This is a genomic window from Pseudomonas sp. NPDC089534 (genome assembly GCF_044749305.1).
GTDB lineage: Bacteria > Pseudomonadota > Gammaproteobacteria > Pseudomonadales > Pseudomonadaceae > Aquipseudomonas > Aquipseudomonas ekonensis.
Window position 1 is genome coordinate 5,137 of the sequence record NZ_JBIVHR010000017.1, and the last position, 53,648, is coordinate 58,784.

General features: G+C 61.6%; 60 protein-coding genes and 1 tRNA gene (1 of these 61 running past the window's edge). 29 read left to right on the forward strand and 32 right to left on the reverse strand.

Annotation, left to right across the window (positions count from 1 at the left end; genetic code table 11):
- Window positions 1-224: 224 nt before the first annotated feature.
- Window positions 225-1,334 (reverse strand): sugar diacid recognition domain-containing protein, encoded by a 1,110-nt coding sequence (locus tag ACIP0B_RS07310; protein WP_400830848.1) that lies wholly within the window; start codon window positions 1,332-1,334, stop codon window positions 225-227.
- A gap of 170 nt (window positions 1,335-1,504) precedes the next feature.
- On the opposite strand from ACIP0B_RS07310, the gene ACIP0B_RS07315 reads away from it, so the two are divergent.
- Window positions 1,505-2,815 carry an MFS transporter gene (locus ACIP0B_RS07315; RefSeq protein ID WP_400830849.1) on the forward strand — a complete coding sequence of 437 codons (1,311 nt, stop codon included), beginning with the start codon at window positions 1,505-1,507 and terminating at the stop codon, window positions 2,813-2,815.
- 85 nt (window positions 2,816-2,900) lie between these two features.
- Here ACIP0B_RS07315 and ACIP0B_RS07320 read toward each other — a convergent pair whose 3' ends face one another.
- Together ACIP0B_RS07320 and ACIP0B_RS07325 are read right to left on the reverse strand one after the other, a co-directional pair.
- Entirely contained in the window at window positions 2,901-3,266 is a 366-nt protein-coding gene (locus tag ACIP0B_RS07320; protein WP_400830851.1) for a hypothetical protein, read from the reverse strand.
- Window positions 3,263-3,976 (reverse strand): SDR family oxidoreductase, encoded by a 714-nt coding sequence (locus tag ACIP0B_RS07325; RefSeq protein WP_400830852.1) that lies wholly within the window; start codon window positions 3,974-3,976, stop codon window positions 3,263-3,265. Before ACIP0B_RS07325 ends, ACIP0B_RS07320 begins: the two co-directional genes overlap by 4 nt.
- 100 nt (window positions 3,977-4,076) lie before the next feature.
- Between ACIP0B_RS07325 and ACIP0B_RS07330 the strand changes: the two genes are divergently transcribed.
- From ACIP0B_RS07330 to rarD, 3 genes are all read left to right on the forward strand, one after another.
- Window positions 4,077-4,976, forward strand: a complete 900-nt coding sequence (locus ACIP0B_RS07330; RefSeq protein WP_400830853.1) for a LysR family transcriptional regulator — start codon at window positions 4,077-4,079, stop codon at window positions 4,974-4,976.
- A gap of 68 nt (window positions 4,977-5,044) precedes the next feature.
- A complete protein-coding gene (locus ACIP0B_RS07335) occupies window positions 5,045-6,058 on the forward strand; it encodes an aldo/keto reductase (protein WP_400830855.1) in 1,014 nt (337 codons plus the stop codon).
- A gap of 276 nt (window positions 6,059-6,334) precedes the next feature.
- Window positions 6,335-7,216 (forward strand): EamA family transporter RarD, encoded by an 882-nt coding sequence (gene rarD / locus ACIP0B_RS07340; RefSeq protein ID WP_400830856.1) that lies wholly within the window; start codon window positions 6,335-6,337, stop codon window positions 7,214-7,216.
- Between the two features lie 90 nt (window positions 7,217-7,306).
- On the opposite strand, the gene hppD is transcribed toward rarD, so the two are convergent.
- Together hppD and ACIP0B_RS07350 are read right to left on the reverse strand one after the other, a co-directional pair.
- The gene (hppD, locus tag ACIP0B_RS07345) at window positions 7,307-8,383 is read right to left on the reverse strand and encodes a 4-hydroxyphenylpyruvate dioxygenase (RefSeq protein WP_400830857.1); all 1,077 of its coding nucleotides are present in this window, start codon (window positions 8,381-8,383) and stop codon (window positions 7,307-7,309) included.
- Window positions 8,384-8,629: 246 nt separating this feature from the next.
- The gene (locus ACIP0B_RS07350) at window positions 8,630-9,577 is read right to left on the reverse strand and encodes a DMT family transporter (RefSeq protein ID WP_400830859.1); all 948 of its coding nucleotides are present in this window, start codon (window positions 9,575-9,577) and stop codon (window positions 8,630-8,632) included.
- Between the two features lie 77 nt (window positions 9,578-9,654).
- Here ACIP0B_RS07350 and ACIP0B_RS07355 point away from each other — a divergent pair, with 77 nt between their 5' ends.
- From ACIP0B_RS07355 to ACIP0B_RS07365, 3 genes are all read left to right on the forward strand, one after another.
- Window positions 9,655-10,527: a LysR family transcriptional regulator gene (locus ACIP0B_RS07355; RefSeq protein WP_400830860.1), complete on the forward strand. Its 873-nt coding sequence runs from the start codon at window positions 9,655-9,657 to the stop codon at window positions 10,525-10,527.
- A gap of 103 nt (window positions 10,528-10,630) precedes the next feature.
- Window positions 10,631-12,166, forward strand: coding sequence for an EAL domain-containing protein (locus ACIP0B_RS07360; RefSeq protein WP_400830862.1), 1,536 nt, complete (start codon window positions 10,631-10,633; stop codon window positions 12,164-12,166).
- Window positions 12,167-12,402: 236 nt separating this feature from the next.
- The gene (locus ACIP0B_RS07365; RefSeq protein ID WP_400830968.1) at window positions 12,403-12,768 is read left to right on the forward strand and encodes a histone-like nucleoid-structuring protein, MvaT/MvaU family; all 366 of its coding nucleotides are present in this window, start codon (window positions 12,403-12,405) and stop codon (window positions 12,766-12,768) included.
- 211 nt (window positions 12,769-12,979) lie between these two features.
- Here ACIP0B_RS07365 and ACIP0B_RS07370 read toward each other — a convergent pair whose 3' ends face one another.
- Window positions 12,980-13,498 carry a DUF4946 domain-containing protein gene (locus ACIP0B_RS07370; RefSeq protein WP_400830863.1) on the reverse strand — a complete coding sequence of 173 codons (519 nt, stop codon included), beginning with the start codon at window positions 13,496-13,498 and terminating at the stop codon, window positions 12,980-12,982.
- A gap of 140 nt (window positions 13,499-13,638) precedes the next feature.
- Between ACIP0B_RS07370 and gloA the strand changes: the two genes are divergently transcribed.
- Window positions 13,639-14,160: a lactoylglutathione lyase gene (gene gloA, locus ACIP0B_RS07375; RefSeq protein ID WP_085583898.1), complete on the forward strand. Its 522-nt coding sequence runs from the start codon at window positions 13,639-13,641 to the stop codon at window positions 14,158-14,160.
- A gap of 63 nt (window positions 14,161-14,223) precedes the next feature.
- Here gloA and ahpF read toward each other — a convergent pair whose 3' ends face one another.
- The 3 genes from ahpF to ACIP0B_RS07390 form a co-directional block, all read right to left on the reverse strand.
- Window positions 14,224-15,786, reverse strand: coding sequence for an alkyl hydroperoxide reductase subunit F (gene ahpF, locus ACIP0B_RS07380; protein WP_400830864.1), 1,563 nt, complete (start codon window positions 15,784-15,786; stop codon window positions 14,224-14,226).
- A 128-nt stretch (window positions 15,787-15,914) separates the two neighbouring features.
- Window positions 15,915-16,478, reverse strand: coding sequence for an alkyl hydroperoxide reductase subunit C (ahpC, locus tag ACIP0B_RS07385; RefSeq protein WP_003224621.1), 564 nt, complete (start codon window positions 16,476-16,478; stop codon window positions 15,915-15,917).
- Between the two features lie 137 nt (window positions 16,479-16,615).
- Entirely contained in the window at window positions 16,616-17,554 is a 939-nt protein-coding gene (locus ACIP0B_RS07390; RefSeq protein ID WP_400830865.1) for a site-specific integrase, read from the reverse strand.
- Between the two features lie 178 nt (window positions 17,555-17,732).
- Here ACIP0B_RS07390 and ACIP0B_RS07395 point away from each other — a divergent pair, with 178 nt between their 5' ends.
- Window positions 17,733-18,749 carry a DNA-binding protein gene (locus tag ACIP0B_RS07395; RefSeq protein WP_400830867.1) on the forward strand — a complete coding sequence of 339 codons (1,017 nt, stop codon included), beginning with the start codon at window positions 17,733-17,735 and terminating at the stop codon, window positions 18,747-18,749.
- Here the strand turns inward: ACIP0B_RS07395 and gorA are convergent.
- On the reverse strand, window positions 18,746-20,104 hold the full coding sequence (gene gorA / locus ACIP0B_RS07400; protein ID WP_400830868.1) for a glutathione-disulfide reductase: 1,359 nt from the start codon (window positions 20,102-20,104) through the stop codon (window positions 18,746-18,748). The genes ACIP0B_RS07395 and gorA overlap by 4 nt on opposite strands.
- A gap of 130 nt (window positions 20,105-20,234) precedes the next feature.
- The gene (gene galU / locus ACIP0B_RS07405) at window positions 20,235-21,074 is read right to left on the reverse strand and encodes a UTP--glucose-1-phosphate uridylyltransferase GalU (RefSeq protein ID WP_085583911.1); all 840 of its coding nucleotides are present in this window, start codon (window positions 21,072-21,074) and stop codon (window positions 20,235-20,237) included.
- Between the two features lie 237 nt (window positions 21,075-21,311).
- Between galU and ACIP0B_RS07410 the strand changes: the two genes are divergently transcribed.
- Together ACIP0B_RS07410 and ACIP0B_RS07415 are read left to right on the forward strand one after the other, a co-directional pair.
- Entirely contained in the window at window positions 21,312-21,500 is a 189-nt protein-coding gene (locus tag ACIP0B_RS07410; protein WP_400830870.1) for a hypothetical protein, read from the forward strand.
- 141 nt (window positions 21,501-21,641) lie between these two features.
- A complete protein-coding gene (locus ACIP0B_RS07415; RefSeq protein WP_400830871.1) occupies window positions 21,642-21,932 on the forward strand; it encodes a hypothetical protein in 291 nt (96 codons plus the stop codon).
- A 2-nt stretch (window positions 21,933-21,934) separates the two neighbouring features.
- Here the strand turns inward: ACIP0B_RS07415 and ACIP0B_RS07420 are convergent, their stop codons facing one another.
- Window positions 21,935-22,165: a hypothetical protein gene (locus tag ACIP0B_RS07420; protein WP_400830872.1), complete on the reverse strand. Its 231-nt coding sequence runs from the start codon at window positions 22,163-22,165 to the stop codon at window positions 21,935-21,937.
- A gap of 71 nt (window positions 22,166-22,236) precedes the next feature.
- Window positions 22,237-22,593: a hypothetical protein gene (locus ACIP0B_RS07425; protein WP_400830970.1), complete on the reverse strand. Its 357-nt coding sequence runs from the start codon at window positions 22,591-22,593 to the stop codon at window positions 22,237-22,239.
- A gap of 211 nt (window positions 22,594-22,804) precedes the next feature.
- Here ACIP0B_RS07425 and ACIP0B_RS07430 point away from each other — a divergent pair, with 211 nt between their 5' ends.
- The 5 genes from ACIP0B_RS07430 to ada all read left to right on the forward strand — a co-directional run bounded on the left by ACIP0B_RS07430 (window position 22,805) and on the right by ada (window position 25,945).
- A complete protein-coding gene (locus ACIP0B_RS07430; RefSeq protein ID WP_065260500.1) occupies window positions 22,805-23,107 on the forward strand; it encodes a DUF1883 domain-containing protein in 303 nt (100 codons plus the stop codon).
- 35 nt (window positions 23,108-23,142) lie between these two features.
- Complete coding sequence (locus ACIP0B_RS07435) at window positions 23,143-23,313, forward strand: hypothetical protein (RefSeq protein ID WP_400830873.1); 171 nt, start codon at window positions 23,143-23,145, stop codon at window positions 23,311-23,313.
- 92 nt (window positions 23,314-23,405) lie between these two features.
- A complete protein-coding gene (locus ACIP0B_RS07440) occupies window positions 23,406-24,122 on the forward strand; it encodes a 2OG-Fe(II) oxygenase (RefSeq protein WP_400830874.1) in 717 nt (238 codons plus the stop codon).
- 5 nt (window positions 24,123-24,127) lie between these two features.
- Window positions 24,128-24,790 (forward strand): DNA oxidative demethylase AlkB, encoded by a 663-nt coding sequence (gene alkB / locus ACIP0B_RS07445; protein WP_400830971.1) that lies wholly within the window; start codon window positions 24,128-24,130, stop codon window positions 24,788-24,790.
- Between the two features lie 87 nt (window positions 24,791-24,877).
- Complete coding sequence (gene ada / locus ACIP0B_RS07450) at window positions 24,878-25,945, forward strand: bifunctional DNA-binding transcriptional regulator/O6-methylguanine-DNA methyltransferase Ada (RefSeq protein ID WP_400830876.1); 1,068 nt, start codon at window positions 24,878-24,880, stop codon at window positions 25,943-25,945.
- Here ada and ACIP0B_RS07455 read toward each other — a convergent pair.
- The gene (locus ACIP0B_RS07455) at window positions 25,942-26,400 is read right to left on the reverse strand and encodes a GyrI-like domain-containing protein (protein WP_400830877.1); all 459 of its coding nucleotides are present in this window, start codon (window positions 26,398-26,400) and stop codon (window positions 25,942-25,944) included. The two genes, ada and ACIP0B_RS07455, sit on opposite strands and share 4 nt — an antisense overlap.
- A gap of 62 nt (window positions 26,401-26,462) precedes the next feature.
- On the reverse strand, window positions 26,463-27,446 hold the full coding sequence (locus ACIP0B_RS07460; RefSeq protein WP_400830878.1) for an MDR family oxidoreductase: 984 nt from the start codon (window positions 27,444-27,446) through the stop codon (window positions 26,463-26,465).
- A 176-nt stretch (window positions 27,447-27,622) separates the two neighbouring features.
- Here ACIP0B_RS07460 and ACIP0B_RS07465 point away from each other — a divergent pair, with 176 nt between their 5' ends.
- The 9 genes from ACIP0B_RS07465 (at window position 27,623) to ACIP0B_RS07505 (ending at window position 36,471) form a co-directional block, all read left to right on the forward strand.
- Window positions 27,623-30,067 carry an autotransporter gene (locus ACIP0B_RS07465; protein ID WP_400830880.1) on the forward strand — a complete coding sequence of 815 codons (2,445 nt, stop codon included), beginning with the start codon at window positions 27,623-27,625 and terminating at the stop codon, window positions 30,065-30,067.
- Window positions 30,068-30,162: 95 nt separating this feature from the next.
- A complete protein-coding gene (locus tag ACIP0B_RS07470) occupies window positions 30,163-31,227 on the forward strand; it encodes an NAD(P)H-dependent flavin oxidoreductase (protein ID WP_400830881.1) in 1,065 nt (354 codons plus the stop codon).
- 166 nt (window positions 31,228-31,393) lie between these two features.
- Window positions 31,394-32,161, forward strand: a complete 768-nt coding sequence (gene modA / locus ACIP0B_RS07475; RefSeq protein ID WP_400830882.1) for a molybdate ABC transporter substrate-binding protein — start codon at window positions 31,394-31,396, stop codon at window positions 32,159-32,161.
- Window positions 32,162-32,842: a molybdate ABC transporter permease subunit gene (modB, locus tag ACIP0B_RS07480; RefSeq protein ID WP_400830884.1), complete on the forward strand. Its 681-nt coding sequence runs from the start codon at window positions 32,162-32,164 to the stop codon at window positions 32,840-32,842.
- Window positions 32,843-32,845: 3 nt separating this feature from the next.
- Window positions 32,846-33,925, forward strand: a complete 1,080-nt coding sequence (gene modC / locus ACIP0B_RS07485) for a molybdenum ABC transporter ATP-binding protein (protein WP_400830885.1) — start codon at window positions 32,846-32,848, stop codon at window positions 33,923-33,925.
- Between the two features lie 67 nt (window positions 33,926-33,992).
- Window positions 33,993-35,027 (forward strand): DNA topoisomerase IB, encoded by a 1,035-nt coding sequence (locus ACIP0B_RS07490; RefSeq protein WP_400830887.1) that lies wholly within the window; start codon window positions 33,993-33,995, stop codon window positions 35,025-35,027.
- A 91-nt stretch (window positions 35,028-35,118) separates the two neighbouring features.
- Entirely contained in the window at window positions 35,119-35,337 is a 219-nt protein-coding gene (locus ACIP0B_RS07495; RefSeq protein ID WP_400830888.1) for a hypothetical protein, read from the forward strand.
- Between the two features lie 148 nt (window positions 35,338-35,485).
- Window positions 35,486-35,716: a hypothetical protein gene (locus ACIP0B_RS07500; protein ID WP_085583945.1), complete on the forward strand. Its 231-nt coding sequence runs from the start codon at window positions 35,486-35,488 to the stop codon at window positions 35,714-35,716.
- A gap of 125 nt (window positions 35,717-35,841) precedes the next feature.
- A complete protein-coding gene (locus ACIP0B_RS07505; protein WP_400830889.1) occupies window positions 35,842-36,471 on the forward strand; it encodes a LysE family translocator in 630 nt (209 codons plus the stop codon).
- A gap of 4 nt (window positions 36,472-36,475) precedes the next feature.
- Here ACIP0B_RS07505 and ACIP0B_RS07510 read toward each other — a convergent pair whose 3' ends face one another.
- Complete coding sequence (locus ACIP0B_RS07510) at window positions 36,476-36,916, reverse strand: GNAT family N-acetyltransferase (protein ID WP_400830890.1); 441 nt, start codon at window positions 36,914-36,916, stop codon at window positions 36,476-36,478.
- Between the two features lie 286 nt (window positions 36,917-37,202).
- On the opposite strand from ACIP0B_RS07510, the gene ACIP0B_RS07515 reads away from it, so the two are divergent.
- Entirely contained in the window at window positions 37,203-37,631 is a 429-nt protein-coding gene (locus ACIP0B_RS07515) for an RDD family protein (protein ID WP_400830892.1), read from the forward strand.
- A gap of 141 nt (window positions 37,632-37,772) precedes the next feature.
- A complete protein-coding gene (locus ACIP0B_RS07520; RefSeq protein WP_400830893.1) occupies window positions 37,773-37,973 on the forward strand; it encodes a hypothetical protein in 201 nt (66 codons plus the stop codon).
- A gap of 129 nt (window positions 37,974-38,102) precedes the next feature.
- On the opposite strand, the gene ACIP0B_RS07525 is transcribed toward ACIP0B_RS07520, so the two are convergent.
- From ACIP0B_RS07525 to ACIP0B_RS07535, 3 genes are all read right to left on the reverse strand, one after another.
- Window positions 38,103-38,189 (reverse strand) — tRNA-Leu (locus ACIP0B_RS07525).
- Window positions 38,190-39,105: 916 nt separating this feature from the next.
- Window positions 39,106-40,908, reverse strand: a complete 1,803-nt coding sequence (locus ACIP0B_RS07530; protein WP_400830895.1) for an NACHT domain-containing protein — start codon at window positions 40,906-40,908, stop codon at window positions 39,106-39,108.
- 155 nt (window positions 40,909-41,063) lie between these two features.
- Window positions 41,064-41,198, reverse strand: coding sequence for a hypothetical protein (locus tag ACIP0B_RS07535; protein WP_400830896.1), 135 nt, complete (start codon window positions 41,196-41,198; stop codon window positions 41,064-41,066).
- 358 nt (window positions 41,199-41,556) lie between these two features.
- On the opposite strand from ACIP0B_RS07535, the gene ACIP0B_RS07540 reads away from it, so the two are divergent.
- Entirely contained in the window at window positions 41,557-41,769 is a 213-nt protein-coding gene (locus tag ACIP0B_RS07540; protein ID WP_400830898.1) for a hypothetical protein, read from the forward strand.
- A 415-nt stretch (window positions 41,770-42,184) separates the two neighbouring features.
- Here the strand turns inward: ACIP0B_RS07540 and ACIP0B_RS07545 are convergent, their stop codons facing one another.
- On the reverse strand, window positions 42,185-43,093 hold the full coding sequence (locus tag ACIP0B_RS07545; RefSeq protein ID WP_400830899.1) for a protein kinase: 909 nt from the start codon (window positions 43,091-43,093) through the stop codon (window positions 42,185-42,187).
- 66 nt (window positions 43,094-43,159) lie between these two features.
- The gene (locus ACIP0B_RS07550) at window positions 43,160-43,585 is read right to left on the reverse strand and encodes a hypothetical protein (RefSeq protein WP_400830900.1); all 426 of its coding nucleotides are present in this window, start codon (window positions 43,583-43,585) and stop codon (window positions 43,160-43,162) included.
- A gap of 297 nt (window positions 43,586-43,882) precedes the next feature.
- Here ACIP0B_RS07550 and ACIP0B_RS07555 point away from each other — a divergent pair, with 297 nt between their 5' ends.
- Window positions 43,883-44,275 (forward strand): hypothetical protein, encoded by a 393-nt coding sequence (locus ACIP0B_RS07555; RefSeq protein WP_400830902.1) that lies wholly within the window; start codon window positions 43,883-43,885, stop codon window positions 44,273-44,275.
- A 128-nt stretch (window positions 44,276-44,403) separates the two neighbouring features.
- Here the strand turns inward: ACIP0B_RS07555 and ACIP0B_RS07560 are convergent, their stop codons facing one another.
- The 11 genes from ACIP0B_RS07560 to ACIP0B_RS07610 form a co-directional block, all read right to left on the reverse strand.
- Window positions 44,404-44,970 (reverse strand): lysis protein, encoded by a 567-nt coding sequence (locus ACIP0B_RS07560; protein WP_400830903.1) that lies wholly within the window; start codon window positions 44,968-44,970, stop codon window positions 44,404-44,406.
- Window positions 44,952-45,515, reverse strand: coding sequence for a glycoside hydrolase family 19 protein (locus ACIP0B_RS07565; protein WP_400830905.1), 564 nt, complete (start codon window positions 45,513-45,515; stop codon window positions 44,952-44,954). Before ACIP0B_RS07565 ends, ACIP0B_RS07560 begins: the two co-directional genes overlap by 19 nt.
- Before the next feature lie 36 nt (window positions 45,516-45,551).
- The gene (locus ACIP0B_RS07570) at window positions 45,552-46,595 is read right to left on the reverse strand and encodes a phage late control D family protein (RefSeq protein WP_400830906.1); all 1,044 of its coding nucleotides are present in this window, start codon (window positions 46,593-46,595) and stop codon (window positions 45,552-45,554) included.
- 69 nt (window positions 46,596-46,664) lie between these two features.
- Window positions 46,665-46,871 (reverse strand): tail protein X, encoded by a 207-nt coding sequence (locus ACIP0B_RS07575; RefSeq protein WP_085584383.1) that lies wholly within the window; start codon window positions 46,869-46,871, stop codon window positions 46,665-46,667.
- Window positions 46,846-47,691 (reverse strand): phage tail protein, encoded by an 846-nt coding sequence (locus ACIP0B_RS07580; protein WP_400830907.1) that lies wholly within the window; start codon window positions 47,689-47,691, stop codon window positions 46,846-46,848. Before ACIP0B_RS07580 ends, ACIP0B_RS07575 begins: the two co-directional genes overlap by 26 nt.
- A gap of 9 nt (window positions 47,692-47,700) precedes the next feature.
- Window positions 47,701-50,142, reverse strand: coding sequence for a phage tail tape measure protein (locus tag ACIP0B_RS07585; RefSeq protein WP_400830909.1), 2,442 nt, complete (start codon window positions 50,140-50,142; stop codon window positions 47,701-47,703).
- A 149-nt stretch (window positions 50,143-50,291) separates the two neighbouring features.
- On the reverse strand, window positions 50,292-50,612 hold the full coding sequence (locus ACIP0B_RS07590; protein ID WP_400830910.1) for a phage tail assembly protein: 321 nt from the start codon (window positions 50,610-50,612) through the stop codon (window positions 50,292-50,294).
- Window positions 50,613-50,623: 11 nt separating this feature from the next.
- Window positions 50,624-51,127 (reverse strand): phage major tail tube protein, encoded by a 504-nt coding sequence (locus ACIP0B_RS07595; protein WP_400830911.1) that lies wholly within the window; start codon window positions 51,125-51,127, stop codon window positions 50,624-50,626.
- 11 nt (window positions 51,128-51,138) lie between these two features.
- A complete protein-coding gene (locus ACIP0B_RS07600; RefSeq protein ID WP_400830912.1) occupies window positions 51,139-52,305 on the reverse strand; it encodes a phage tail sheath subtilisin-like domain-containing protein in 1,167 nt (388 codons plus the stop codon).
- A gap of 102 nt (window positions 52,306-52,407) precedes the next feature.
- Window positions 52,408-52,836 (reverse strand): phage tail assembly chaperone, encoded by a 429-nt coding sequence (locus tag ACIP0B_RS07605; RefSeq protein WP_400830972.1) that lies wholly within the window; start codon window positions 52,834-52,836, stop codon window positions 52,408-52,410.
- Between the two features lie 2 nt (window positions 52,837-52,838).
- A protein-coding gene (locus ACIP0B_RS07610) for a phage tail protein (protein ID WP_400830914.1) crosses the window boundary here: on the reverse strand, window positions 52,839-53,648 show its 3' portion. Its footprint extends 732 nt past the window's final position; 810 of the gene's 1,542 nt are visible here — the last part of the coding sequence; the start codon falls outside the window, past its right edge; the stop codon is at window positions 52,839-52,841.

The following is a 53,648-nucleotide window of genomic DNA, read 5'->3' on the forward strand; positions in this document are numbered from 1 at the left end:
CTGGCGATGGCGGTGGGTCAGGCGGCAGAGAGGCTGGCAGTGCCGGCCCCATCGCTTGCAGGCAAGCTCCTACAGTTTTTTGTGGTGTGCCTGGATTTTACGGGCGCCGGGGATACCTGTGGGAGCTGGCTTGCCAGCGATAGCGGTGGGTCAGGCAACAGAGATGTCAGCTGAACTGGCCTCTTCGCTTGCAGGCAAGCTTGCGCAGGGTTTGGCGGTGCTTCTCAGCCCTGCGGCAACAGCTGCACCCCCAGGTACAGCGCCAGCATCCCGTCCAGCCGCAGCGGATCCACCCCGCTCAGTTCGGCGATCCGCTCCATGCGGTAACGCAGGCTGTTGCGGTGGATGCCCAGCGCGTCGGCGCAGGCCTGGCTCTGGCCGTCGTGCTCGCACCAGCTGCGCAGCGTCGCCAGCAACTGGCCGTTGCTGTCCTTGGCGATCACCTTGCGCAGCGGCTTGAGCAGTTCATCGAGGGCGTCGTCGTTGCGGTGCCGCCAGAGCATCACCGGCAGGCGGTAGCGGTCGAGCTTGAGCAGCCGCGAATTGGGCAGCACCTCGCGGCCATACGCCAGCAGGTCGCCGACCCGCCGGTAGCAGCGGCGCAGCCCAGCCAGCCCGTCGGCCTGCCCGCCCACGGCGATGCGCAGGATGTTCCAGCCCTGCCCGTCGAGCTTTTCCAGCAAGCGGTCATGCTCCAGCGCCTGCCCGGCCGGACGGCACCACAGCAGCGACGACTTGGCCGAACTCACGCACCAGCTGTCCGGGTAGCGCGACATCAGCCAGCCACCGAGGGCCTCCACCGTTTGCCCCGCGCCCTGCTCCAGGCCCAGCTCGAACAGGTACGGCACCCGCGTCAACTGCGGCTTGAGCCCCAGCTGCTGCGCTTCGTCCACCAGCCGCGGCGAATCCCCCGCCTCGCTCAGCAGCAGCGCCAGCAGGTCATCGCAGCGCTGGCGCCGCCACTGCTGCTCGGCCTGCTGGTTGCGCTGGCCCACCAGCATTTCGGCGGTCATGCGCACCAGTTCGGCGTAGGTGCGCAGTGGCTCCGGCTCGCCGGTGATGCCGAGCACGCCGATCAGCCGGCCGTCGAGCATCAACGGCAGGTTGATGCCAGGCTGCACGCCCTTGAGGTGCACGGCGGTCTGGGCGTCGATCTCCACCACCCGGCCGTTGGCCAGCACCAGTTGCGCGCCCTCGTGGCGGGTGTTGATGCGCTCCGGCTCGCCGCTGCCCAGGATCAGCCCCTGGCTGTCCATGACATTGACGTTGTAGGGCAGAATGGCCATGGCCCGGTCGACGATGTCCTGCGCGAGGTCGTGATCGAGTTCGAACATAGTGGGCAGAATCCTTGAAAACGGGCGCGGACGGTTGTTCACCCGCACAGGGTCCGGCGACAAACCCTGTGCTCAGGCACAAAGACAATCCGGCCAAAGGTGGCCGAGACTCTCAGGGCGATCAACGTTACCCTTGCATCGCAAAAAATCATAATAAAGAGAGAGTCGCCATGTCACAGAGCGCCGCAGCTGTCCAGGCCATCGCTGACGACAAAAATGCCGTCTACAAACGCATCACCCTGCGTTTGATCCCCTTCATCTTCATCTGCTACCTGTTCAACTACCTCGACCGGGTGAACGTCGGCTTCGCCAAGCTGCAGATGCTCGACGCGCTGAAGTTCAGCGAAACCGTCTACGGCCTCGGCGCCGGGATCTTCTTCATCGGCTACGTGCTGTGCGGCGTGCCGAGCAACCTGGCCCTGACCAGGTTCGGCCCGCGGCGCTGGATCGCCCTGATGATGATCACCTGGGGCACGCTGTCGACCTGCCTTCTGTTCGTCACCACCCCGACCCAGTTCTACACCCTGCGCCTGTTCACCGGCGCCGCCGAAGCCGGGTTCTTCCCCGGCGTGGTGCTGTACCTCTCGCAGTGGTTCCCGACGTTCCGCCGCGGGCGGATCATGGCGTTGTTCATGTCGGCGATCCCGGTCTCGGGCCTGCTCGGCAGCCCGTTCTCCGGCTGGATCCTCAACCACTTCGCCGCAGGCCAGGGCGGCCTGGCCGGCTGGCAGTGGATGTTCCTGCTGCAAGGCATCCCGACGGTGGTGCTGGGCGTGCTCGCCTATTTCCTGCTCAGCGACAGCTTCGCCAACGCCAAGTGGCTGAGCCCGCAAGAGCGCAGGGTGCTGGAGGCCGACCAGGCCGAAGACCTGGCGAACAAGCCGAAGACCGCTTCCGATTCGCTGGTCGCGGTGTTCAAGAACCCGGCGATCTGGGCGTTCGGCCTGATCTACTTCTGCATCCAGAGCGGCGTGTACGCGATCAACTTCTGGCTGCCGTCGATCATCAAGAACCTGGGCTTCAGCGACAACCTGGTGATCGGCTGGCTGAGCGCGATCCCGTACCTGCTGGCGGCACTGTTCATGCTGATGGTCGGCCGCTCGGCGGACCTGCGCAAAGAGCGCCGCTGGCACCTGGTGGTGCCGATGCTGATGGGCGCCGCCGGCCTGCTGATCGCGGTGAACTTCGCCGCCAACCCGGCCATCGCCATCCTCGGCCTGACCCTCGCCACCATGGGCGCCCTCACCGGCCTGCCGATGTTCTGGCCGGTGCCGACGGCGATGCTCAGCGCCGGCGCGGCGGCAGGCGGCCTGGCTTTGATCAACTCCATGGGCCAGATGGCCGGTTTCCTGAGCCCGTACCTGGTGGGCTGGGTCAAGGACAGCACCGGCTCGACCGATGCGGCGCTGTACCTGCTGGCGGGCGTTATCGTCGGCGGCAGCCTGTTGGCGCTGCGCATGACGCGCACGTTGCGGGCATAGTCGTGGCGAGGGAGCTTGCTCCCGCTCGGCTGCGAAGCAGACGCATTGCAGCCCGACGCAAGCAAGTTCCCTCACCACAGCGCTTTCATAGCGTCGCCGCGTTCGCGTCGAGCTCGATCACCAGCCCGCCGGGCATCTGCACAAAGATCTGCCAGATCCCGTCCTCCGGCACCTGCGCCACCTGATACGGCCGACCACTGGCCTGCACCCGCTTGAGCACGAGCGCCGCGTCATCATCGGTGCGAAAGGCGATGTGGCTCAGCGCCGTTTCCTCCAGCGAAGGCTGCTCGATCACATGCACCACCGCCTGGGCGTCCTGGTACAGCCAGCGGCCGGGAAACGGAAACGGCGGCCGCCGTCCCGGCTTGAGCCCCAGCAATCCATCGAAAGCGTCCTGCACCGCTTGCCCGTCCGGCGTGCTGAACGCCAGGTGGTCGAAATGCCAGGTCATAACAGCCCGCCTCCATCGACGTCGATGATGCTGCCGCTGATGAAGCCGTTTTCCATCGCCAGCATGAAGGCGGCGGCCAAGTCTTGCGGCGTACCGATACGGCCCACCGGCAACGCCGCCGAAGTACGGGCGAACATCGCCGCACGCTGGCTGTCGTCCATGCCGGCGTAGGCTTCGGTCTCGGTCACGCCGGGGCTGACCACATTGACCCGGCGCGGCGCCAGCTCCTTGGCCAACTGTTTGGCCAGCGCCTCAAGCGCTGCGTTCAGGGTGGTCTTGATGAACTGCCCGGCCACGAACTTGCGCGACAGCAGACCGGACGTCAGGGTGATGCTGCCCCGCTCGCTCAGGTACGGCAGCGCCTGCCGGATCGAGCGCACCGCGCCCCAGAACTTCACGTCGAACGCCTGTTGCGCGTGCAGCAGGTCACTGTCGGCCAGGGGCTTGGCGCTGACGTTCGGGCCTGCGGTGATCACCAGGTGATCGAAAGCGCCGATGCGTTCGAACAACTGGCGCAACGACGCGTCATCGGTGATGTCGGCCGACGCCTGACGGATGTCGCCGGCGCCGCCGGCATCGCTCCGTCGGCCGACCGCGTAGACACGGGCGCCGCGCGCGGCAGCGCCAGAAGCGACGGCGGCGCCGATGCCGCTGCTGCCGCCGATGACGACGACGGTCTGACCGCGCAAGGAAGATTCGAGTGGTTTCATGACAGTGGCTCCGCTGGGCTTTAGGAGATTCCATCTTCTCCGGTTGCCAATCGAAGAAAAATCCCGGTAAATCGGAAGGATCTTTAAAGGATTTTTACCAATGAGCTCGATACTCGATCTGGAGATCTTCGTCCGCACCGCCGACTCCGGCAGCATCTCCGCCGCCGCCCGGACGCTGGAACTCACGCCGGCAGCGGCCAGCATCGCGCTGAAGCGTCTGGAGACGCGCCTGGGCATCCGCCTGTTCGCCCGCTCCACCCGCAGCATGCGCCTGACCGAAGAAGGCCGGCGTTACCTCGACAGCGTGCGCCTGGCCCTGGCCACGCTGGCCGAGGGCGAACTGGCGCTCAAGCAACAGGCCGAAGGCTTGAGCGGCGTCCTGCAACTGGCGGCGCCGTCGGACTTCGGGCGCAACGTACTGCTGCCGTGGCTGGACGATTTCAAGCGCGAGCACCCGCACATCCAGTTGCAGCTGCTGCTCAACGACCGCCACGCGGACCTGTTCCGCGAGACGGTCGACGTGGCGCTGCGCTTCGGCGTGCCCGGCGATTCGACGCTGGTGGCGCTGCCGATCCTGCCCGACCACCGTCGCGTGGCCTGCGCCAGTCCCGCCTATGTGGCCCGCCACGGATCGCCGCAGCACCCCGGCGAACTGGGCGGACATAGCGCCCTGATCTACCTGCGCAACGGCCGGCCGTACAACGTCTGGCGCTTCAGTCGCGGCGACGAGACCCTGGAGGTCGAAGTGCAAGGCGACTACCTCAGCGACGACGGCGAAGTCGCCCGCCGCTGGGCGCTCGCCGGGCACGGCATCGCCTACAAGGCCTGGCTGGATGTGGCCGAAGACGTGCGCGCCGGACGGCTGGTGACGCTGTTCGATGACTGGCAAGGCGAAAGCGTGCCGTTCAACCTGCTGTGCCCGCACCGGGTGCAGGTGTCGGAGCGGGTCAAGGTGCTGCAGGCGTTCCTGCGCGAGCGCTGTGGAACGTTGAGCCGATAATTCACTTTGCCGCTCCGGACGCTTCTGGTATTTGATGGAGGCTTTCCCTCCGGCAAAAGGAATTCGGCATGAGCTTTCGCACTTTGGGGCACTCGGGTCTGCAGGTGTCCACCCTCACCCTCGGCACCATGATGTTCGGCGAGCAGACCGACGCGGACGAGTCGCTGCGCATCATCGACAAGGCCTGGGATCAGGGCATCAACTTCATCGACACCGCCGACGTCTACACCAACGGCCGCTCGGAAGAGATCGTCGGCGAGGCCATCGCCCGCCACCGCCACGAATGGGTGCTGGCGACCAAGGTCGGCTTCGGTCCGGCAGACGGCGTGCCGAACCGCAGCGGCTTGAGCCGCAAGCACCTGTTCAATGGCCTGGAGGCCAGCCTGACCCGGCTCGGCACCGACTACCTCGACATCTATTACCTGCACCGCGAAGACCACAACACGCCGCTGGAAGTCACGGTTTCGGCCATCGGTGACCTGATCCGCCAAGGCAAGATCCGTTATTGGGGCCTGTCGAACTACCGGGGCTGGCGGATCGCCGAAGTGGTGCGCATCGCCGACAAGCTCGGCGTCGACCGCCCGGTGATCAGCCAGCCGCTGTACAACATCGTCAACCGCCAGGCCGAGACCGAGCAGATCACCGCCGCCCAGACCTACGGACTGGGCGTGGTGCCCTACAGCCCGCTGGCCCGTGGCGTGCTCAGCGGCAAGTACGCGCCGGACGTCAAACCCGACGCCGACAGCCGCGCCGGCCGCCAGGACAAGCGCATCCTGGAAACCGAATGGCGGGTGGAATCGTTGCGCATCGCCCAGCAGATCCAGCAGTACACCCAAGACCGCGGGGTGGGCATCGTCGAGTTCGCCATCGCCTGGGTGCTGAACAACAGCGCCGTGACCTCGGCCATCGTCGGGCCGCGCACCGAAGCGCAATGGGACGCCTACACCAAAGCCCAGGCGGTGAAGATCACGGCCGAGGACGAGGCGTTCATCGATTCGCTGGTCACGCCGGGGCATGCCTCGACGCCGGGGTTCAACGATGTGAGCCATTTCGTGTCGGGGCGCCGGCCGCGTTCGGCCTGAGGACTGTTCTGCCTCAACTGACGCCATCGCCAGCAGGCTGGCTCCCACAGGGATTCGGGTTGAATGCCGGGTCTGCGGTCAACTGGAAACAAGGCGTGAGCCAGCCCGCTGGCGATGGCGTCAGTGAGGCCGCCGCAGGGCAGGATCAAGGCAATCACGCCCCCGGTTTTTGTGCTTATCTTCACGATGTGGGAAATATTGAGCACTCGGCCAATATTCAGCACAAAAACCACGTATCCTGCGCGCCCCGTTTGACCTGCAACCCGCGAGGACAGTTTGGCTAAAGGTATCGCTCTCTCGGTGACGGCTTCGACGCTGTTTGCCGTCATGTATTTCTACACCTCGTTGCTCAGCCCGCTGAGCGGCGTGGAAATCTACGGTTGGCGGATGCTGCTGACCGTGCCCTGCATGACCTTGTTCATGCTGCTGTCCGGCGAATGGCGCCGGGTGGCGGAACTGCTGCGCCGGTTGGCCGGGCAGCCGAAGCTGATCGGCGGCCTGGTGCTGTCGTCCGCCCTGCTCGGCGTGCAGTTGTGGCTGTTCATGTGGGCGCCGCTCAACGGCTACAGCCTCGATGTGTCGCTGGGCTACTTCCTGCTGCCGCTGGCCATGGTGCTGACCGGCCGGATCGCCTACGGCGAGAGCCTGTCGTACCTGCAGAAGGTCGCCGTGTTCTTCGCCAGCCTGGGCGTGCTCAACGAGCTGTATCAGGTGGGCGGCTTCTCCTGGGCGACGCTGGTGGTGGTCGTGGGCTATCCGCTGTACTTCGTGCTGCGCAAACGCCTGAAAACGGACAACCTCGGCGGCTTGTGGGTCGACATGACCCTGATGCTGCCCGTGGCCTACTGGTTCGTGCGGGGCGGCGAGCAAGGCTTCGGCGTGTTCGACCAATACCCGGCCCTGGCCTGGCTGATTCCCCTGCTCGGCCTGATCAGCGCCTCGGCGCTGGTGGTGTACATCATCGCCAGCCGTCTGCTGCCGTTCAGCCTGTTCGGCCTGCTCAGCTACGTGGAACCGGTGCTGCTGCTCGGCGTGGCGCTGCTGCTGGGCGAAAGCATCAAGTCCGGCGAATGGCTGACCTACATCCCGATCTGGATGGCGGTGATGGTGCTGGTGTTCGAAGGCTTCAAGCACCTGATGCGCCAACGCCGCCCGTAAGCCCCGCTCCCACAGAGGGGCATGTGTGAAGGCATGAAAAAGCCCGGCCTGCAGAATTGCAGGCCGGGCTTTTTTTGCATCGGTCGAACCTTACTCGGTGGTCAGCACGCCACGACGCACCTGGTCACGCTCGATCGACTCGAACAGCGCCTTGAAGTTGCCCTCGCCGAAGCCATCGTCGCCCTTGCGCTGGATGAATTCGAAGAACACCGGGCCCATCAGGGTTTCCGAGAAGATCTGCAGCAGCAGGCGCTTGTCGTTCGGCTCCGACGAACCGTCGAGCAGGATGCCCCGTGCCTGCAGCTGATCGACCGGTTCGCCGTGGTTCGGCAGGCGGCCTTCGAGCATTTCGTAGTAGGTGTCCGGCGGCGCGGTCATGAAGCGCATGCCGATCTTCTTCAGCGCGTCCCAGGTCTTGACCAGGTCGTCGGTGAGGAACGCCACGTGCTGGATGCCCTCGCCGTTGAACTGCATCAGGAACTCTTCGATCTGGCCGGCGCCCTTGGACGACTCTTCGTTGAGCGGGATGCGGATCATGCCGTCCGGGGCGGTCATCGCCTTGGAGGTCAGGCCGGTGTATTCGCCCTTGATGTCGAAGTAGCGGATCTCGCGGAAGTTGAACAGCTTCTCGTAGAAGTTCGCCCAGTAGGCCATGCGGCCGCGGTACACGTTGTGGGTCAGGTGGTCGATGATCTTCAGGCCCGCGCCTTTCGGATGACGGTCGACGCCTTCGAGGAACACGAAGTCGATGTCGTAGATCGAGCTGCCTTCGCCGAAACGGTCGATCAAGTACAGCGGCGCGCCGCCGATGCCTTTGATCGCCGGCAGGTTCAGCTCCATCGGGCCGGTCTCGATGTGGATCGGCTGGGCGCCGAGCTCCAGTGCGCGGTTGTAGGCCTTCTGCGAATCCTTGACCCGGAACGCCATGCCGCACACCGAGGGACCGTGCTCGGCGGCAAAGTACGAGGCGACGCTGTGGGGTTCGTTGTTGAGGATCAGGTTGATCGCGCCCTGACGGTACAGGTGCACGTTCTTGGAGCGGTGGGTCGCGACCTTGGTGAAGCCCATGATCTCGAAGATCGGCTCCAGGACGCCGGGCGTCGGCGACGCGAACTCGATGAATTCAAAGCCCATCAGGCCCATTGGGTTTTCGTACAGATCTGCCATGGTTGGCGCCTCATCATTCTTATCAATTAACCAGAGTTAGTTGCCAGTAATGCTGAGACCGCGGGGCGGCGCACAGGAGATGCCACGCACACTGCGGGCGAGGAAGTCACCGTAGATCAGTTGTAACCCGAATATCTTCATTGTCGACCCAAGGCTCTTGCGGGCGAGGCTTCTGCTGCCAGAAGACGATTATTATTGTATGCGTAACCGGATTCTACACAGCGTAAAACGGATTGTCTGCCCTCTCTATAAAATCCGCCTTTTGCGCGCCGATGCAAAGGGTTTGTTGCACAGGTAGATCCCCGCCAGAACCATCGCGCCCCCCGCGCACATCGCCGGCGTCAGCCGCTCGCCGAGCAGCAGCGCGCCGAAGATCACCGCCGTCAGGGGGTTGAGGGCAATGAACACGCCGGAGCGCGTCGCGCCGATCTTGCGGAGGCCGTCGTAGTAACCGATGTAGGCCAGCGCCGAGCCGAACACGCCCAGGTAGATCAGGCTTCCCCATTGCGCTGCGCCGAGACTTGCCAATGCCGCCCAGTCCACTTCCCCGCGCATGGCGGCCAACGTCCATAGCATCGACGTGCCGAGCAGGATGGAGAACGTCACGGTCTGCACCGGGCCGAGGCTCTGGTTGAGGCTGCGGGCGCACAGCGAGTACACGCCCCAGCCCAGGACGCAGCCGAGGATCAGCAGATCGCCGATCCAGGCATCCGGCGAGGCGGCCAGCCACTGCGGGTTGCGGCTGACGATCACCGTCCCTGCCCCGCCGATGCAGATCGCGATGCCGAGGACCTTCATCCGGCCCAGCCGCTCCTTGAACAACAGCCAGGACGCCAGGCCGATCACCGCCGGGTTGAGCGACACGATCAACGAGGCCCGCGACGCGTTGATGTATTGCAGGCCGTAAAAGAAACACAGGTTGTAAAGGAAGATCCCGAAGAACCCCAGCACCGCCAGGTGCAGCCACTGCCGGCGGGTTGGCCGGGCCAACGGAATCCGCGCCAGCCGCAAAAAAACCAGCAACGCCACGCTGGCCAGCAGGAACCTGAGGCTGGCGGCAAACATCGGGCTCAGGCCACCGGCCAGAAACCGGCCGGCCACCCAGGTGCCACCCCACACCATGCTGACCAGCGCCAGGTTCACATACACCGGCATGTCCGATGCCGCCGGACGGGTTTGCTCATAAAGGGTCATAAGACTCCAACCGATAAGGTGAACGGATGCCGTATCATTTGATTGATTGTTCATCATCGTAAAATGAGTAAAAGCTCATGACCCTGACTCAACTGGAAATCTTCTCGCGGGTGGCCGAATTGCGCGGTTTCACCCTCGCGGCCAACCGCCTGGGCATCTCGCAATCGGCGGTGTCCCATGCCATGAAGTCGCTGGAGCAGGAACTGGGCGTTGAACTGCTGCGCCGGCACACCTCGCAAGTGGAACTGAGCGATATCGGCGAGCAACTGTTGCTGCGCGCTCGGGCCATGCTCGGGCTGGCCGACACGCTGCGTCAGGAGGCGGCCGATGCACGTGGGATGAAACGGGGCACGTTGCGCATCGGCTCGTTCGGCCCGACCTCTTCGATCACGTTGCTGCCCAGGATCCTGGAGGCGTATCGCCAGGCCCATCCGGGCATTGAAGTGCATGTCGACGAAGGGCCGGACCGGCAAGTGATCCAGTGGCTGGAGGAGCGGCGGATCGACATCGGCTTCGTGGTACTGCCGCAAGAGCGCTTCGACACGTTCGCCCTGACCGAAGACCAGATGGTCGCCCTGCTCCCGCTCGACCATCCGCTGACGGCACGAAGCGAGTTGAGCCTGCAGGACCTGTGCGATGACCCGTTCGTGCTCACCGAGGCCGGCTCTTCGGAGCTAGTCTCCCGCCTGTTCAGCGGGGCGCGCCTGAGCCCCAACATTCGCTATCGCTGCTCGCAACTGCTGAGCACGCTCGACGTGGTCGGCCGCGGGGACGCGATCAGCGTCGTGGCCGAGGCCTCGTTGCCGAAAGCCTCCGGCGCCGGCTACGCGACACGGCCGCTGTCGCCCCCCGTGCGGCGGCACGTGGGCTTGGCCGTACTCGACCGGCGCCAGGCGTCGCCCGCCACCCTCGCGTTCATTGAGCTGGCGACACGGCAGAGCCGCCGTTGAACGGCGCAGGCGCCGCCGGCCATCTATCATGGGCGTTGACGACACTCTTTTCGGAAGACGCCTTGCATTCAAGCGCCGCTCCCCACCGCGACAGGATGCGCCAATGCCCCTGACCGTCAGACCCCGCCGCAACCGCAGCACCCGGATCATCGTGACCCTGCTCTGCGGCCTGCTGCCGATCCTGTCGGGCACCGCCATTCTTTACCTGCAGGCCGAGCGCACGCTGGAGCAGAGCGCGGAGCAGACCGCCGACGAAGCCCTGCGTCAGTTCGAACTGATGCTCGACAACACCGCCCAGGCCGCCCGTGAGTTGCTGCCGCTGGCCGGCCAGCCCTGCGACACGGCGCAGTTGGCCTTGCGCGAACAGGTCACCCGCCGCCCCTTCGTGCGCTCGACCAATCTGGTGTGGGACAACAACCTCTATTGCAGCTCGCTGTTCGGCCACTTCAAGGAAGCCGTCAACCCCGGCGACTACACCCAGGGCAAGCTGTGGCTCATGAACGGCAACCCGGTGACGCCCAACACAGCGCTGCTGGTGTACCGGCTGAGCGATGGCCAAGGCGGTGCGCTGACAACGCTGGACGGCTATCACCTGAGCAACATCCTGCGCCTGATCGGACGGCAGACCCTGCTGGTGCTGCAAGTGGGCAACAATTGGCTGTCCGCCGACGGCAAAGTGCACCTGGGCGCCCTCCCCGTCCTGCCGGTGGCGCAAAGCACGCAGAATTCATCGCACTATGCCTTCACCGTGTCGGCAGGCTTTCCCGAAGGCGAAACCTGGCGTTACATGATTGACGAGTACCCGCCGCTGTTCAGCCTGCTGATGTTTTTCGGCGCGGTGTCCGGGGCCATCGGTTACATCGTGCAGAAGCGCTCCACTTCGCCCAGCCATGAAATGCTTCGCGCCCTGGAGGCCGGAGAGTTCATCCCCTACTTCCAACCGGTCGTCCACGGCGACACCAAGCAATGGTCGGGCACTGAAGTGCTGATGCGCTGGAACCACCCCAAGGAGGGCCTGGTCCGCCCGGACCTGTTCATTCCCTTTGCCGAGCACTCCGGCCTGATCGTGCCGATGACCCGCTCGCTGATGCAGCAGACCGCGGCCTTGCTGGGGCCGATCTCGCCTTCGTTCGCCAGCCCTTTTCACATCGGCATCAACATCAGCGCCCGTCACTGCCAGGATCTGGAGCTGGTGCAGGACTGCCGCGAGTTCCTCGCCGCATTCGAACCGGGCAGCATCCATCTGGTGCTGGAACTCACCGAACGCGAGCTGATCGAGCCCACCGACATCACCCATCGCCTCTTCGCCGAACTGCGCGAGGCGGGCGTGAAGATCGCCATCGACGACTTCGGCACCGGCCACTCGAGCCTGACTTACCTGCGCACGTTCAACGTCGACTTCCTGAAGATCGACCAGAGCTTCGTCGCCATGATCGGCCTGGACGCGTTGTCCCGGCACATCCTGGACAGCATCATCGAACTGTGCGCCAAGCTGGATCTGGGCATCGTCGCCGAAGGCGTGGAAACAGAGGCGCAAAGCCAATACCTGACGTTACATCACGTCAACTTCCTGCAAGGTTACCTGTTCGGAAAACCTCTGCCGGCGGCGGATTTCATTAACGCGTTAACTCACCGTTAATTAAGCGCACTAACCCAGCCGACGGCGACTTGCCGCACCAATTTGATACAAAACGGCACGAAGGTTACATGAAGAAAAAGTCAGGATTTACTCTTGAGGCATTAACAACTACAATTTTTCTTACCTGTTGCAAGATGGACAGGTGAGCCAAATTATCACCGAGTCGCTTCAAGGCTGACGTCTTACGGCTTTGTTTGCGGTTGGTATCAGCCAAACACACTATTGGAGTAACGATATTGTCCAGACTCGCTGAATTTCGTGCAGCTGAAAAAGCCCTTCAGGAGCAGCTCAAACAGCTGGAATCGCTGAAGAACGATGCCGGGCTCAAAAAAGAAATCGAATTCGAAGAGAAGCTCCAGGGCTTGATGAAGACCTACGGCAAAAACCTGAAGGACATCATCGCCATCCTCGATCCGAGCTCGGCAAAATCCGGCCTGCAAGCGCCGGCAGCGCCAAAGACCCGCCGCGCCCGCGTGGTCAAGGTCTATCAGAACCCGCACACCGGCGAACTGATCGAGACCAAGGGCGGCAACCACCGCGGCCTGAAAGCCTGGAAAGAACAATACGGTGCAGCCACCGTCGATTCGTGGTTGCGCGGCTGATTCTTGCGCCAACAGAAAAAGCCCTGCCGATGCAGGGCTTTTTTTATGGACAATATTTAACAAATGCAACGAATGCCGTTTGAAAAGTTGATCGGGCACCCTGGCGGCAGCAGCGAAAGAATTGCATCAGGAGATTGCCGGGGCATTCACCGACTATCTTTATGCTTAATCCTTTCGGGCACCTGAAACGATGCAGACCGATGGGTCAGGATTAAAGTTTCAAGCCGTTACGTACTGCCGCTACTTCATCCGCACTCTGCTTGAAGACTTCCGCCTGTCCGGCATACGAAAGTACATAGGCGTTCTGCGCATCGACCGCCGCCACCAATGTTTGCGACAACACATGCCTGCCGTTTTCGGTGACCGTGCAGGTGGTCTCAAGTGCGGACAGCGAACCCAGCACCGACGGATGAACCCTGGTGCAAACGCTCTGGTAACCGCCCTGGAAAAAGTCCTTCTGCACGGACTTGCGCATCTCCAGCAACACCCCCTGAAGATTGACCTGATGGCCGCTTTCCACGTGGGTCATGGTCAATTCCATCACCATCACCTGATTGCCCTCTGCGTCGGTCTTCACCGCACGCTGACGCGAGACCTGCGGCGAAGTTTCAGGCAACGCCTCAACCTGCCAACCGGCCGGCCAGGCAATCTCCGGTGCCTGGGCGAACGCTGCGGCCGCACTCAGCGACAAGCCAAGGAAAACGAACAACGATGTGAACGGACGGATCATCGCAAAGGGCACCGGCAGACGTAGCCGACCAGTCTGAGCCCCGCCCGCCCGCAGGGCAAGCCTGCACGTGAGGTTTGGCGATGTCCCGAGGCATGCGTATCATTGCCCCATTCACTCGCCCCACTCATCACGGAGGGCCCATGAGCCTGCACGAACTGAACACTTTCCCCGGCGTCACCGCCACCCCGGACAGCGCAACCCGCAACTTCGTCTTCAACCACACCATGCTGCGCGTAAAAGACATCACCCGGTCGCTGGACTTCTACACCCGCGTGCTCGGCTTCTCGCTGGTGGAAAAGCGCGACTTCCCGGAAGCCGAATTCAGCCTGTACTTCCTGGCGCTGGTCGACAAGGCGCAGATCCCGGCGGACGCGGCAGCCCGCACCGAGTGGATGAAGTCGATTCCCGGCATCCTGGAGCTGACCCATAACCACGGCACGGAAAACGACGCGGACTTCGCCTACCACAACGGCAACACCGACCCGCGCGGTTTCGGCCACATCTGCATCTCGGTGCCGGACATCGTCGCCGCCTGCGAGCGTTTCGAGGAACTGGGCTGCGACTTCCAGAAGCGCCTGACCGACGGCCGCATGAAGAGCCTGGCGTTCATCAAGGATCCGGACGGCTACTGGGTCGAAATCATCCAGCCGGCACCGCTGTAAGAAACACCCGAAAACGACAAACCCCATGAGCGATCATGGGGTTTGTCGTTTCAGGCTCAAGGCTTATGCCGGGGCCGACGTGCGGATCAGGTGATCGAACGCGCTCAGGGAGGCCTTGGCGCCCTCGCCCACCGCAATCACGATCTGCTTGTACGGCACGGTGGTCACATCGCCGGCGGCGAAGATACCGTGGACCGACGTTTCACCCCGGTTATCGACGATGATCTCGCCGCGCGGCGACAGCTCGATGGTGCCCTTGAGCCAGTCGGTGTTGGGCAGCAGACCGATCTGCACGAAGATCCCTTCCAGTTCGACACTGCGCAGTTCGTCCGACTGACGATCCTTGTAGCGCAAGCCGTTGACCTTCTGACCGTCACCGGTGACCTCAGTGGTTTGCGCGCTGGTGATCACGGTCACGTTCGGCAGGCTGTGCAGCTTGCGCTGCAGCACCGCGTCGGCCCGCAACTGCACGTCGAACTCCAGCAGGGTCACGTGGGCCACGATGCCGGCCAGGTCGATGGCCGCTTCCACGCCGGAGTTGCCGCCTCCGATCACCGCCACGCGCTTGCCCTTGAACAACGGGCCGTCGCAGTGCGGGCAGTACGCCACGCCTTTGTTGCGGTATTCCTGCTCGCCCGGCACGTTCATTTCCCTCCAGCGCGCACCGGTGGCCAGGATCACGCTCTTGGCCTTGAGGCTTGCGCCGCTGGCGAAACGGACTTCATGCAGCTCGCCGTTCTTGCCCGGGATCAGCTTGTCGGCGCGTTGCAGGTTCATGATGTCCACGTCGTATTGCTTGACGTGTTCCTCCAGCGCAACCGCCAGTTTCGGGCCTTCGGTCTCCTGTACGGAAATGAAGTTCTCGATGGCCATGGTGTCCAGCACCTGACCGCCGAAGCGCTCGGCCGCCACACCGGTGCGGATGCCTTTGCGGGCTGCGTAGATGGCCGCCGAAGCACCGGCCGGGCCACCGCCGACCACCAATACGTCAAAGGCTTCCTTGGCGCTGATTTTCTCGGCCTGACGCTCGATGGCGCCGGTGTCGAGTTTGGCGAGGATTTCCTCAAGGCCCATGCGGCCCTGACCGAAGTTCTCACCGTTCAGGTAAATGCTCGGCACGGCCATGATCTTGCGATCGCTGACTTCGTCCTGGAACAGCGCGCCGTCGATGGCGACGTGGCGGATGTTCGGGTTCAGCACCGCCATCAGGTTCAGTGCCTGGACGACGTCCGGGCAGTTCTGGCACGACAGCGAGAAGTACGTTTCGAAGTTGAATTCGCCTTTGAGCGAGCGGATCTGCTCGATTACTTCGGCACTGGCTTTCGATGGGTGGCCGCCGACCTGCAGCAGGGCCAGCACCAGCGAGGTGAATTCGTGGCCCATCGGAATGCCGGCGAAACGCAGACTGATGTCGGCACCTGGGCGGTTGATCGAGAACGACGGCTTGCGGGCATCGTTACCGTTGTCGATCAGGGTGATTTGGCTCGAAAGACTGGCAACGTCTTTCAGCAGTTCAAGCATTTCACGGGATTTCGCACCGTCGTCGAGGGAAGCAACGATCTCGATCGGCTGGGTGACCCGTTCCAGGTACGATTTCAACTGGGATTTAAGATTGGCGTCCAACATACGGGCGATCTCCTGACTTTGTTTGAGGCGAAAAAAAGCCCGAGCGGATCTCGCCCGGGCTTTTCTGTTGGGCGGTGCAGCTTACTTAAGTAGGTGCGGAGTTCCGCCCTGCGTTGCGTGTCACAGACTTAGATCTTGCCGACCAGGTCCAGGGACGGAGCCAGAGTGGCCTCGCCTTCTTTCCACTTGGCTGGGCAGACTTCGCCTGGGTGGGCAGCGACGTACTGAGCGGCCTTGATCTTGCGCAGCAGCTCGGAAGCGTCACGGCCGACGCCGCCGTCGTTCAGTTCAACGATCTTGATCTGGCCTTCTGGGTTGATCACGAAGGTGCCGCGATCCGCCAGGCCGGCTTCTTCGATCAGCACGTCGAAGTTGCGGGAGATGACGTGGGTCGGGTCGCCGATCATGGTGTATTCGATTTTGCCGATGGCTGGCGAAGTGTTGTGCCAGGCAGCGTGGGCGAAATGGGTGTCGGTGGAAACGCTGTAGATCTCTACGCCCAGCTTCTGGAAGGCAGCGTAGTTGTCGGCCAGGTCTTCCAGCTCGGTCGGGCAAACGAAGGTGAAGTCGGCTGGGTAGAAGAACACGACCGACCATTTGCCTTTCAGGTCAGCGTCCGAGACTTGAACGAAGTCGCCGTTTTTGAACGCGGTAGCTTTGAACGGTTTTACTTGGCTGTTGATGATAGGCATTGATGACTCTCCGTCAGGGGTTGTGAAGTTGATGGGTGAATCCTACCCACACGCTCGACGGATGGCTCATTGGCAAACCTGATGCTGCTGATTTGTTTTCGCTATTAGCTGACTGTATTAATAGAAGAAAACGATATCTAGGGCGTAGTCGGCTTGTCCGTAATCCGGGCCATCCCTTGAAAGGGGCTGGCTTCAACATAGCGCATGGCGGACTTCATATCCTTCCAGCCCACGTAACTCATCAAGGACTTGAGATCCCAGCCGCTCTGGTTGGCCCAGGTCGCAAAACCGCGGCGCAGCGAATGGGTGGTGTAATGCGCGGCATCGAGGCCGGAGCGCTTGAGCGCCTGCCGGAGCAACGGAATCACGCTGTTGGCGTGCAGCCCCTCCTCGCTCAGATGACCCCAGCGGTCTACGCCGCGAAACACCGGACCGCGCACCAGCGCAGCTTCGGTGATCCATTCGATGTACGCCTGCACCGGGCACAACTTGAGCAGCGCCGGCGCCTGGAAGGTCTTGCCCAGGTTCTCCCGGTCGCCCTTGCTGCGCGGCAGGTACACGGTGATGCCCTTGCCGGCAAGGGCCTGCACGTGCTCGATCTCCAGGCGGCATAGCTCGTCGCTGCGAAAGCCGCGCCAGAACCCGAGCAGGATCAGCGCCCGGTCACGGCATGCCTTGAGCAGTTGCGGCCGGTTCTGCCGCTCTCTGGCGTCCTTGATCTCCCTGTCCAGCCAGGCCACGGCCTGCTCAAGCTGCTGCAGCTGCAGGGGTTCGGCCTGCTTCTCCTGGGCCGGATGCAGGGCGCGGATGCCTTTGAGCGTCTTGCGCACGTCCGGCGCCTTGGTCGGATCGGCGAATCCCTGACTGCTGTGCCATTGCGCCAGCGCCGAGAGCCGCAGCTTCAGCGTGTTGATCGACAACACACCGGCATGCGCCACGAGATAGCGCGCAACGCTCTCCGCCGTCGCCGGCAGGAAGCCGCCCCAGGTCACTTCGAAATGGGCAATGGCCGCCTGGTAGCTGCGGCGGGTGTTGTCACGGGTGGCGGCTTGCAGGTAGCGATCCAGATCGCTCATGGGTGGGGTTCTCACGGGGGTGTACTGACGGGCTTGGCACAAAGCGGGATTCGGCGCTTCACGCGGGATAATACGAGTATATCCCGCCCCTTGAGAATCAAACATTTAAGATTTTTATTGGTGTGGTACACTGCCATTTTTGTGGCATGTACCACAGTACGTAAAGGCAGGTTCATTCATGGCCCGTGGCGGCATCAACAAGGCATTGGTTAAAGCGGCGCGGCAGGCGATTCTGGCCCGCGGAGAACACCCGAGCATCGATGCAGTACGCATCGAAATGGGCAATACCGGCTCAAAAACCACGATCCATCGTTATCTGAAGGAGCTGGATGACGGCCGGGAACCGGTCGAAGTGCCATCGGAACCCATCGACGACGAACTGACCGCACTCGTTGCGCGACTGGCGCAACGCCTGAAAGAACAGGCGCAGGAACCGATCGAACAGGCCCGCGAGGCATTCGAAGAACAGCGCCAGGCGCTGGAGACCGAGCTGAATCAGACGCGCCAGGCGCTCACCCAGCTGGAGCAGCAACACGAAATCCAGAGTGCCGCACTCTCCCGCGAATCCGAAGCGCTGACCGACACCCGGTCGATGCTTCAGACGGAACAGACCCGCAATGCCGGCCTGAACCAGGCGCTGGCGGATTTTGAGTTGCGCCTGAAGGACAAGGACGAGCAGATCCGTTCGCTGGAAGAGAAGCACCTGCACGCCCGCGATGCGCTTGAGCACTACCGCAACGCCATCAAGGAACAGCGCGAACAGGAGCAGAGCCGCCACGAAGGGCAAGTGCAGCAGTTGCAGATGGAATTGCGCCAAGCCCAGCAAAGCGCGCTGGTGCGCCAGGACGAAATCACCCAACTGCACCGCGACAACGAACGCCTGCTGACCGAAAACCGCGGATCGGTGCGCGAGCTCGGCCTGCTGCAGGATCAGCTCAAGCACAGCAATCAGCGCCAGGACCAATTGTTCGAGCAGGCCACCCGCGCCGACAGCGAACGCACTCTCCTCCAGGAACGCCTGCGCGTCGCGACCCTCGAAAGCCAGACGCTCAAGCAAAGCCTCGACGAACAGGCGCAACTCAATCTGGGACTGGAAAAGGAACTGACCAAGGCACAGGCCAGCCTGGAGGACAGCTTGCGTCTGGCCGCCACCGTGGCGGCAGCGGCAGACGCAGCCAAACCGAAAGGCGCTTAAGCGCCGACCGGCGAACGCATGGTGACAAACTCTTCGGCCGCCGTCGGGTGAACCCCGATGGTGTCGTCGAAGTCGCGCTTGGTGGCGCCGGCCTTCAGGGCGATGGCCAGTCCCTGAACGATCTCGCCGGCGTCCGGCCCGACCATATGGCACCCCAGCACCTTGTCGGTCTTGCCGTCGACCACCAGCTTCATCAGCGTGCGCTCCTGGCAGTCGGTCAGGGTCAGCTTCATCGGGCGGAAGCGGCTTTCGAAGATCACCACGTCATGCCCCGCAGCCCTCGCCTCCTCTTCCGTCAGGCCGACGGTGCCGATGTTCGGCAGGCTGAACACCGCCGTCGGGATCATCTTGTAATCCACCGGACGGTATTGCTCAGGCTTGAACAGACGCCGCGCCACCGCCATGCCCTCGGCCAACGCCACAGGCGTCAGTTGCACCCGGCCGATCACGTCGCCCAGGGCGAGAATCGATGGCTCGCTGGTCTGGAACAGCTCATCGACCTTGACGAAGCCCTTGCCATCCAGCGTGACGCCGGTGTTTTCCAGCCCCAGGTTGTCCAGCATCGGACGCCGCCCTGTTGCGTAGAACACGCAATCGGCCTCCAGGACGCGGCCATCCTTGAGGGTCGCCTTCAGGCTGCCGTCGGACTGCTTTTCGATCCGCTCGATGTCGGCATTGAACTGCAGATCCATCCCGCGCTTGGTCAACTCTTCCTGCAAGTGCTTGCGCACCGAACCGTCGAAACCGCGCAGGAACAGGTCGCCGCGGTACAGCAACGTCGTGTCCGCACCGAGACCGTGGAAAATGCCGGCGAACTCGACCGCGATGTAGCCACCGCCCACCACCAGCACCCGCTTCGGCAGTGCCTTGAGGAAGAAGGCCTCGTTGGAGCTGATCGCATGCTCGCGCCCCGGAATCTCCGGAACCTGCGGCCAGCCGCCGGTGGCGATGAGGATGTGCTTCGCCGTGAAGCGTTCACCGTTGACCTCGACCTGATGCGGATCGACGATCTTCGCGTGACCTTCATGCAAGGTCACGCCGCTGTTGACCAGCAAATTGCGGTAAATGCCGTTCAGGCGATTGATCTCACGGTCCTTGTTGGCGATCAGCGTCGCCCAATCAAAGTCGGCCTCGCCCAGATTCCAGCCGAACCCGGCCGACTGCTCGAAGTCTTCGGCGAAATGCGCGCCATAGACCAGCAGCTTTTTCGGCACGCAGCCGACGTTGACGCAGGTGCCGCCCAGGTAGCGGCTCTCGGCCACCGCGACTTTCGCGCCGAACCCCGCCGCAAAGCGCGCAGCCCGCACACCGCCGGAACCGGCGCCGATCACATAAAGGTCAAAATCGTAGGCCATATCTCTCTCCTTGACAGCTCACCAGCATACCCGCAGCCGTTCATTGGGCAAGCGCTGCCATCCAAATGGGGCCGAAAAATGAAAAAACCACCCGAAGGTGGTTTTTCCGTGCTGACGCAGCGGTCGCTTATCAGTAAGCCTTGCCGGTCTTGTAGAAGTTCTCGAAGCAGAAGTTGGTCGCCTCGATGTAGCCTTCGGCGCCGCCGCAGTCGAAACGCTTGCCCTTGAACTTGTAGGCCATGACGCAGCCGTTCTGGGCCTGTTTCATCAGGGCGTCGGTGATCTGGATCTCGCCGCCCTTGCCTGGCTCGGTCTGCTCGATCAGGTCGAAGATGTCCGGGGTCAGGATGTAGCGACCGATGATCGCCAGGTTCGACGGCGCATCTTCCGGCTTCGGCTTTTCAACCATGCTGTGCACGCGATAGATGTCGTCGCGGATCATCTCACCGGCGATCACGCCGTACTTGTTGGTTTCCTGAGGATCGACCTCTTGAATCGCAACGATGGAGCAGCGGAACTGCTTGTACAGCTTGACCATCTGGGTCAGCACGCCGTCGTCTTCGAGGTTGACGCACAGGTCGTCCGCCAGCACCACGGCGAACGGCTCGTCGCCGATCAGCGGACGGCCGGTGAGGATCGCGTGACCCAGGCCTTTCATCTCGGTCTGACGGGTGTACGAGAAAGAGCACTCGTCCAGCAGGCGGCGGATGCCGACCAGGTATTTTTCCTTGTCGGTGCCTTTGATCTGGTTTTCCAGCTCGTAGCTGATGTCGAAGTGGTCTTCCAGGGCGCGCTTGCCGCGACCGGTGACGATGGAGATTTCAGTCAGGCCGGCTTCCAGGGCCTCTTCGACGCCGTACTGGATCAGTGGCTTGTTTACCACCGGCAGCATTTCCTTGGGCATGGCTTTAGTCGCTGGCAGGAAGCGAGTACCGTAACCGGCTGCTGGGAACAAGCATTTCTTGATCATATAAGTCCTTGAAAGGGCTGTGTGTACGAGTTTCGGCGCAGTCTAATCAGGCGGCGTGCACCTTACAATGCCCCGCACTGGCTAACCGATGCCAACATAGAGAAATATTCCGGCCGTTAGTTCCATAGCCGCTTCGAGACCGCGCAGACAGCGTAGCTCAAATATCCCGACGCACCGCCCCGGCCCTCGCATTTGCCGTTATCATGGCGCCTTTGAACCAGCCGACGAGGCAGATAGATGGCCGCAGCAAAGAACATCAACGGGTACTTGGTCAGCAAGGCGAAAGACGGCCAGTGGTGGATCAGCAACGCCAAGGGCGAGCAGGTCGTCGGGCCGCTGCCCACCGAAGCGATGGCGGTCGAAGTGGCCTCGGTGTTTGAAGACACCCCGCCAGGCCCAAAACGTCGCGGCGACGATCAGGACTGATCGGCGTCAAAGCCGCCAAGCCCTGCCGATGCGCAGGGCTTTTTTGTGTCGCACCACCGGGAAATGGCCAATCGCTATAACCTTTCCACGCCCGCGCTGTCAGAGCGTCTGGCCCCCTTTCCCTTCGAGGATGAAACTGTCATGACCGCCCTCTTCAGAACAGTGCCGCTGCTGGCAACATTGATCCTGGCCGGCTGCGCCTCGTCGCAGCCCGCTTACCTGGACGACGGCGAACAGGCCCTGAGCATCGACTGCTCCGGCGAGGCCAACTCCTGGGCCAGTTGCTACGAGAAGGCCGATGACTCCTGCGCCGGCACCGGTTACCGCATCGTCGGCACCGACGGCACACCGTCCGCGCAAGACAGCGACAAGACGCTGGGACTCGATGTCGGCAACTACAAGAGCCGAAGCGTCGTGGTGGTCTGCAAGTAAGCCTACAGGTGGATTTCGGCGAACTTGATCCCCAGCCCGCGCACGACGTCGATCAGGTCGTCGAGCCGGCTGAAGGATTCGACCTCATCGTTGCCGTCCACCAGAAAATAGCTGCGCCCGCCGCTCTTCTTGAAAAACACAATCCATTCCCCCAGGTTCGCCGGGTTCTGGATCACATGGGTGGCAGAGATCAGGCCCTCTGCATGCCGTTCCCGCACTTGCTCTCGCTTCATGCCTCACTCCAGAAATGACAAAGCCGCCAAAGGTGACTTTGACGGCTCCGATGCCGACTGCCGGCAGTCTATCAGCCCGAGATGCAGGCGTTGGCGGCATTGCGCACATCCCGGGGACGCACCGGGACATTGGACATGCGCTCATGCAGCTTGATGCTGCTGCCGCCGGAGCGCTCGTCGATGTCGAACACAGCCGCAGGGCCTGAGGACAACTTGCCGGGAACGATCACCCGCACGCCGTCCTTATGGGGTTCGACCTGCAAGGCGCCGCGGCTGTCCGCCAGCTTTTCCGACAGGCATTGAGCGTACTCTTGGGGCTTCTTGCCGGAAATCACGTTCATGGTCGGCAGCGTTGCGTCGATCTCCGAAACGCTCGCGCAACCGCTCATTGCCAATATCGCCGGCAACCAAACCACACCCCACTTCATACAAAACCTCCAATAAAGCCCCTCCGACAGCGTGAACGCCATTTTTCTCCGGGGCCTGTTGCGTTTATCGCGCATTGCATCGCGAAAATCCGTTTTAAATTGTCAAAGCAGCGCCCGACGGCGGGATAATAACCCGTGCGGGCTGATAAACTGCGCCCACAGCCCATGCTATCGTTTTGATTTAGCAGAAAAAGCCCTTCTGGAGGCGCCCATGAAATTCATTCACCAGCGCGAGCACCTCAACGAAGACGACATCGTCGTCATCCAGTGTTCGCAGACCTGCAACATCCGCCTGATGAACGACGCCAACTTCCGCAGCTTCAAGAACGGCGGCCGTCACACCTATCACGGCGGCGCCTTCGACAAGTTTCCGGCACGCATCACCGCGCCAAGCACCGGTTTCTGGAACATCACCATCGACACCGTCAGCCGCCGGGCGATCAGCGTGACGCGCAAGCCGAACCTGACCCATTCGATCAAGATCATCCGCCGCTCCAGCTCCAAGCTCAGCTGAGCCGCCCTCTCATACGCAGACAGGTAAAGACTCCCGTGGCCCAAACGACCAAATACGTCATCAAGTACAAGCTCAACGGCGAACGTCGCTTCGAGTTCGCGCAACTCGAAAAAGGCACGCAGGATGAAGCGAAGGCAGCGCTGGAGGCCCTGCACGGGCAAAGCGGCGACGTGATCAGCGACGTCAGCGTCAGCAAGGCGCTGTAAGGCGCGGGCGGACATTCGACCGCAAGCAGCGGAGTGCCGCGAGACGGGCATCCGCCCAGACTGACCGCTTCGATCTGCGTCAAGGAGCCGGAATGTCGAATTCGCCCACCCCTTCCCCGCTGGATTCGCTCGACTGGTTCGAGCTGGAGCGGCAGCTGGATCAAGACGGCTGCGCCATCATCCGCAACCTGTTGCGCCCGGAAACCTGCGACCGCCTGAGTGCGCTCTACCCGCAATCCGAACCGTTCCGCTCGCAGGTCATCATGGCGCGCCACGGTTTCGGCCGCGGCGAATACAAATACTTCGGCTACCCGCTGCCACCATTGGTCGAACGCCTGCGAAGCGCGCTCTATCCGCGCCTCGTGCCGTTGGCCAACCGCTGGTACGAGCGGATGGGACTGGAGGAACGCTTCCCCGGCGATCATGCGCAGTTCCTGGAACGCTGCCATGCCGCCGGACAATGCCGTCCTACACCGCTCTTGCTGCAATACGGCCCGCAGGACTACAACTGCCTGCACCAGGATCTGTACGGCGAGCATGTGTTTCCGTTGCAGGTGGCGATTCTTCTGTCGGAGCCGGGGCAGGACTTCACCGGCGGCGAATTCGTTCTCACCGAACAGCGCCCGCGCATGCAGTCCCGCCCGCAGGTCATGGACCTTAAGCAAGGCGACGCCCTGATCTTCGCCGTCAACCAGAGACCGGTCAAAGGCGTGCGCGGCGACTATCGGGTGACCTTGCGTCACGGCGTCAGTCGCCTGCACAGCGGCAAACGGCATACTCTTGGAATCATCTTTCACGACGCGACATGACGGCCATGCAACCGACCACCCTCGACCTGTTCGCCGACACCGAACCGCAACCGCCGCGCACCGAGCAAATCGGCGAGCAGTCGTGGTTGCTGCGGGGGTTCGCCCTGCCTTGCGTCGATCGGTTGCTCCCCGCGCTGGACAGGATCCTCAAGGATGCGCCACTGCGCCACATGATGACGCCCGGCGGCTTCAGCATGTCGGTGGCCACCAGCAGCTGCGGCGCGCTGGGCTGGATCACCGACCGCAGCGGCTACCGCTACTCATCTGTGGATCCGCTAAGCGGACAGCCCTGGCCGGCGATGCCGGCGGCGTTCCACGACTTGGCGCAAGCGGCGGCGGCAGAGGCAGGATTTGCCGGATTCACGCCTGATTCCTGCCTGATCAACCGCTATATCCCCGGCGCCAAGATGTCATTGCACCAGGACAAAGACGAAAAGGACTACGCCGCACCCATCGTCTCCCTCTCGCTCGGGCTGCCGGCAACCTTTCTGTTCGGCGGCTTTGCCCGCGCCGACACAAGCCGACGGATCCCGCTGCTGCACGGCGACATGGTGATCTGGGGCGGCGTCGACCGGCTGCGCTACCACGGCGTGCTGCCGATCAAGCCCGGCCATCACCCTTGCCTGGGCGAGCAACGGCTGAACCTGACCTTCCGCTGCGCCGGATAATCGCGCAGAGTTTGACCGCAAGGCCCGGAGTGTTGCCGCCGGCGGGGCTGGTTAACCTGAATCAAACAGGTCAACGGACGAACCATCATGAAGACGCTTTCAACCCAACCGAACATTGAAGACGATCCACGCTGGGCTGCCGTCCTCGCCCGCGATCCCCGGGCGGACGGGCAGTTCGTGTATGCCGTGAAAACCACCGGCGTCTACTGCCGCCCCAGCAGCCTGGCACGCCTGCCCAAGCCGCAGAACGTCGAATTCTTCGACAACGCGCAAGAGGCCGAAGCGGCGGGCTATCGCCCCAGCAAGCGGGCGGGAAAGGATCAGAGCGACGTGGCCGCCCAGCATGCGCAAAAGGTGGCGGCGGCTTGCCGGCAGATCGAGGCGGCCGAAGACCTCCCGCCGCTCAATGAACTGGCGGAGGCCGCCGGACTGAGTCCGTTCCACTTCCACCGTGTGTTCAAGGCCGTCACCGGCCTGACGCCCAAGGGTTACGGCGCTGCCCACCGCTCGCGCAAGGTCCGGGCGCGGTTGGCGGACGGCGGTTCGGTCACCGATGCGCTCTACGGCGCCGGATTCAATTCCAACAGCCGCTTTTATGAGACCGCCGACCACATGCTGGGCATGACGCCTGGCGATTACCGTGCAGCGGGCAAGAACAACGACATCCGCTTCGCCGTCGGCCAATGCTCGCTCGGGGCGATTCTGGTGGCGCAGAGCGAACGGGGGGTCTGCGCGATTCTGCTGGGAGACGACCCGCACCAACTGGTGTGCGATCTGCAGGACAAGTTCCGCCAGGCCAACCTGATCGGCGCGGACGGCGGATTCGAGCAATTGATCGCCAGAGTCGTGGGCCTCATCGAAGCCCCGGCGCTGGGCCTCGACCTGCCGCTGGATGTGCGCGGCACGGCGTTCCAGGAGCGGGTCTGGCAGGCGCTGCGGGAGATACCGCCGGGCAGCACCGCCAGCTACGCCGACATCGCATTGCGCATCGGCGCGCCCAAGGCTGTTCGCGCCGTGGCTCAGGCGTGCGGCGCCAACAGCCTGGCGGTGGCCATTCCCTGCCATCGCGTGGTGCGCAGCGACGGCAACCTGTCGGGCTACCGTTGGGGTGTGGAGCGCAAGCGCGCGTTGCTTGAGCGCGAGACCCGGACTTAACGGACGCCGATGTAGACCGCAACCGATTCGGGGCCGGTATAGGCCTCGAAGTCGGTGGCGTAGCGCCGCTTGATCTGAGGGTTCGCTTCGAAGTAACGCCAGATCCGTCCCCACGTCGCGATGACGGCATCGGGCAACGCGCCCTGCCCTTCGAACACCAGGTATTCGCCGCTCTCGACCCGCACCGATTCGAAGTCGCCCCGTGGATCGGCGACCGCGACGCCCGCCGTCACATCGAACGCCCCGGACGCATCCGACTCATAAGCCGAGTACACGCCGTAGACCGGCGACTCGGTCAGCCTGCCGGGAATGGCCTCAGCCAGGCCTTCCTGGAAGAACCGGCCCCACATCGGGCCGATCTTCGCCGTGTGCCCGGCATGCTCGGCGTGATTGGTGGTGCGCACCCGCAATCCGGCCACCGTGAAACCATCGACATGCAGTTGTTTGAGTTCCATCGAAAGCGCCGCTCCGTGTATTCGAAGAACGGCCCCAGAGGGCCGTGATGGCGCTTACTGTGTCAGCGATTGACGTCCACCACAACCCGCCCGCGCAACTGGCCGGCCAGCAGTTTCGGCGCAGCGTCGATGGCTTCGCTCAAGGCGATTTCGTGGCTGATCAGCGGCAACAGGGCAAAATCCAGATCCCTGGCCAGACGATCCCATGCCTCGATCCGCCGGGCCTTGGGTTGGGTCACGCTGTTGATCCCGGCCAGCGTCACGCCGCGCAGGATGAACGGTGCGACCGTGGCCGGGAAATCCATGCCCTGGGCCAGCCCGCAGGCGGCGACCGTGCCTTCCGCGCGGGTAGCGGCACAGGCATTGGCCAAGGTGTGGCTGCCGACCGAATCGATCACCCCGGCCCAGCGCTCCTTGGCCAGCGGCCTGCCCGGTTCGGACAGGGTCGCCCGGTCGATGATGTCGCTCGCCCCCAGTTGCTTGAGGTATTGGTGCTCGGAAACGCGACCGGTGGACGCCACCACGCGATACCCGAGCCTGCTCAGCAAGGCGATGGCAAAACTGCCGACGCCGCCGTTGGCGCCCGTCACCAGCACTTCGCCCTGGTCCGGCGTCACGCCGTTGCGTTCCAGTGCCATGATGCACAGCATGGCCGTGTAGCCGGCGGTGCCGATGGCCATGGCCTGCGCCGCGGAAAACGCCTTCGGCAGCGGAATCAGCCAATCGCCGTTGAGCCGCGCCTTCTGCGCCAGGCCGCCCCAATGGCTTTCGCCAACGCCCCAGCCATTGAGCAGCACCGGGTCGCCGACCTTGTAGTCCGGGTGCGAACTGGCCTCCACGGTGCCCGCCAGATCGATCCCCGGCACCATCGGGAACTGGCGCACCACCGGACTGCTGCCGGTGATCGCCAGCCCGTCCTTGAAGTTCAGCGTGCTGTACGCCACGCGCACGGTCACATTGCCTTCAGGCAGTTGCCCGTCGCTGAGGGATTGCAGGCTGGCGCGGTAACCGCTGTCGTCTTTGTCGATCAGAATGCCGTTGAACATGACTGCCTCACAGGGAAGGAACTCGGGGTGTCGTGGCATTGAAATACCACACCGCAACACATTGCCACACACGACTATCCGCCAATTGGCTAATCCACCGGGTGATTCCAGTGCAGGCGACTATGCTTTCCGACGATCCCTTCACCCCCGAAGGCCTCATGTCGATGGAGCTGACAATGACCCGTCCCCGTTGGTTTCTCGCCTGTCTCATGCTGTGCCTGTTTACCTTGGGCAGCGCTTGGGCCGCGCCGGCTCCCGCGACCAAAGGCGCGGACACGGCAACCGGCGAGCCGACATGGCCGCAGGTCATCACCAGCGGCAACGCCAAGCTGACGGTCTATCAGCCGCAGCTCGACAGCTGGGACGGCTACACCCTCAAGGCCCGCGCCGCAGTCGAAGCCACCGGCGCCGACGGCAAATCGATCTACGGCATCGTCCAGTTCAGCGCCCACACGCTGGTGGACAAGGCCACCCGCTGGGTCGCCCTCGACCAGTACAACATCATCAAGGCCGACTTCCCGTCCGATGCGGGCCAGGCCGACACCTGGGTCGCGGCGCTGCAGAAGGATGCCGCCAACCGCAAGAAAACCATATCCCTCGATCAACTGGAGGCCGCTGTCGGGGTGCTCGCCGCCGAGCAGAAGGCCGACGCCGCGCCGCTGGAGAACACCCCGCCCGCCATCCTCAGTTCGGACGTCCCGGCGCTGCTGGTGTACATCGACGGCGAACCGGCCTACCGGCCGGTGGACGGCACCGGGCTGCAACGGGTGATCAACACCCGGCCGCTGCTGCTCAAGGACGGCCAGGGCAAGCACTACCTGCATGTGTTCGACGGCTGGATGGCCGCCGATCGGTTGAACGGCGACTATTCACGCCTGGCCTCGCCGCCTGCCGACCTGGAGAAGGCCAAGAAAGCCGCGATCGACAGCCGCCAGGTGGATCTGCTCACCGGCCAAGGCGATCCCAAGGACAAGGTGCCGAGCCTGGCCAAGCCGCCGCAGCCGAAAATCTTCATCGCGACCCAGCCGACCGAACTGATCGTCACCGACGGCGCCGCGCAGTGGCAGCCGATCCAGGGCACGAGCCTGCTGTATGTCAGCAACACCACCGGGCACATCTTCAAGGAGATCGGTGACCAGAACAGCTACGTGCTGATTTCCGGACGCTGGTTCCGCGCCGCCGACATGAACGGGCCGTGGACCTTCACCCCCGCCGACAAGCTGCCGGCGGACTTCGCCAACATCCCCGACGACAGCCCGAAAGAAAACGTCAAAGCCTCGGTGGCCGGCACGCCGCAGGCCAAGGAAGCGGCCATCGCCGCGACCATCCCGCAGACGTCGGCGATCAAGAAAAGCGCGGTGAAGATGACCGCCCCCGCCTTCGACGGCGAACCTCAGCTCAAGGCCATCACCGGCACCTCGCTGCAGTATGTGGTCAACAGCGCCACACCGATCATTCGGGTCGACGCCAACAGCTGGTACGCCGTGGAGAACGGCATCTGGTTCACCGCCACAAGCGTCAGCGGACCGTGGACGGTCGCAGGGTCGGTGCCGGCGGTGATCTATTCGATTCCGCCCAGCTCGCCCATGCACTACCTCACCTACGTCAAAGTCTATGAATCGAGCGGCGACACCGTGGTGGTCGGCTACACCCCCGGCTACCAGGGTTCCACGCTGGATCCGGCCACCGGCGTGGTGGTCTACGGCACCGGGTATCCGTACACGCCCTGGGTCGGCAGCGTGTGGTACGGGCCGCCGGTGACGTACGGCTTCGGCGTCGCCATCCGCTACACGCCGTGGACCGGCTGGACCTTCGGTTTCGGCTTCGGCTGGAGCTGGGGCGGCAGCACCGTGGCGATGGGCTGGGGCTGGGGCGCCTATCCGTGGTGGGGCAACTACGGCTGGGGTTATGCCTGGGGCCCGCACCTGTATCCGGCGCCGCTGGCCTGGGGCGGCGCCGCCTACGGCTACCGCGGCGGCGCCGTTGCCTGGGGCCCGGGCGGTTGGGCAGGCACCACCGGCAATATCTATAGGCAATGGGGCGACCGGGCGACGGTGAGCCGTTATGGCGCCGGCTACAACGCCTGGACCGGCAACCGCTGGGCCGGACAGGTCGGGGCCTCCTACAACTCGCGCACCGGCGTCTCGGCGGCAGGCCAGCGCGGCGCGGTGCACAACGTCTACACCGGCAACTACGCCGCCGGGCGCAGCGGCGCGGCAGTCGGCCCCGAAGGCGGCGCCATCGCCGGGCAGCGGGTCACGGCGGGCAATGCCCGCACCGGCTCCCAGGTCACGGCCAGCCGCGGCGCCGTGTACAACCCCAACACCGGCAACACCACCCAGTACGGCGGGATCCGCGGGCGCGACGGCGGCGCCGCGCGCATCGGCGACAACGTGTATGCCGGGCACGACGGCAATGTCTACAAGAAAACCGACGACGGCTGGCAATCGATGGTCAAGGGCGGCGCCACCCGCGCACCGGTCAACAACACGGCGCAACTGCAGAACCTCAACCGCGAGTCCGCCGCCCGCAACTTCGGCAATCAGCGCCTGAACGAATTCCACGATTCTTCGCGGGTGATGAACCGTTCGTTCGGTGGCGGCGGGTTCCACCGACGCTGAGGACCGCAAATCCCGGCTGGCCTTGCAGCCGGTTTTGCTGGTACAAAACCGGCTCTGCCGTCCCTGCCCGTTTTGTCGTTCGGAGAACCCTTTCCATGAGCCAATGGCTAGACACCCGCATTCTTGACCTCTTCGGCATTGAATTGCCGATCATTCAGGGCCCGATGGCCGGCGCCACGAACGCTTCCATGGTGATCGCCGCCTGCAATGCCGGCGGCCTCGGTTCGATGCCCGCCGCAATGCTGAGCATCGATCAGTTGCGTGAAGAGCTGAGAAACATCCGCCAGGGCACGTCGAAGCCGTTCAACGTCAACTTCTTCTGCCACCAGCCGCCGGCCCCCGACGAGCAGCGCGCCCGGGACTGGAAAAACCTGCTTGAGCCCTACTACCGCGAGCTGGGCGTCGATTTCGATGCACCGACCCCGGTGTCCAACCGCGCGCCCTTTGATGCGGCAGCGTGCGAGGTACTGGAAGAGTTCAAGCCTGAAGTGGTGAGCTTCCACTTCGGCCTGCCGGAGAAAACGCTGCTGGATCGGGTCAAGGCCACCGGTGCGAAGATCCTGTCGTCGGCCACCACGGTCGATGAGGCTGTCTGGCTCGAACAGAACGGCTGCGACGCGATCATCGCCATGGGCTACGAGGCCGGCGGCCATCGCGGGATGTTCCTCAGCGATGACCTGAGCAGCCAGGTCGGCACCTTTGCCCTCGTGCCGCAGGTGGTGGACGCGGTGAACGTGCCGGTGATCGCCGCCGGCGCGATTGCCGACGCGCGGGGCGTTGCCGCCGCCTTCATGCTGGGCGCATCGGCGGCGCAGGTCGGCACCGCCTATCTGTTCACGCCGGAGGCGAAGATCAGCGCCTCGCACCACAAGGCCTTGCGCACCGCCAAGGAAAGCGAGACCGCGATCACCAACCTGTTCACCGGCCGCCCGGCGCGGGGCATCCTCAACCGGGTGATGCGCGAAGTGGGCCCGATGTCGGCCAAGGCGCCGGCATTTCCGCTGGCCGGCGGTGCGCTGATGCCGCTGCGGGCCAAGGCCGAGGCGGAGTTCAGCAACCTCTGGGCCGGCCAGGCGTTCACGCTCGGGCGCGACATCGGCACCGCAGAGCTGACCCGGCAGTTGGCCGAAGGCGCATTGGCGAAACTGACGGGCCGATGATCCCGGCCGGGCGAAAGCTCGGTCCCTTCGCCCGGCACCGAATCACGCTTTCCGTTTGAAGGCGTTTCGCTATATAGTCGCCTATATAGCGAATCCCCCCTCGCATCGGCGCAGTCCGCCTCCAACAACAACTGCCCACTGCACACGCCAACCACGGAGCTGTTACATGACCATTCGTGCCTCACGTTTTGCCCCCGCTTGCCTGGCTTCCCTGATCGCCGTCTTCACCGTGGGCGCCGCCCAGGCCGATGAAGTGCAAGTGGCTGTCGCAGCGAACTTCACCGCGCCGATCCAGGCCATCGCCGCCGATTTCGAGAAGGACACCGGGCACAAACTGGTGGCCGCCTACGGCGCGACCGGCCAGTTCTACACCCAGATCAAGAACGGCGCGCCGTTCGAAGTGTTCCTGTCCGCCGACGACACCACGCCGGAAAAGCTCGAAAAGGAAGGCGACACGGTCAAGGGCTCGCGCTTCACCTACGCCATCGGCACCCTGGCGCTGTGGTCGGCCAAGGAAGGTTATGTCGACGCCAAGGGTGACGTCCTGAAGAAGAACGAGTACCAGCACCTGTCCATCGCCAACCCGAAAGCCGCGCCTTACGGCCTGGCCGCCACCCAGGTGCTGGACAAGCTGAAACTGACCGACGCCACCAAAGCCAAGATCGTCGAAGGCCAGAACATCACCCAGGCCTATCAGTTCGTGTCCACCGGCAACGCCGAGCTGGGCTTTGTCGCCCTGTCGCAGATCTACAAGGACGGCAAGGTCAGCAGCGGTTCGGCATGGATCGTTCCGGCCAGCCTGCATGATCCGATCAAGCAGGACGCGGTGATCCTGAACAAAGGCAAGGACAGCGCCGCCGCCAAGGCCCTGGTGGATTACCTCAAAGGCCCGAAAGCCGCTGCGGTGATCAAGTCCTACGGATATCAGCTGTAAATGTCGCTTTCGAGTGCCGATTTCGCGGCGATCTGGCTGACCCTGAAGCTGGCGTCCCTGACCACCGCGATCTTGCTGGTGGTCGGCACTCCGATTGCCCTGTGGTTGTCGCGCAGCCGCTCCTGGCTGCGCGGCCCCGTCGGTGCGGTGGTGGCCCTGCCCCTGGTGCTGCCGCCGACCGTCATTGGCTTCTACCTGCTGCTGGCGCTGGGCCCCAACGGGTTCATCGGCCAGTTCACCCAATGGCTGGGGTTCGGCACCCTGACGTTCAGTTTCACCGGCCTTGTGGTCGGCTCAGTGCTGTATTCCATGCCGTTCGTGGTGCAGCCGCTGCAGAACGCTTTCTCCGCCATCGGCACCCGCCCGCTGGAAGTGGCCGCGACGTTGCGCGCCAATCCCTGGGACACGTTCTTCAGCGTGATCCTGCCGCTGGCCCGCCCCGGCTTCATCACCGCCGCGATCCTCGGGTTTGCCCACACCGTCGGCGAATTCGGCGTGGTGCTGATGATCGGCGGCAACATTCCCGACAAGACCCGCGTGGTCTCGGTGCAGATCTACGACCACGTCGAGGCCATGGAATATGCACAGGCCCATTGGCTGGCCGGGGCCATGCTGGTGTTTTCGTTTTTGGTGTTGCTGGCGCTCTATTCCAGCCGCAAGACCCGCGCCGGCTGGAACTGACGGATGATCGACGCGCGCTTGACCCTCTCCTATTCCGGCTTCAGCCTGGACGTCGACCTGCATTTGCCCGGCCGCGGCGTGACGGCGCTGTTCGGCCAGTCCGGCTCAGGCAAGACCACTTGCCTGCGCTGCATCGCGGGCCTTGAGCGAGCCGAAAAAGCCTTCATCCGGATCAACGACGAAGTCTGGCAGGACAGCGACAAAGGCCTGTTCGTGCCCCCGCACAAACGGGCGCTGGGCTACGTGTTCCAGGAGGCCAGCCTGTTTCCCCACCTGTCGGTGCTGGCCAATCTGCAGTTCGGCCTCAAGCGCATCGCCCGGCGAGAGCGCCGGGTCGACCTGGGGCAAGCCACCGAACTGCTGGGGATCGGCCACTTGCTGGACCGGCATCCGCAGAACCTGTCCGGCGGCGAACGCCAGCGCGTCGGCATCGCCCGGGCGCTGCTGACCAGCCCGAAGCTGCTGCTGATGGACGAGCCTTTGGCCGCCCTCGACAGCCAGCGCAAGAACGAGATCCTGCCTTACCTGCAACGCCTGCACGACGAACTGGACATTCCGGTGCTGTACGTCAGCCACGCCCAGGATGAAGTCGCACGGCTGGCCGACCATCTGGTGCTGCTGAGCAACGGCCAGGCGCTGGCCAGCGGCCCCATCGGCGAAACCCTGGCCCGCCTCGACCTGCCGCTGGCCCAGGGCGACGATGCCGGCGTGGTGATCGAGGGCCGCGTCAGCGCCTACGACGCCGACTACCAATTGCTCAGCCTGCAATTGCCGGACACCTTGATGAACATCCGTGTGCCCCATGCGCCGATGGATATCGGCCAGCCGCTGCGCTGCAAGGTGCAGGCACGGGACATCAGCCTCTCGCTGCTCGAGCCGGAACACAGCAGCATCCTCAACCGGTTGCCGGTCACGGTGGTGAGCGAACTGGCCGGAGATAACGCGGCACACGTCCTGATCCGCCTGGATGCCGGCGGCACGCCGCTGCTGGCGCGCATCACCCGGTACTCCCGGGATCATCTCGGCGTACACCAAGGCCAGCGGCTCTGGGCGCAGATCAAGGCGGTGGCCGTGCTGGCGTAAATCGCTCGGCACGTCGGCCGGCGCGCGCGGTCAATCGGCATAACAGCCCGATTCCAGGACGTCCGACATGGCCGACACCCCCCACACCGAACCCCTGCCGCCCGGCCTGCATTACGTCGATGACAGCGGGCCCGGCATCACCCGCAAGCAGGTGCGCGGCACTTTCCGCTACTTCGACCCCGCAGGCCGGCGCATCACAGACGCGGACGAAATTCTGCGCATCAATGCCCTGGCGGTGCCGCCGGCCTACCTGGATGTGTGGATCTGCCCTGACGCCCACGGCCACCTACAAGCCACCGGACGCGATGCCCGGGGCCGCAAGCAGTACCGCTACCATCCGCGTTGGCGCGAAGTGCGCGATGCCGACAAGTACGCCCGGCTGCGCGAGTTCGGCCTGGCGCTGCCGAAACTGCGCAAACGGCTGGAAGCCATGCTGCTGCCGCCCGGTTTCAGCCGCGACAAGGTCATGGCCACGGTGATCACGCTGCTGGACACCACGCTGATCCGCGTCGGCAATGCGCAGTATGCCCGAGCCAACCGTTCGTTCGGGCTCACCACCCTGCGCAACCGGCATGTCGAGGTCAACGGCAGCGCGATCCTGTTCCAGTTCCGCGGCAAGAGCGGCATCGAGCACCGGATCACCGTCAGGGACCGGCGCCTGGCGCGGATCATCCGGCGCTGCCTGGAGCTTCCGGGACAAGACCTGTTCCAGTACCTGGACGAAAACGGGGAGCGGCACACCGTCACGTCCTCCGACATCAATGCCTGCCTGCAAGCCCTCACCGGCGCCGACTTCACCGCCAAGGACTACCGCACCTGGGCCGGCAGCGCCCTGGCGCTGGCGATTCTGCAGGAGCAGCGGTGGGCGTCCGAAACCGAAGCGAAGCACCAGGTGATGGACATGATCAAGCACGTCGCCCGCGCGCTGGGCAACACGCCGGCGGTGTGCCGCAAGTGCTACATCCACCCGGCGCTGATCGAGCGGTTCATGCTCGGCGAACTGACCGGGCTGCCGCGCCCGCGGGTGCGCAAGGGCCTGCGCGCCGAAGAGGTCGCACTGGCGATGTTCCTGGAGCGCGAAGGCGTGACGGAGGTGGTTTGAACCACTGGCCGACGAAGCGGCCTGTCCGTTTTTTGCACGTTCGGCACAGGGTTCTATAGTTGATCTGACACGAATTCGCTGTGGTGACGCCATGGAAAGCATTTTCATCGTCAAGCGCTGCAACCGGATCATCATCCACGGTCGGCGCGCCGGGGAAAGCCTGCACGAACCCGCCGAGGCCATCGGCTGGTTCCGCATCTGCGACACGCGCACCGGCGGATTCATCGGCGACGGCTACGACCTTGAGGAAGACGCCCGGCGCGAATGCCGCCGGCTCAACGAAGTCAGCTCGCCGTTACCGGCCCGATAGAACTGCGGCTGATGCGGTTCGTTTGCGGGTCTATACTGAAACCAGCTGAAGGAGCGGCGCCCCATGGCAGAGAGCTCGCGTGTCGCGGGCTTTTTGCTGCTTTGCCTTTTCCGCTCCGGTACGGCGGTTTCATGAACGGAGGTGCTCCATGTCCGAAAAAGAGTCCATCACCACCCTCCTCACCCTGCTCGACGCACGGCAGGCTCGCCTGGCGGCGGCCTGCAAGGAGATCGCCGACTGGGTCGACCATCAAGGCGGCCATCCCACCGCCCTGCGCATCCGTGATCGCCTGAACGACATCGAGAAGGACACGCCGCTGATCCGCAGCACCCTGTCCGCCCTCAAGCCTGTCGACCGGCCACTGCCACGGTTCAGATGATCCGGCAGCTCACACTGCGGTTCGTGGATGCCTGACTGTTGCGGCGCATTGCATGCCCACTGTACCTGCTTGTCTGCGGTAACCACCGGTTAGCATGAGCGCTTCCCTCAAAGGAAGCCCGACCGATGCCGGACGCCGCCAATCTCTACCTGTTCATCGCTGCCGCGCTGTTGTTGCTGATCGTTCCCGGCCCCAACATGGCGATCGTCACCAGCCATGCACTCGCCCACGGTTGGCGTGCAGGCCTTGCCGCCGCGCTGGGTATCACCCTGGCCGATGTGCTGATGACCCTCGCGGTCAGCGCCGGGCTCGGTGCACTGGTGATGAGCTGGACACCCGCCTTTGACTTGCTGCGCTGGGGCGGCGCCTGTTATCTGCTGTGGTTGGCTTGGCAGGCCCTGAAGACGGCCCCTGCCGAAGGCGAAGCGCAAGCGACGCAGGCATCGCTGCGCAAGGTGTTCGCCCAGGCCACGCTCAACAGCCTGCTGAACCCCAAGGCGCTGCTGTTCTTCATGGTGTTCCTGCCGCAGTTCGTCAGCCCGTCGGGCGCCAACATCACCTTGCAGTTGATGTTCCTTGGTGTGCTGCTGGCGCTGATCGCGCTGGTTTTCCACGCCCTGCTCGCCTGTGGCGCCGGTCACTTTCACGGGCGCCTGTCCGCCGGCCGGCTTTCGAAGCGCCTGGGAAGCTATGGCTTTGCGGCAGTCATGACCGCCCTTGCGGCGCGCCTGTTGCTGCTCGGTCGCCCGGCTTAACCCTTCAGGACGAACTCAAGAACTTCACAAAAATCAGTTCAGGGTCATCCAGGTCCAGGTTCTCTACGATGCCGCTCGCTTGATACCCAAGCCGGGTCAGCAATTGCCGCATGGGCCCGTTTGAGGCGTTGGTGGAGGTAAAGATTTTCCCTGCGCAGGTGACGCGCTCCAAATGGGTCACGATTTGCTGCCCCACACCGCAGCGCCTGTGAGTGCTCGAAACCATCACCAGAGCAATGAACCATTGCCCGAAGAACTGCCTGCTCAAGCAGCCGAAGCCGACCAAAGCGCTTTCGTCGGCGGCCTCACAGGCAACCCAGCACTCGAATGAACCCACCGCCCTTTCGATCCATTCACGGCGGCCGGCATCGTTTGCCGCCATTGGATCGATACGGAACAACCCCTCCAGATCGCTCAAGACGGCCTGCCTGATCCGCCAGCTCATGATCGTTTCCCTCCGGTCAGATGTACCAAGATGCAAAAGGCGGACTCAACCCTCACACGCCTCTCCCTGATGCCCCATGAAAGATAACCCAGTGCACTCCGGCAACGATCAAGAGAGCGCGCAGGCAGGCGCCTAAACCTCTCGCCAAGCCGCGCGGATGTACGGTCAGTGGAAATACAGGATCCATAGGCAGTAGCATTACGCCTCCACGCAACACATCCCCTGTCCTGTCTCAGGCATTTCGCCAATGATCAGGATCCTTGAAAAGCATCGGAACGATTTATTCATGGAAGTAGCCAGAACATCCCTGATGATGCGACGAATGGGTGCCTACATCGTCGACATGAGCGCAATAGTCATCACCCTTCACGGAATGAACCTGGTCGATCTTTACTTTGGATGGATTTTTCAAACGGCCGTGTACTTGCTCTACTTTGCGCTTGCCGAATGGCGCTGGAGCGGCAAGACGCCGGGTAAGTTTGTCTTCCGAATAGCCGTGATCAATGGCGCCGGCGATCCACCGACTTTTATCCAGGCGCTGATTCGGGGCATCACCCGGCACATAGAAGCGCTCTTGGGGATCATCACACTCTTTATCCTCACCCATTCCGATCGGTGCCAGCGGGTCGGCGATATGCTCGCCAGGACGTATGTGATCCCGACCAAAGACTTGGCCCAGATACAGACCGCAATTCGCGACTACCGGATTGAGTAAATGAGAAGCCCGGATGAGTCCGGGCGTTCCTCGGCTCCACGAGTCTCTCTGCCTGAGCTGCCCTTGCTCTCCCATCAGCCAACGGCGTGCAATGGCCTGTCGCGGTCAGTAAACAGACAATCAAAGGATTCAAGCCAGTACATGCGGATCATTCGAACTGGAACAGTTTTAACGGGCGAATACGCCGGCTGGAGGGTAGAGATTCAGGATGACCGCGAAGGGCAAACGGGAGGTTATTACCTGTTCCTGGTGCAAGGCGACTCAAACGGTTTCGATTCTTGGTTTGAGCGCATAGAGCAGTTGCAGCAGCAAATTTCAGAACTCGACGTTCGCTGGAGTTAGGTTCCACCTCTCTCTTTCCCGTTCAACATCAGCCGCTACAAAGGCAAATTGCGAACCGCTGTCAAAATGGCGAGCCGGAAACGAACAAGGGTTTGCATCAGCTTTCGCCCGCAAACCCTTGATTTTAGATGGTGCCCGAAGCCGGAATCGAACCGGCACGCCCTTACGAGCGGGGGATTTTAAGTCCCATGCGTCTACCAGTTTCGCCATTCGGGCGGTAGCGCGGTGTTGCCTTGCCCTTCCCCCATCCGTCTGGATGAGCGCGGGGGCAACAGAGGGGGAAATATATACATCACTCCCCTTTGAAGCAAGTTGGCAAACGCCGTTTTCAGGACTGAATGTTGCCAGCGCTGAAAATAAAAAAGCTCCGTAAATCATGGATCTACGGAGCTCATTTAAAGTGGAGGCCGAGGTCGGAATCGAACCGGCGTAGGTGGATTTGCAATCCACGCCACAAAGCCATGTAGATCAATAGGTTAGCACAAAATGCGTTCCGCAAGCTACTGATTTGTGTCGCGCTACAAAGCGCGCTCCTGCGCAGTGGCAATTGCCGTTGCGGAACACCTTTTCGCACCCAACACAACCAGGCGTGTCAGCTGCCAGGTCGCTTGAAAGCTGCCCATGAATTCGCATGAGCCCGATCAGAGACTGCGCCTTCTAGCTTGAGTGGTGGCCGCATGGTCCGCCGAAACGTATCAGGATGATCAAGGAGATGCTTTTTGGGTACTTAGGCGGTATAGCCCCCCATGATCGGCTACGACGTACCCGCCCAGATCTGGTCTGTACGATGATGGATCGGACAGGTAATTCGTCAAATCCCCATAAATAAAGGCCCATCTACCACCCACAAAGACCTGTACCAGTTACGTACCAGTAATATTTTTTTTCAAAGAATTCCGCCTCTTGCCTTGCACTCTGTAGCAATTTTTAAGCAGTCATTTTCAGCTCCCATCCAGACACTACCGACACTGTCAGAACTCACTCTCATTTTGAGGGAGTTTGGTGCAAGCCTCAGTCGCCTTCCCTTTGAACTAGCCTGCCCGCCCAGATCGAGTTGGCAATATTCGGTCCGGCTCGATGGAGGTTCTTTGATCTTTAGCACCAACACCCAACCGAACTTTTTAGTTTACCATCAATCGAAAAACAAAGAACTTACGTCATCTTGCTTTGCTGAACGGCGCTTTTTCATTTTTTTAAACTCCCCATTAACAGCCGAAAACTCTCTCACACAAAAATCAGCAAGACCTGACTCAGCAATAAGCTTAAGCAACTCCGGATCAAAACTGTCAATATCATCCAATCCCAATTCGCCATCGAATTCGTCTAATCGCCGGGCCAAAGCCTGATCTTTTTCAACTTTTTTCGTTGAATATCGCGGCTGAATGTCGTACAAACGCAGGACGACATCAACGAGAGCCTCATTAATATTAAGTTCAGCATTACCTAAAAACGCAACATCTTTGCTTCCTTCATTATCAAAAGAACAAACTCCATTATACAATGCCGCTAATAGTTTAACTCGCCCAAGATCGCTTTTAGGTGCAGGATCATACTGTTCAAAAAGAGATGTGAGAGCAGGAATTAACCAAGCCTCCTCAAGCATTCCTTTATTAATATCAAACACCATCGGAATTACATCATCTCTCTGATTTGAAAATGCAATCTTTTGAATCAATTCAAACTTTCGACTACCTGAAAAGTCCACCAAAAAAAGTGCCGTAAAGTACTCTTGGAATGACCTGTGTGTGAAAGCTATATTTAGCCCATCACGCTGCATGATACAGATATTATCAAGTAAATCATTGAGAAAATCTTTTTCAGATGTACTGACGCCGCTTAACTTCACAGCCTTTGACACATAGGAAACAGCGTTTGCATTGTCAAATGCGTATTTCTTCTCCGCATAGCTTAGAGCACAAAACGCAGACAAAACTTTTTTAAAATCATCAATCGGCAAACCAGTAAAAGACTTTCTTTTGAATAGACTTTTCAACGAGTCATGCTTATTGAAGAGTGTCTGGAAAGCTTGCTCGTAAAACAAATGAATCTTATTAGGGATCTCGGCGAACTGTTCATAAGTTAACAACATCATGGTAAGCAACAAAGGATTTTCCGCAAAACTTCTATGCCTCTCAAACAACGAAAGCTCTAATTCCTGCAAAAATTTCTTCTTTATTTCCACATCATAATTTAATTTACCTACCAGAGACTTCGCCTTCTTTAAGTCTAAAGGACGCATATCATATTGGTAAAAGGCCTCCCATGATGAAAAACGACCATCTGGCCTACTAGATACAAGAATCATAACATTAATATATTTATTGGATATATTTAAAAGCTCAGCTTCAAATTTATCCCTTTTATCTAGGGCCAACTCATCAAACCCATCAAAAATCAATAAAACCTTACCTAGCTTCATCGACCCTTCAAGTTGCTCCAAGGAGAATCCCGACTCAAAATCAGCCAACATACTGCACAAGTAAACAAGGACTGAAGTTTCGGGAATGGAGTTGAGATGTCGAAGCTCTATAAATACAGGAAAAACACCTCGCGGGCGCTCGATCAAGTCCATAAAGATACTCTTACAAAATGTAGACTTACCCGACCCCGCACTACCATTAATTATAATCCGCTGCTTTACCTCTATAAGATCTAAAACTTTTGACTCAGAAAGCACCTCTTTAGCCCCACTTAAAAGATCCGTACGGACGTAAAAATCTCGTAAAGGAACCGGCTCCCCTCTATACAAGAGAGTTTTCGTTTTTGAATACCTATCATAATGATTTAAAATATATTTAGTGAAACACACATCTAAATTTACTTTAAGTTTGTCTACTACGGATTTTGAAAGCGCCTTAGCCCCAGAAAATATTGGCGCTCCAAACTGCTTTACCAACTCAGGAACAATTTTATTTATATCCAACTCTGAAGACATACCCACTCCTTATGAAAATATTACACACATCAAAGCATAACGCCTTCAAACCTTTGAATACCAACCTCTCAAGCGTTGCTTCAACCCGTCAGCAGATGATCCATCATAATTACTCAACGACCCGCTCCAAACTCAACAGGCTAATTATTCCGTGCCTAAGCCTTAGTCATTTCTCGGCGCGGAAACGTAAACCACATAGACGTAGGTTTTGAAAGGCTTTTCTTCAGCGAAAGCCCCCTTGGATAGAGCGTGCCGGCGCCGAGAATGGATAAACCGATTTTCTTCAGCATGGGATTCCTCCGTCATCCTAATTGATAGCCCGATGCTATCAGTCCATTTCGTGGCTGTCTCACCTGATTAGGTTGTATTTCCGCCGGATATCGCTGAGCCCGACGAGTCGTTCCTGAGAAACCCTACCCACCTTCCAGCCTCACCGATCCAGCACCCTCAATACCCCAATCTACGCCACACCCGCAGCACTCTTTGGCCGTTTCTCCGCCGCACCATGATGGATTGGGCATAGCCCACCCGCTCGGCCCTGTTCTAGCGTCTCTTCCGACATTCCAGCCTTTCTCTTGTAGCAATTTCTAAGCAACCAACGCCCTTTCGACACGCTATGCTGAGCCAGTCTTGAAGGGAGGCGATGCCATGCCAGATGAATATTCGTTATCAGATGTGCTGGAAAGGATCTACCAGAATCAGCTTGGATTGGAGGCAGCACTCATGGAGTTGACGCTTCAAGCTGAAAGGCAGGGACTGACCGAAGTCGGGGAAAATGTTCGTGGAAGCTTGTGGAAGATTGGAGAGAACGCCGGCCACATCAGACAAGGCCTGGCAAAGCTTCGGAGTAAAAATCTTTGAGAGTCGACACTCTACATCCGAGAAAGCTGTGGAGGATCAGAATTTGAGCCCCTTCTGCTGGCATCCGTGAACAGCTGCAACTGGCCAAGAGGCTCCTGTGGCGTAAGGCAGCTAACGGCCAGAAGCTGCCGCTTAATGGTGTCTATCAAGCCCGGGGCGCTTCACTTTGATCATTGTTCAACGCCCGCTTTGTTTTGGGCTTTTTTTCTTTTCGTCGAATAGATGTCAACCATACGCTATCGCCGCCAATGTAGGTCGCAAGGAAAACGAGGAGAATGTATACAAAAAAAGCGAATTAATTAATCGAGTGACGAAGAATAGTCCGATCTATTTTTTCAAATTATACTAGACCAAGAAGGCAGCAAATCCAACCTGCCGCCACTCCCTGAGCGAGTACAATTATTATCATTTTTTGCTAGACGAAAAATCTGCCGTGAAGCTGCTCATAATCTTTCGAGTAGTTTTCAATCAAGCTTGTGAATCTGCTCAGTGCAGAGTCGATGGTGCATCTGGTTTCTTTGTTTGTATCTAGCATCTGATTGATGGTTAAGGCAACGAGTCCAGAATGCTTTCCAGGAATATTGGATAGTTTCTCTAGCTGAATAGGCTCTAGAAGATTTTCGTTCGTCACAAGTGGATTCCTGCCAGTATACATTTGCGCAAAAACAAGGCCAAGTTGAAATATATCGGACCTCAAATCAAGATTTGATTCTTGTTTTGCATATGAGATTAACTCGGGTGTTCTGTAGAAACGCGGCATGGCGAAATACCCCTCAAAGTCTACTAAATCCTCACTATCGACTTCGGGTTCTATTTTTTTGATCAGTCCAAAATCGCCAAGATATGCCGTTAGATTATCAATAAATATATTTTGCGGCTTAATATCTCTATGGATGATATTTTGTTTATGGAGAGCTTGCAAAGCAGACAAAAGCTGGCAGGAAAACAGCAAAGCTTTTCCAAAATCCAGCTGACCGTTTCCAAGCTCGCCATGCATGGTTTTCGGCATGAAATCTTGAACTACGAAGGGGCGATCAGCAAAAGTACCTTCATCCAAAAGTCTCATTAAATTCGGATGATTCGCCTCCCGAAGAAACAACGCCTCTTGCAAAAATCGTTCCCTTCTTTTAGTGGAGGACATCTTATGAAAAACTTTAAGAGCAAAAAAACCACCTCTAAGAGGCCCGCCGGTACCCATTACCAGAAATGCCGTTCCATTACCACCCTTACCAAGAAACTTAAAATTCTTAAACCAGTTCTCGGAGGTTTTAATCGCCTTGTACTGTTCTAGATAAAAATTGTCGCCTATAACTTCCGATGTCATATTGTGCCTTTTGTTTACTTTAAGAAGCTAACTTAATCCCTATAGGGCGGGGCCAACAAAATACGATTAAGATTTACGACCCCACCAATTACTTCCAGTAACTATGTATTCTTTAGAAAAAAACTCACCTTCTTGACTCAGGAGCAAAATTTGGTCGACACTGAGCGGAACCACTTTAAGCTGATTTAAAGGATCAATAGGATTGATGAGTCGCTCAAACTGAGGGCTAAGAGTTTCAAAAGTTCCATCACTGAAACTCAACCTAAGTCGCCGCTCATCCTGATCTAAAAATATTTCAAACTTTCTTGTAGTTGTTGAGTAACCGTCATATATTTCCCCACAGCCACCTGCAAATTCAGATAGAAACTTCGGGGCAGCCCCCTTCTCTACACTCAGCGTGAGATTTACTTCCCCGTCAAGGCCGCGTGTTTTTTTGAGCGAGGTATAAATTTTATAAATATTAGCCACTTTTTCTTCCTTGATTTTAAGCATCTATGCAGATCAAGATGCACTTACTATTATCATGGTTTGACTTTGCACGGTTTTACCAGCTTGAGATGCAAGTCAGCAGTCGCCAACAGATGGTGCCAGCCCGTAGTCGTCGCTGGCAATAGGCAGCTATGGGTCGAAAGCAGCCTTTTGTTACTGGCAACTTCTGGCCGATAGCAGCCCCTTACGGGCGACCGCTTTCGGCCGTAGGCTGCCGTCATTGCAGCTCGTCGCCTCACCATCGCTTACCGCCTTGCCTCGATTACTGTATATCCAAACAGCACGCAACAAGGCCCTACTGTGGATCCCACCGAAATCGAAAACACCGACGACTGGCTCGGCTGCCCAACACCGCTCGAAACCTGCCGGCACCAGCTCAGGATGTACGAGAACGAGTTCGAGGAACTGTCCCTGCAACTACGCCAGCAGCGGGAGCGGATTTTCAAGCTTGTTCAGATGCACGCCGAAGCGGCGGCCGAATGCGAAAAGCTCAGGGCGCAACTAGCCCAGGCGGTCAAGGCAGCGGAAGAAGCCAGCCGCCGCGCCTGCGACATAGAGACCAAGAGCAACTGGGAGTTGATGGCGAGCAACAAGCACATCAGCCACCTGACTGAAAGGCTGGAAGCTGCGACCGGGATCTCCGTGAGAACGGGACAGCCAATCGACCGCAGATCGGACTCACGCCAGCCATAGCCTTCAGTTCGACATCCAATGCATCACTGCCAGTACAACTGCGACCCAGACGATCGTCATCAGGACGATGTATCCCGCGAGTTGCTTATCCATAGGCGCTTCGGTGTTGATGAACTATTGAGAGTGATTTACTTATGACCGACCTGAAGCACATTCGATCCCTGCTCTAGGGCTCGGATGTAGCCCTGGCACGCTTTCAGCGCGATTAGCCCCCGGTCGCCTTCGTCTGTGATGGCGACAATTCGTTGAGCATGCGCCGGGTTAAGTTCGGCTCTTGCGGGGCCATGAACCACGCCGCCGGTGGCGGTGGTGGCTGGCACCGCACTGTTGCCGCCGGCATCGACGGGGGCGAGTAGGACTGACAGGCGCAGATCAGCAGTGGCAAGGCGGTCGCGCAGGCGACCTTGATCACGTTGGGCATCGCTCAAGGCTCGGTAGTGGGTTTGCTCGCTGGTCGCCAGGCGCTGCTCCAGCACCTGGCGTTTGTCCTGTTCGGCCTGCTGCGCGGCGGTAGCGGCCAGGGTCAGTTGGTTGAGAGCTTCAGTCTGCAGGCGTGCCTGCTCCACCAACTGCTCGCCGTAACGCCAGTCCTGCACCTGCCAGGCCAGTGCGGCGGATCCGCCGGCAACGGAGGCCAGCAGCACGCCCATGGCCAGCAGCCGGTACGGCGCCGGGATCAATTCGCCGAGGCGCATAGCACTGCCCTCGCCCGCTCCCACAACTGCAGACGATCCTGCAGGCCGTTCAGCCCGCCGTTGATCTTGCGGGTGATCTCCTCGAACTCGCCCTGGTCCGCCAAGGCATTCAGCCCGCGAACCCACCAGAACCAGGCGGCCGACTCGGCGGCCCACTGAGGCAGCTCCAGCAACTCAGGGGTGCGCAGCAGACGCTCGTCGCCGAACAGCGCCAGACTGCAGCGCAGGTAGTTGTTGTGGCCGGTGACCTGGATCAGCCCCCGGCCCCGGTAGCGCTGGCCGTCGCCGTCGGCCTCGGGCGTATTGCCCAGTCTCGCGGCCAGGGTGCCGATGTCGTACTTGCTCAGGTACTGGTCGCCGCCCAGCTCGCGCACATAGTTGAGCTGGCCCGACTCGTGCCCGACCTGGGCCAGGAACGCGGCCTGCCGCCGGGGCGTGTCGATCTGCCGGTGAACCATTGCCGCGTTGAGCGCGGAAACAAAAACGCCTGCTTGGCGGCGGGCGTTGGGCATGATGCGTTGCAGCTGTTGTTCCGTCAGTGACATGGGGTTCTCCTCGTCTTTGGGGATGCGGCGCGACTGCTAGAGCTGAACGACCTTCAGATCCTTCGCCGCCTTTTTCTTCTTGCCTTTGGCTTTCGCCTTGCCCTTCTTGCCGCCGTTGCACTCGACCGTCGTGCTCCAGCCGGCCTGGGTGAATACTTGCTCCACCGAGTCGACCAGGTACTCGCCGTCGAGCCCGACCTTGAAGCCCTGGGCGTTGATCGTCCGTTCGGCGAACAGGTCGGTGCGTCCCGCCATCTCCAGCCGAACGCCGGCCGTGGAGCGGTTGAACGCGGTGAGGCGGGCCTGGGCCGCCGCTTCGGCGGCAGACTTGTTCGGGTGGATGTGGCGGTCGGTGTGCACCGGCGGCAGGCCGTCCGGCGACTCGTCGTTGTCGAGGGTGACCACGGCGAGCTTGCCGGTCTTCTTGTCCTGGTGCTTGGCGGAGACCGCCTTGTGGGTGTTGCGATCCCCCAGCCTGAACTGGAACCGGCCGACGTCAGGGCGCTGGATCGTCACCACGCCAAACGCCTTGCCCGAGGCGCTCTGCCCGCCTTGGCGCGGCATGACCAGCAGCTTGCCGTCGGCGACCTTCGCCGTGCAGTCGTACTGCTTGGCTAGCCGGGTGATGAAGTTGAAGTCCGACTCGTTGAGCTGGTCGGCTCGCGGCACCTTGGTCTGCACCGGGCACACCGCCTGCCATCCGTTTCGGGCGGCGACGTCGGCGACGATCCGCGACAGCGGCACGTTCTCCCAGCTGCCGCTGCGGGTGGTCTTGCCGCTGCCGCGCATGTCGCTGGCCTTGCCGGTGATCACCAGCGTGTCCGGCGGACCGGACAGCTCGATCTCGTCGACGACGTAGCGGCCGATGCGGGTCAGCTTGGTTTCCGCGTAGCCCAGGTAGATCTCGATGCTGGCCCCGCGAGGAGGCAGCACCACCGCGCCGTCGCGGTCATCGATGCGCAGTTCGAACTCGTCGGACTCCATGCCAGGCTTGTCGGTGGTCTTGAGCTGCAGCAGCCGGTCGTTGATGCGCTGGGTGATGTCGGCGCCGTCGGCGACGACGCGAAAGGTTGGGGTCATGATTCCATCCAAAGGAAGGCCCGCGCTGGGCGGGCCGGTTGAGTCGATCAGCGGCAGGCAGGCATGGCGTCAGCCCCACAGCATCACTTCGCTGTCGTCGGGCGGCGGCAGGTCCGGCAGCTCGATCACGATGCCGGCGCGGTACGGCTGCGGCTCGTCGGCCAGCCCCTGGTTGGCGTCCAGCACCGCCTCCACGGTGCCGTTGAGGTGCCCGTAGGCGTGGTAGCAAAGGGTGTCGAGCAGGTCTCCGTCAGACGTTCTGCAGGTCGTCGCCATAGCGCACAAACTCCAAGGTGAACGCCTGCTTGCGCGGGATCCCGCCTTGCAGCAGCGCGCTCTGTTCTTCATCGATGTTCTTCAGGCACCAGGTGCCCAGCACGTCGCCGTAGCCGGTGGTCAAGGTCAGCGGCTGGAGCCGGGCACCCAGGCTGCGCAGGGTGTCCAGTTGTCGGATTCCGCCCTTGAAGCCGGGAAAGATCGCCCCCTTGAGGGTGATCTTTTCCTCGCCGATGCCCACCCCCTGCTGCGCCGGCCGCCGGGTCAGGCGCTCCTGCGAGGCCCAGCGGTACTCCGTCGAGCGCCGCAGCTCGTCGAAGGCGGCGGTGTCCAGGTTGAAGTAGTACGGCACCGCCTTGGGATCCAGCGGCTGCATGATCAGCAGGTGCGGGAACGGCTTAACCGCCTCGGGCACCGGCGTGGCGTCGCCGGCCAGCGCACCGGTGGGCAGTATGTTGCCCAGCGAAGGGCTGACCTTGCCCGCGATCTTGTTGATCGCGGTGGATGCCCGGGCCGCCTGTTCCTTCAGCTCGCCCATGCGCTCGTCAATCTGTGACAGGGCGCGGGTGGCCTTGTTGTAGGTGGCCACCACCTGGCCGACCTTGGCCTGGGCGGCGTTCACCCCGCGCATCACGCGCTGCAGCTTTTCCCCGACCGCCGGACCGACAATCGGGATGCTCTCAAGCTCCGAGGCCGCGCCGCTGATCTCGCTGATCGCGCCGTTGACCGGCCCCATCATGCCGTCGAGGCTACGCCGTCCGGTCTCCCCCGCTGCCGCCAGTTGCTTGAGCCCTGACTGCAGCTGTTCCATGTAGGCCATCAGCCCTCCTTACACATGCGGTTCGTCGTACAGCGTGCGGTTCTGCAGCTGTTGCGTGGCCTGCTGCATCTGCTGCGCGATGTAGGGCTGCAGCTCCCGTGCCATTTGGGCTGGATCCTTGACGTCGCCCTGCACGGTGATCTGCAGCGGCGCCGTGATCTCGACCCGTTGCTCGACCTTCGGCGCTTCGGCCTTGGCCGCCGGGATCGGTGCTGCCAGCAGTGCTGGCGGAACCGGTGTTCCGGCAGGAGCGGCCAATGAACGGGCCACATCGCCCATCGCCGCGCCGGGGGCCAGCGGGCCGGTGGCAGGCTTCGGCGCAAAGGACCGGGCGATGTCGCCCATCACCGGCTGCAGGTTCTGTCCGGCGTTGGCCATCATCAGCGGCCCGGCATCCGGAACCCGCTTGAGCGACTCGTCTGTGCCGAACATTTTCTTACCCAGGAAACCGCCCACCGCATCGCCGCCCACATAGCCGAGCCAGCCCCCGATCAAGCCGCCGACGATGTTGCCGATGATCGGCACCGCTGTCCCGATGGCTGCACCGGCGGCCGCACCCGCCAGCGTGCCGGCCAAACCGCCCGCCGCCTCGCCGTAGCCTTCGGCCTTTTCATCGCGGGTCTCGGCATTCTGGTAGGTGTCCCACGCCTTGTAGCCTGCATCGATCACCGCCAGCCCCGCCGGGCCTTTCATGCCGTTGACGATCTTGTCCCTGCGACCGAGGCCGTCGCCCTTGCCGCCTTTGCCTTTCTTGCCGTCGCCACCAGCATCCAGGCCATCGGCACCCAGCCCACCGCCCTTGCCCGGCAGGTTGGTGACGATCACCTTCTGCGGGATGTTCGGGTTGCCCAGCAGGGTGCCGCGCCCGAGGTTCATCAGGCCCTTGCCGATCTTGAACGCACTGACCGCCACATTCAGCGCGACCAGGCCTGCCACGGCCTGGCCGATACCGAGCGTGACCCGTGGGAACTTGTCGGCAAAGTCCGACAACTTGCGGCTGACATTGGCAATGCCCTCGGCCACGCCGTCTGTGAGCGGCCGCAGTGCATCGCCGATGCTGCGCATGGCGTCGTCCATGGACTGGGCCATCTCCGCCCACTTCTGCGCCGAGGTCTGCCGCCGTTCGGCGAGGTTCTTGTCGAGGATCCCGGTAGCGTTCGCCGAGTCCTTCTTCAATTGCTCGTACAGATCCTTGTTCTGCATGTACGCGGTCAGGGCGGCCTTGACCTGCATGTCGGCGAACAGGTCGCCGGTGCGCAGGGCCTCCTCCAGGGACTTCATCATGGCCTTGGCTTTCTCGGGATCAGCCTCCTTACTAATCGCAGCCGTGGCCTCGGCCATCTCGGCGGCCCGCTTGGGGTCGGTCGCCTCGATGTACTTCTGGGCCAGCGCGAAACTGGACTCCAGCGTGGACTTGCCGTTCTGCAGGCCGGTCCGCAACGACTTCTTGTAGTCGATGCCGGCCTTTTTGTATGCGTCAACCGTCTCGCTGGAGCCGATCTTCTCCATCCAGTTCTTGAGGTTGTTGGCCGCCTCGTCCGAACCGCCGGCCGTCTTCATCTGCACCTGCAGCATGGCGCCCAGTTGCGTCACCGAGTCCATCCCGGTGATGCCCAGCTTGCCCATGCCGGCCAGCAGCTCGGGGAACCAGCGGGCCATGTCGACCGCCTCGAAGCTGCCCGCCTGGCCCTGGTAGGCGATGGCCTCCAGCGCCTTCTGCATCACCGCCGGATCGGTGATCTTGGCGTTCTGCCCCAGGGCGTTGATCATCTTGGCCGTTTCGGTGCCTTCCGAACCCTGGCCGACGGCGAACTTGGCCGCCGTCGGCGCGTAGGCCAGCGCCTTGTCCAGCTCCATGCCGGCGCCGACCAGGGCGTTCACCACCTCGGCCACCTGGTTGCGCGCCATGCCCGTGTCGCGTGACGTGTCGATCACGGTCCTGGACAGCTGCTGCTCTTCGGGGGAGTTGGCGATGTTGGCCTTGATCGCGATGTCGCGGATGATCGCGCCGTAGTCCGCGCTGACCTTGGTCGGGATGGCGACAGCGGCGGTCAGCGCACCAGCCTGGCCGATGGTGCTTTTCAGGCCGGACCGGCCCTCCTCAATCTGCTGATGGCCCAGCGCCTTGAGTTCGGCGCCGGCGGCCACGCGGCCCAAGGTGGCGTAGGCCTTGCTCAGGCGGCCGACCTCGACGCCCTGTTTCTTCAGCAGTTCGAGGTTCTTTTCGTACTTGGCCAGCAGCTTGCCCGCGCCTTCGGCGCCGGTCGTGTGCGCCTTGCGCCACTCATCGCGCAGGCGCATGGTGTCGCCGATGGTGTTCTGCAGCACGCGGGCCTTCGAGCCCACGGACTCCAGGTGCTTGATCTTGCTTTCGACGTCCTTGAAGGCTTTGCCCACCGTCGGGTCGACGGCGCCGCCGATGACAAAGCCGAGCGCGAGGTTCTTCGCCATGTGCGTGCCTTATGCGTCAAAGGGGTTGAGCGGCGGCTCAGTCGGAGAGCCACCACACCAGTTCGTTGAAGGGCATGCCCGTGATCTCGGCTGCCGAGAACCCGGTCTCCCTGGCCATGCGTTTGGCCAGGGCCTTCAACGTGGTCACGTCAAACCTCGTCGTCCTCGACCAGGCGAAAGTAGCCGGCCTGCAGGCGTCCGTAGTCGACCATTTTCAGCGTCACCAGCTCCGCCTCGGGTGTCTGGGTAAGCGAGGCGAACAGCGAGATCTCGCGCTGTTCGGCGTCGCCGTTGGAGGTGGCCTGCGCCGCACGCACATCACGCACGCAGGGCGCACGCATCGCCAGGGTGTCGACCTTCACGCCGTTCAGCTCGGTCGGGTACTTGAGGCTGATGCGCAGGCCCTCGTCGGAAAGCTGCAGCCACTTGGGCAGAGGCTTTTGGGAGATCGGTTGGATGTCTTGGCTCATTTCACTATTCCTCAGAGGCCCAGGGCCGCACGTTCTTCAGCCAGGTGGTCGACGCCGTCGATCACCAGCACCATGCCCACCATGTCGATCTCGAAGGCCACCCGGCCGCCGACTTCGAGCTTGTAGTAGGTCAATGCCATGTTGTGTTTGGTCTCGGACTTTTCGCCGGCCTTCCAGTCGCCCATGTCGACCTCCTTGAGGCCGCCGCGCATGGTGACCATGACCGGGGTCACCTTGCCCTTGTAGCCCTTGAACGAGCCCCGGAACACCGCGTTGCAGGCGGTGCGGTCGGAAAGGCCGAACCACTTGAGCGCCTCGCGCCGCACGCCGGTGGTGGTGAAACCGGCTTCGAGCTTCTCGACGCCGACCGGGATCTCGATCTCGCCGGCCATGCCGCCGCCACGGAAGCTCTCCATCTTCAGCACCACCTTGGGCAGCGTCAGGCTGGGGACTTCGCCGGAGAAACTGACGCCGTCGATGAACATGGCGCAGTTGGACAAAATTTCAGGATTCATCAGAGGCCTCCTCAGGCGGACTCAAGCACTTCGGTCATCCATTGATTGGTGACCTCAAAAAGGAAATTCGGGTTCTCGGCCGTCGGCACGTCGGTAAAGCGGATCCGCCAGTACACCTTGCCCTGCTCGATCTGGCTGGCGGTGTTCAGCTCCACGTCGGGGAACACCTCGAAGTTGATCACCGCGCCCTGGTTCTTCAGGTCGCGCAGAAACGCCTCCAGGCCGTCGGTGACGTCCTTGACGTAGGTCTTGGTGATCGAGCGATCGACCGCCCATTTGTGCCCGGCCTGCACCGCGTCCATGATCATGAACAGGGTGCGCACGCGGGTGACGAACGCCCATTTCGGGTCGCTCGACAGGGTGCGGTTGCCCCACAGCCGGTAGCCGTCGTCGCGGATGATCGTAGTGATGTTCGCGTTGTTGAGCAGGTTGGCCCGGCAGGTCTCGTCGCCGTCCAGGTACTCGACCGCCCGGCCGGTGCCGGTGATGCCGGTGAACTCCTTGTTCGATGGCGAGGCCCAGAAGCCGTACTCGGCATCGGTCCAGGCGAACAGGCCGGCCGTCCACGCCGAGCCCGGCGCGTCGACGGTCTTGCTTTGGGCGGTGTCCCAGAACTGCACGCCGGGGTCGACCATGTACAGGTTGCGGCTGCCGAAGTTCTTCGCGTAGGCCATGGCGGCCTCGTCGGTGGTGCCTGGCCCGTCGATGATGCCGATGGCCCGCAGCTTCTGCGCCAGGCCGTCGATGGCCGTGGCCACCGCCTGGGTCGCCGAGTGACGCGGCGCGATCAGCAGCCGCGGCTGGGCGTTGAACAGGCTCTTGCCGTCGAGCAGCGCCTGCAGGCCGGTGCGCTGCCCGGACTCCAGCACGCCGCCGATGATCGCCGAGGTCTGCAGCGACGGGTCCTCCATCTTCGGCACGCCGATGGCGACGATGACTGCCTTGGCCTTGGCGTAGACCGCCTGGCAGGCCTTGGTGATAGCCGCCCCCGCGCCGAACGCGGCGATGGCCTCGCGCTCGGTGGTGATCAGCTTCAATTCGCCGGCTTTCGCCGTGCCGCCGCCGACCAGGCCGGGGGTGAAGGTGTCGCACAGGCCGATGATCGAAGAGGACGGCATCGAGATGGTGCGAGCGCCTGTATCGACCGAGGTGGTCGTGACGCCGTGAAAGAAACTCATATAGGTCAGTCTCCAAAAATGACGAAGCCCCGCATGAGCGGGGCTGTGAGGGTGTTCGTTTTACGCATAGAGGAAACAAAACGCCCCGTCGGTTCGGGGCGTTTATTGGATTTGCTCGATCAGCCAGGGCGGCGCCAGCGGGCGGTGATCGACCAGCGGGAATTGCCCGCCTTGCGGCCAGTCGCGCAGCAGGCGGCGGTAGCCTTGCAGCTCGGCATATTGCTCAGGCGTGATCGAAGTAGACCCGCCGTCCTCGACCTCGTCGCGATGGCGTGAAACCAGAGGGTCAGTAGCCGCCAATTGCCGATCACGCCAAACACGCTCAGCGGCGGCCAGCGCCTCAGCACTAGGCGGCGGCCGATCAACAAGGATAGGGCCGCCGAACTCGTCAGCAGTGACGACCATTCCGGCAGATTGACCAGTCAGAATTTCGCGACGGCGCTCATCGGAAACCTCAATGCCATCATCCGGTATTTCGCTGTTAATGGTGTCGTCGTAAAAGCCACGCTCAGATGCACTAAAAAAAATCATGATCAATAACCCCACGCCCGCCAAGTTACGAGCTGACTGACCGATACGGTAGGCCCCGTGTTTGCGTTTACAGAAATGGTACTGAGGCTGCTGGAGTTCTTTCTCGCGCCGGCTGTTGCGAACTCACCACCACCCACTATGTTTGAGTTGGATATTCCTGCCATCGCCCCGAGAACTGCGGTAGGAAACGCGATAGGCAAAGTAATGACTACCTCAGTGTTGTCGATGACCGTTACGGCTCCCCACTGCTCGATCAGCCCCGACGGATACTTCTGATAGCCATTAGCAGAAAGAATGGCGAGTCCAGATCCGCCAACTGCCAGCCAGGACGAACCCGCTGCAATGAATTCACTCGCAACGCCGATACCCAGCACGACATTGGACGAACCCGCCGGATTGCCATTAGGACCAGAAATTGCGCCGTTAATGGACCTCACGGTACAGACGGTCGATGCTCCCGCCTGAATGTAAATGCGACTCCCGAGGGGCAGCAGCGTGGCATCAGGCAGCGTTAAAGTGACAGTCGGTGCGCTTGCATATACGTACTTTCCCACATCCGCCGCCGTCAAAACCGTATTTGCCGCATAGGCGGCATACCCGGCGAAACTTCCCGCTGCGCGCTGCACAAATTCGGTCGTGGCAAGTTTCGAAGAGTTATCAAATTGCGGCGGTGTGTTGGCCGTCGGGTTAAGTAGCGCCGGGGCGTTAATTGGCGCAAAGCCTTGAGTCACGTTCTGAAACGTCAGCGCCGTGGTGCCGAGGGCAATCACCCCATCCGTGACCAGTTGCCAAAGCGTATCGGCCAGCGTTGC

Coding starts and splice junctions, on each gene's coding strand:
- ACIP0B_RS07310 (WP_400830848.1), bottom strand. CDS start 1,334: ATGTTCGAACTCGATCACGACCTCGCGCAGGACATCGTCGACCGGGCC.
- ACIP0B_RS07315 (WP_400830849.1), top strand. CDS start 1,505: ATGTCACAGAGCGCCGCAGCTGTCCAGGCCATCGCTGACGACAAAAAT.
- ACIP0B_RS07320 (WP_400830851.1), bottom strand. CDS start 3,266: ATGACCTGGCATTTCGACCACCTGGCGTTCAGCACGCCGGACGGGCAA.
- ACIP0B_RS07325 (WP_400830852.1), bottom strand. CDS start 3,976: ATGAAACCACTCGAATCTTCCTTGCGCGGTCAGACCGTCGTCGTCATC.
- ACIP0B_RS07330 (WP_400830853.1), top strand. CDS start 4,077: ATGAGCTCGATACTCGATCTGGAGATCTTCGTCCGCACCGCCGACTCC.
- ACIP0B_RS07335 (WP_400830855.1), top strand. CDS start 5,045: ATGAGCTTTCGCACTTTGGGGCACTCGGGTCTGCAGGTGTCCACCCTC.
- hppD (WP_400830857.1), bottom strand. CDS start 8,383: ATGGCAGATCTGTACGAAAACCCAATGGGCCTGATGGGCTTTGAATTC.
- ACIP0B_RS07350 (WP_400830859.1), bottom strand. CDS start 9,577: ATGACCCTTTATGAGCAAACCCGTCCGGCGGCATCGGACATGCCGGTG.
- ACIP0B_RS07355 (WP_400830860.1), top strand. CDS start 9,655: ATGACCCTGACTCAACTGGAAATCTTCTCGCGGGTGGCCGAATTGCGC.
- ACIP0B_RS07360 (WP_400830862.1), top strand. CDS start 10,631: ATGCCCCTGACCGTCAGACCCCGCCGCAACCGCAGCACCCGGATCATC.
- ACIP0B_RS07370 (WP_400830863.1), bottom strand. CDS start 13,498: ATGATCCGTCCGTTCACATCGTTGTTCGTTTTCCTTGGCTTGTCGCTG.
- gloA (WP_085583898.1), top strand. CDS start 13,639: ATGAGCCTGCACGAACTGAACACTTTCCCCGGCGTCACCGCCACCCCG.
- ahpF (WP_400830864.1), bottom strand. CDS start 15,786: ATGTTGGACGCCAATCTTAAATCCCAGTTGAAATCGTACCTGGAACGG.
- ahpC (WP_003224621.1), bottom strand. CDS start 16,478: ATGCCTATCATCAACAGCCAAGTAAAACCGTTCAAAGCTACCGCGTTC.
- ACIP0B_RS07390 (WP_400830865.1), bottom strand. CDS start 17,554: ATGAGCGATCTGGATCGCTACCTGCAAGCCGCCACCCGTGACAACACC.
- ACIP0B_RS07395 (WP_400830867.1), top strand. CDS start 17,733: ATGGCCCGTGGCGGCATCAACAAGGCATTGGTTAAAGCGGCGCGGCAG.
- gorA (WP_400830868.1), bottom strand. CDS start 20,104: ATGGCCTACGATTTTGACCTTTATGTGATCGGCGCCGGTTCCGGCGGT.
- galU (WP_085583911.1), bottom strand. CDS start 21,074: ATGATCAAGAAATGCTTGTTCCCAGCAGCCGGTTACGGTACTCGCTTC.
- ACIP0B_RS07410 (WP_400830870.1), top strand. CDS start 21,312: ATGGCCGCAGCAAAGAACATCAACGGGTACTTGGTCAGCAAGGCGAAA.
- ACIP0B_RS07415 (WP_400830871.1), top strand. CDS start 21,642: ATGACCGCCCTCTTCAGAACAGTGCCGCTGCTGGCAACATTGATCCTG.
- ACIP0B_RS07420 (WP_400830872.1), bottom strand. CDS start 22,165: ATGAAGCGAGAGCAAGTGCGGGAACGGCATGCAGAGGGCCTGATCTCT.
- ACIP0B_RS07425 (WP_400830970.1), bottom strand. CDS start 22,593: ATGAAGTGGGGTGTGGTTTGGTTGCCGGCGATATTGGCAATGAGCGGT.
- ACIP0B_RS07430 (WP_065260500.1), top strand. CDS start 22,805: ATGAAATTCATTCACCAGCGCGAGCACCTCAACGAAGACGACATCGTC.
- ACIP0B_RS07440 (WP_400830874.1), top strand. CDS start 23,406: ATGTCGAATTCGCCCACCCCTTCCCCGCTGGATTCGCTCGACTGGTTC.
- alkB (WP_400830971.1), top strand. CDS start 24,128: ATGCAACCGACCACCCTCGACCTGTTCGCCGACACCGAACCGCAACCG.
- ada (WP_400830876.1), top strand. CDS start 24,878: ATGAAGACGCTTTCAACCCAACCGAACATTGAAGACGATCCACGCTGG.
- ACIP0B_RS07455 (WP_400830877.1), bottom strand. CDS start 26,400: ATGGAACTCAAACAACTGCATGTCGATGGTTTCACGGTGGCCGGATTG.
- ACIP0B_RS07460 (WP_400830878.1), bottom strand. CDS start 27,446: ATGTTCAACGGCATTCTGATCGACAAAGACGACAGCGGTTACCGCGCC.
- ACIP0B_RS07465 (WP_400830880.1), top strand. CDS start 27,623: ATGACCCGTCCCCGTTGGTTTCTCGCCTGTCTCATGCTGTGCCTGTTT.
- ACIP0B_RS07470 (WP_400830881.1), top strand. CDS start 30,163: ATGAGCCAATGGCTAGACACCCGCATTCTTGACCTCTTCGGCATTGAA.
- modA (WP_400830882.1), top strand. CDS start 31,394: ATGACCATTCGTGCCTCACGTTTTGCCCCCGCTTGCCTGGCTTCCCTG.
- modB (WP_400830884.1), top strand. CDS start 32,162: ATGTCGCTTTCGAGTGCCGATTTCGCGGCGATCTGGCTGACCCTGAAG.
- modC (WP_400830885.1), top strand. CDS start 32,846: ATGATCGACGCGCGCTTGACCCTCTCCTATTCCGGCTTCAGCCTGGAC.
- ACIP0B_RS07490 (WP_400830887.1), top strand. CDS start 33,993: ATGGCCGACACCCCCCACACCGAACCCCTGCCGCCCGGCCTGCATTAC.
- ACIP0B_RS07495 (WP_400830888.1), top strand. CDS start 35,119: ATGGAAAGCATTTTCATCGTCAAGCGCTGCAACCGGATCATCATCCAC.
- ACIP0B_RS07500 (WP_085583945.1), top strand. CDS start 35,486: ATGTCCGAAAAAGAGTCCATCACCACCCTCCTCACCCTGCTCGACGCA.
- ACIP0B_RS07505 (WP_400830889.1), top strand. CDS start 35,842: ATGCCGGACGCCGCCAATCTCTACCTGTTCATCGCTGCCGCGCTGTTG.
- ACIP0B_RS07510 (WP_400830890.1), bottom strand. CDS start 36,916: ATGAGCTGGCGGATCAGGCAGGCCGTCTTGAGCGATCTGGAGGGGTTG.
- ACIP0B_RS07515 (WP_400830892.1), top strand. CDS start 37,203: ATGGAAGTAGCCAGAACATCCCTGATGATGCGACGAATGGGTGCCTAC.
- ACIP0B_RS07520 (WP_400830893.1), top strand. CDS start 37,773: ATGCGGATCATTCGAACTGGAACAGTTTTAACGGGCGAATACGCCGGC.
- ACIP0B_RS07530 (WP_400830895.1), bottom strand. CDS start 40,908: ATGTCTTCAGAGTTGGATATAAATAAAATTGTTCCTGAGTTGGTAAAG.
- ACIP0B_RS07535 (WP_400830896.1), bottom strand. CDS start 41,198: ATGCTGAAGAAAATCGGTTTATCCATTCTCGGCGCCGGCACGCTCTAT.
- ACIP0B_RS07540 (WP_400830898.1), top strand. CDS start 41,557: ATGCCAGATGAATATTCGTTATCAGATGTGCTGGAAAGGATCTACCAG.
- ACIP0B_RS07545 (WP_400830899.1), bottom strand. CDS start 43,093: ATGACATCGGAAGTTATAGGCGACAATTTTTATCTAGAACAGTACAAG.
- ACIP0B_RS07550 (WP_400830900.1), bottom strand. CDS start 43,585: ATGCTTAAAATCAAGGAAGAAAAAGTGGCTAATATTTATAAAATTTAT.
- ACIP0B_RS07560 (WP_400830903.1), bottom strand. CDS start 44,970: ATGCGCCTCGGCGAATTGATCCCGGCGCCGTACCGGCTGCTGGCCATG.
- ACIP0B_RS07565 (WP_400830905.1), bottom strand. CDS start 45,515: ATGTCACTGACGGAACAACAGCTGCAACGCATCATGCCCAACGCCCGC.
- ACIP0B_RS07570 (WP_400830906.1), bottom strand. CDS start 46,595: ATGACCCCAACCTTTCGCGTCGTCGCCGACGGCGCCGACATCACCCAG.
- ACIP0B_RS07575 (WP_085584383.1), bottom strand. CDS start 46,871: ATGGCGACGACCTGCAGAACGTCTGACGGAGACCTGCTCGACACCCTT.
- ACIP0B_RS07580 (WP_400830907.1), bottom strand. CDS start 47,691: ATGGCCTACATGGAACAGCTGCAGTCAGGGCTCAAGCAACTGGCGGCA.
- ACIP0B_RS07585 (WP_400830909.1), bottom strand. CDS start 50,142: ATGGCGAAGAACCTCGCGCTCGGCTTTGTCATCGGCGGCGCCGTCGAC.
- ACIP0B_RS07590 (WP_400830910.1), bottom strand. CDS start 50,612: ATGAGCCAAGACATCCAACCGATCTCCCAAAAGCCTCTGCCCAAGTGG.
- ACIP0B_RS07595 (WP_400830911.1), bottom strand. CDS start 51,127: ATGAATCCTGAAATTTTGTCCAACTGCGCCATGTTCATCGACGGCGTC.
- ACIP0B_RS07600 (WP_400830912.1), bottom strand. CDS start 52,305: ATGAGTTTCTTTCACGGCGTCACGACCACCTCGGTCGATACAGGCGCT.
- ACIP0B_RS07605 (WP_400830972.1), bottom strand. CDS start 52,836: ATGATTTTTTTTAGTGCATCTGAGCGTGGCTTTTACGACGACACCATT.